The following is a 41,771-nucleotide window of genomic DNA, read 5'->3' on the forward strand; positions in this document are numbered from 1 at the left end:
TGTTAAAAAACTGGCTTTTTCCTCTCGAAGAGAGGAAAAAGCCTTGTGGTCCGGCTAATGAATAAATTGAATTTCCTTCATTTGTTTATCTCCCTGAAATATACAACCCCAAGCCCTTTTCTTGTGAAAAAAGCCTGGGGTTTGTCATCAAGCTCTATTGGTTTTACCAGACCAATACTTGGACTTTGGAGAAAACATACCGGAAGATGGATTTTTTGAAACGTTGCTAGTATACAAATGAGGAAAGTCCAAACTGTATGCCACCTTCCTTTCCGGGACAGCAAAACATCATTGTGCTTGTTCCCGTAGCATTGATATCCACTTCGTCTCAAAAACCAGCTTTTTTAAAAATCCCGTCTGCTCAAACCCCTTTATAATGATCACCTGTTATCGGCTATACGCCTTTTCCTGCTCAACCATTTTTTCCTGCCACCGGATAAATTCAAACACACTGCGACAGCTGTTGCAGTAATACTGGCGAACCAGCTGCGCTGTTCCAAAAATGGAATAAAGCTCTACATCAACTGATTCACAAAACGGGCAATGCGGCACTGCATTTTGTTCTGACATCGCCATCCACCCCAATCAATTTTATTTTTGATATATTACGTTTTTATAAATATCGTTTGGTTAACATAATACTAATAGAAAGCTGTTTTCTCTGTCAAGAATAATTTGATATTTTACAAAATACGAACTTTTATAAGTGAGTCCATTTTCTTATATAGTTGCTATTGTGCTTTCACCCCGAAAAAGATTTTACATTCTCATATAAAAAGCCGTAAGATTCGAACAATCTTACAGCTTTAAACAGAATTCCATGTTCCGGTATATGGTTATCAAATCCAGACACGAAGCAAAGTAACAGACAAAATAGTTTCAGTATAAGCCGCTTGGAAGCAAAAACTGATACATCAGGAAATGGAACATAGTTTTTCATTTATATTTTGTTGCAGTCTTCCACCGGATTCAATTTTTTTGATTCTGTTCAGCTACGATCAGCCATACAAAACGGTTCAGCTGTTTAAATCGGACAGTAAACCCCGCTTGCTGAAATGCCTGTTCCAGCCGCCCCACCGTAGTGTAAAACTCCCGCTTCAAATCGGAGGCAAGCTCATGATAACCCCGCTCCTCCGCTTCCTGTTGCATTGCCAGTTTGGTTTGTTCATCACGAAATACCGTATCGGCAAAGACGATCTTCCCGCCAGGATTGAGACGCCTGGCCAAATCCTGAAGCGCTCGGTCTTTCATCTCATCTTTCAGATGGTGGAAGGCAAATGTACTCACAATGGCATCAACTGACGGAAGTCCGTCCGGTACATGCATAAAGTGACCATCATACAGTTTCAGATCCGGCAATTTGGCTTTTGCTTTTTCCCGCATGGCCGCTGAGGGTTCAATGCCGATCACCCGGTAACCTGACTTTAGCAGCAAGCTTGTCAAATTGCCCGTTCCCACGCCGAACTCCATGACCACACTTCCTTTGGGGAGCGCAAGCGAATCGGCCACCGCCTGCAAAATGCGGGGATACCCCTCAAACACTTCCCGGTATTCCTCATTGCCGCCGGCAACGGCTTCATCATAATCCTCAGCCCATTGATCAAATAACTCATTAAAAAAAACTTCTTCAGACATACTCTATGCCTCCTCGGTAAAAATCGTTAAATCCAATCAAATTAGTATAATTTAGTTCGATATTAACAGGATTTACTGTTTCAAGCAATGAGAATATTTCCCGGTCATATCCATCGATTTACACCAAATTATTCATATGCGAAAAGAAAGGTTCCCCAGCAAGCCAAAATTTTGCAAAAAAAAGAGCCATCCCCCCTCACCTTTTGGTTAAGGTGAACAGAAATGGCTCAAATCTGGCTACTTGTGTAACTGTTAATAGCTGATCAGCGCCGCTATCAAAATCACGACAGCAATATTCAAACGGGAAGAAAAGACGGCCAAAAAAGCAAAAGCGGAATCGCTGCACCCAAATAATAGATAAAATTCAGGAAATATTGCCATTGATCCATTTCTGTATCCCCTTTCGATTCTGTTCACAATAAGTAGTTCAGCCACAGCAAACAGTTATAATGATTCTTGAAATTGGCAACCAAGGCATGATTTTTTATTTCTTTCCAAGAATACGAGTGTTAACGTCCTGTTGGATAATATATTTATTATCTCAGCTTGTCGACAAAGTATGAGAAAGCGATTTTCAGAAGCAAGTGATGTAGGTGCCGCTACAAGCATTCACTTCCAGGAAAAACGGGCGAAATTGTCTGAGCTTAAGAGAGTAAAGAGCCTGCCTGGATAGGAATGCTGAGCGCCATGAATGCTTCTTTTGCAAGGCAGAGACGGAACGGAGTCCTGAAATCGTCTTCCTCTATATGTTTTTTCTGGAGTCCGGGATAATAAATTTATTATCTAACAACAGATAACAATGGTTAATAAACTTTTGCAAACTTATAAAACATGGTCGCCGATTCAGGTATTTTCCAACACCGGCGACCCTGTTTTCTTTATGGCTTTTTAAATCTTCCATAACCAACTGCCGTTTTGGCACCTGCACCCATCGTTTCCAGTGCTTCCTTCAGCCAATGCTCCACTTGAACCAAATCTTCCTGATCCTGTAATCGCCGGGGAGCAATCGCAAACACAAACGTCTGCCCCTCATCCACCGCCAAAAAAGGAATGGGGTTGGGCGTTTCCCATTCGTGCGGATTTTTGGTTTTCCCCTGATAATAATTTGAATGATGCGGTGTCATGATATCCATCGCCAAACGAACATGCCGGGTTGGCAATGCATCAAAAAAAATCACGCTGCCAGCACTTTTCTCCAATTCTTTCGGGCCAAAAATGCGAGTTATTGTTTTTTCATCTACCTTATTATAAGATTCCGCCCAAGCCCGCACCACACCTTTTACCGACGAACCCGGCAGAAAAGGCACTCCCAATGTAGGATGCCAGTTAACCCCGTTTTCCACCGGATGGGGGCGGCCCATCCCCGGAATAAAGCGGGAGGTGGTTTTCATATAAATCATTTTGCCGTGTCTTTGTTTGACTAGGCGCCTCATTCTATATACTGCATGCTCAATTATTTGTCTATTTCCAACCCAATTATCAAATTTTTTTATCCATTCTTGCTTGTTTTCACCAAGTGTTATAGTTATTTTTTGGCTCTTCTCACACTCTTCCTCATCACATATCTCTATCCACTGATCACAAAATTTTTCGTAGAAAAGTCCGGTATTTATTTGCCGTGACTTTTGCAAGTTTTGTGGAACTGAACATGAGTGGTATAAAAATTTATTGTTCTCTTTTTCTTCTTCCTTTTTAGACTGACTATTATTCTTGGCCATCTTTTTCCCCCTTACTACCAGGCTCCGTCTTTTTCAATTCAGCAACAGCAATCTTTCGGTGCCATTCCAAAAAGGCCATCGTTTCCACTACAGCCCATTGATAATCTTTACGATCTTTCCTTACTAATGCCCGAAGCAAATCGTCCTCGCCCTTAAAACGAGATTTTTGATGTTCCTTACAAATCCATGAATTAATATGCTGATAAAGCCATTCATGCGGATCTTCTTTTTTCTTGTCCTTTGCCGCGGCCCGTAACTGTGCCAGGGCTTGCCCCAATCCATTGATGCGAATCGCTCCGGCTAAATTCACCACATAACCGGCATAATCATCACCTTTGTTTTCCCACTTTTGATCTTTCTTTTTTTTCTCGACTTTCCCTTTTACTTCATCCACTGCCTTTAGTGAATAAGCCGCACGTTGTTGATCCAGTGTATTACTCATCGGAATCCACCCCCACAACCCGGGTAACCATCCAGCCCTGGCCAACAGTCTCATTTCCGCCTACTTGCAGGTAAACATTTTTGTTCAGATAAGCTAGCACCCTTTTTAAATCCTCGTCCTTGCCAAGTCTTGCGATAAAAAGTGTATAAAAAAGAGTATCGGGCGGGATCACTTCTTCTTGCCACAAACTTTTGCTTTTCTTTGTGTCGTTCTCCAATTCGTTGCGAAAGTTCACCGGCAATGCGTAGCGGGCAAAGTGGGCAAATTCCTCATCCGTAATAATTGAAAGCCGTTCAGGCAATTCCTCTTTCAAACAATCATGGTGAATCAATAATCCTGTAAAGGCAGCAAGTTGTTCGATTCGTTCTCGATCTGGTACCACTTCAAAGGTAAACTCTTCCAGAAAGATCGGCCCGTCTTTTGCTTGTGTTGCAGTAATCATTTTCTCTTCTGATAACCCGGGAAATTCCAGCGGAAGTGAGAGTCTGTTCCGGTCAGCATACCCAATCAGATGCAAATCCCGATACAACCGCTTGATCAAATACGGGCAAGTCACCCATCGATAATGCCCGGTAAAAGACCGGACAGGCAACAGCAACAAGCGGGCATCCGTCACGCCAAATACCCCGGCTTGATCCTCTTTTCCGAACAGATATTCTACGTCCTTTACTCCTTCCTCTTTATATTTATCCCTTAATGCCCCTTTTAGTCCCGATCCAGGAATCATGGGGTAATCCGTTGTCTGCTCCCGTGCTACCGGCAGATCAATGACGCCGTACACTTGTCCCGCTCCCGGATGAATGTGTGTTTCCGCCAACATGCCCATCATATAGCCTTTCATTTTTGTTCTCCCCCTTGTTTCCAGGTTCCAATCACGATTTGTCCCATGCCATAAGCCTCAAGTTCCCCGGTCAACGTTCCATGAAGTGTTGCTAACTCAGGCAACTCATCCATAGACGCCTCATAAAACCAGGTGCTGCCAACCGGCAAAAAAGACTGCAACGTCCGCGGCCACCTTGCTACTACATTCCACCCGCCAATCTGAATCGCTTTTCCGACACTGGCTGAAATGTAGCGCACAGATTTTAAGGTCTCCTGAATCTTTGGCGGCCCTTCCAGCACTGCTTTTTTCATATCAGGATATCTGGCCGGCGTGAGTAAAGAAACCGTAAACCGCAGTTTCCCATCCTGAGCCACAAATTGTTCTGCAGCAGGCATCTTTGGAAAATCTGTATTTTGTCCTGCTTCTTCTACCATCACTTCAGCAAACCGGCCTTCTCCTCCCAAAGGATTCATGATTTTTCCCAGAGGCTGCCAATCCTGATCCAACCCGGCAACCTCAACCACCACTTCTACATCCTGCTCCGGACGGGTATGCGTGATAGTGTAAAGATGATGATCCATTGCCGTCCTCTTATCATTCCTTTTAATCCCTACACGCCGCTCCGGTTTCCATTTATCTCCGGGAATCAAAAGTGACTGAGGATCAGGGACTTCCTCGTTTAATACAGCTTCCATTCCTTCGCCATTCAGCCAGCCTGCGATTAACTTGCTGTCAGGAATCTTCTTCTCGGGTTTAAGATATTGCAACTCTTCCCCCAAATCACTCGTGTAGCGGGTTGTAGTTGGTTTTAGACGAGTCAATTCCCAGCATTTCTCTTTCTCTTTTTTTCTCCCTATAAGCAAGAGCGGAGCAGGAAAATATCTTTTGCCGTCCACTTGCAGATAAGGGCCCGACAATCGCAAGCAGCCCAGATCATCCGGTTCAGACCATTTTTTTCGTAATTCTTCTGCGGAACGTCCTTTTGTTTCCACCCTGCCCAATTCTTCCGGCCATCTCTTCCCGGGAACCCATTCTTTGATATGGTAAGCAAGTGCGGCCCGGATTGCACCCTGCAAGGTGAAAATCGAGGGTGGAAATACGCCTTGCGGTGTCACTCCGGGTTCCTCCGCATGAAATGGGGTTCCATCCCGGAAAAAAAACGTATCCAACGCACGAAATCTGAAGAGCCATTTACTCATGTTCCCCGATCCTTTCCTGTGCCAAAAACTTTGCCAATAGTGCTCCATCCGTTTCAAATTGATCTGTCTGCTCGATAACTACGTCTTTGCCTTTCACTTTCCGCTTTGCCACAAAACATACCTGAAGCAACCATTCAATCTGTTCTTCAGCCTCTTTTTTCAACAAATCGTTTTCTGGTCTCAATATCCGGATATAATCCGCCGTAACAAGACGCTTTATTTTTTCTTTATGATTCTCTCCGAGTAAGGGCATCGGTTCATAAACAGATTGCAATTTATACAAAAAACTGTTGGATAGAAGTGTTTCTCTCTTACCTTGCAAAGAGGCCATGATTTCATCAAACACCGTTCGATTGGTTTCCTTTTCTTTTATTATGGTATCCCAAGGAGCAGACCAGGTGACCGACATCCCTGAACTTGTCCATATACCCATCGCCAGACTGTCCCGGCCAGTTTTCGCTTTGGCGATATCATCCAACAGTCGGCGCCCTTCATTTAACACATCTCTTAAAGGAACCTTATAATGCGCAAACAAAATGGCTGCTGAACTGGTTGCTTCCTGAATAACTTCATGGAACACTTCATTAAATGATTTTTTGTACCTTTGAGATAAATCCACCGCTGCATCCAAAGCCCGATCCATCGGAAACATGGCCATGACGTCATCACCGCCGGCATAGATGGTTACTCCTTCATAGTGATCCCGTATGTCCTTCTCCAAACCATCGCAAAAAACAGACAATGCTTTACTAACCTTCACTTCATCTCTATTCCTTAACAAATTGCCCAGTCGGTCTCCATCCATCATTAGCAGGGCATAGTATCGGCTAAAAGGCTGACCCATTTCCTTGATGAGATTATTTAAATAATCCAGCAAATATTTGGGTACTTTCTTTTCTTCAATCAGCACTTCCAATTCATTCGGATAAAATGCTGCTGCATCGAGGGATATAAAGGTATTTGCATCGTTTTCTTTGGCTTTGGCCTGTAAAAAAGGAAAATGTTCTTTTAATGAAACAGAATAGATTCCACTTTTTTTAGCTTCTTTTCCATACGCTTCCGCCATCTCGGGGCATTTTTCGAGTGCCCGTATCATGCCGGGATGAGCGGCAATATATTTTACTGAAGGGAAGTGAAGCGCTTCATCCTCCCATGACCAACCGATTGCTTCTTCTGCGACATGAGGGAAAAAACGCTTGATCATGCCGATGGCACTTAACCGTTCCTTGTCCCCTAGGTCCAATGGATACTCTTTACTTATCGTTTCACGCAGACAATCCCAAAAAGTCTTCTGTTTGTCTCTCTCACGAGCCCGGACATAACCGGACAACTCCTGCAAACGGGGTACCAAAGTGCATTTGTCTCCCGGTTCGTCTGAGGGGATGTAATCACGCCAGTATTTTCGGTAATCTAATACACTTGGTTCTTTCGCAATTACCCAGGTCAGCTCCCACCAGTTCTCCACCTGGCGATCCCAGATCTCCCTTGTATTTCTTCCTCGATGACGAACTTTGGCAACCGTTAATTCCCAAACAGCATCAGCAATTTTCTTCCAGGCCTTTCGAACCGCATCCTCGCATTGCCCAGAATCAAAATCGGCAGGTACCGATGCTTTAAACCGGTTGGGCAGTGATCCAATGAATGGCTTCTCTTGTACTTTTCCTTCTTGTCTGATTGCCTGAACTAATAAATCATCGTCCACTTTTGGAAAAACAACGGTTCCTCCATGATCCATGACATACGCCATTGCACAACCGGCCAAATAGGAAAGCAGAAAAGAACTGGACAACAGATCCCGTGTGCGCCTGGACTCCGCAATAAATCCCTGTACCGGACCTATTGAAAAATGAATGATTTTATTACTCATGTCCACAAATCCTCCGGTAGTTGTTTGCCTTCAACTTTGCTTTAAATAACCTGACGGCATCATTTTGATTCACTGGATAATTTTTATAAACTTTATTTTTTTTACCTTTTCCTTTTCTTATTTCTGTTTGCAACTCTGGAAATGGTGCAGTCAAGAATAAAAAGGCAGAATAGTATTGGTTCCCAACTTGAAAAGCCCTCAACCAGATCAATGAAGGCAATCGGTTATAATCTTTTGGAATAATACTTTCTCCCCTCATTCTCAATGGGGCTCCAAAGATCATCCCTTCTTTTTGATTCTCTGAACGAAACTGCTTAATCAATGCTAATCCATTGCCTAAAGCATCTTTTGTATCTTTTACTTCCCTTTTTTCTCCTGCTTCTTTTACCTTTTTTTCCTCCCTTATATATAGGGAAGAATTATTATTCAGCACAGTATGTTCCGGTTTCTCAGACAGATATCCCTCTTCCACAATGTTCTCCCAGCCGGTTCGCAATTTCTCCTCCCATTCCTCAAATGATTCTGCTTCATGGGCAATGGGGAAATCATCCATAATTGCTTGAATCTCTTCCAATTCTCTAGAAGATTTTGCTTCATGAGCAATAGAAAAATCATTTATCAACCGTTGAATCTCTTCACTTTCTTCTGCTGACCATGACTCCAGGGCAATCGTTCCATACCCTTTTCGGCTTTTTGACCCCAGCCCGCCCAAATGGCCAAGCAACCAAATGCTGGTCAAAAGCCCGCGCCAGTCCGGTTTAATATCGTTACCCAAATTGGGTCGCAAAAGAAATTCCAGCTCAAACTTGATTCCGGAAAAACATTTTCGATTGTACTGATCCCGTACTATTTTGATATCTTCTTTTTTTGCTAAACGCATCAAAAAAGCGGATTGCCCCGCTTTCCCTCTTGTTCCGCCAAAGAGCAGCTCCTCTTTGGTGATTCCCGAATCAGTCTTCTCGGAAAAATCCGGACACGCTGCCCGGTACCAGTACCTGAGCGCTCCTTTAATGGAAGGAAGACGCAACTCTGCCTGATTCTTGTCCGCTCCATGCAAACAAAGCGGGGTTACGCTGCAAAACCGGGTTTTGATCTTAACGAGAGGCACGCTCATCCCTTCCTTCTCTCGTGGCATGGATACAGGTAAAAATTTGTCCTAATAAGGTTGTTGGTGTGTTGGCGTATAAAGTCCAGATATATTTACTAATGGCTTCTTTATCATTCTCATTTTCAACTTTGCCTCTTTCGTAGTTATAAATAATGAACGGAATATCAAAATTACCTTTAACAAGCAATTGAACAATCTCTCTCATTCTGGGATCTTCATTTTTCTCCCCTGGTTCATAGTAATAAACAATAATCTCTGCATCTTCCACTTTCTGATTAATCTGATCTAATTTCAACTCTTGTAGATCTGATGCTAATTCTTGGTAAATAAAATTTTCGACTCCTCGTTTTACCATTGCCTGATCTAAATATTTTTTCATTTCATCCAAATCTTTTTGTGAACCCATGATTAAAATCCTGGCATTTTTATATTCCTGCTCTCTATTGATCATTTCATCCAATGTCTTGATTTTTGTTTTTGCTTTGTTGTCCCACTCATGAAATAACAGTTTCAATTCTTCATCAGCACGATTCTTAAATTCTTGAACAGCTTCTTCTCTGACATTTTTAACTTCCTTTCGAAGCTCCCACCATGATGCCCCAATGACAAACAGCAAAATAACCCCAATTATATTCAACAAACCAAGAAATTTATCCCACTCACCCTCAACGAAAGTCCGGTAGTTTTGCAGTTCTGCTTTTGCCGAGTCTTTGAAATCCTTGATCTGCTCCTTTAAAAACTGGTACTCATCGCTTTGAGTTTGCAGCTTTTGAACTTCAGACTGAAGCCTCTCTACTTCTTTTTCCAAAGCAGTTACATCCTGGGCAAAAACTCCTCCCGGCAAAAGGAATAAACCTGAAATAACTGCCACCACAATTACCAAAAAGAAATACCTGTTCATTTTGGCCCCTCCCTTGATTTACAGGCATACAGAAAAAAGTCCTGGCGCAATAAAGAAAATCAATAAAAATTTATTCTGCAAAGAAAGATAAAACCCTTCTTTGTTAACCATTTCTTAAAAAATATAAATACAATAAAACAATTTAGTATAAATTTAAAAAGCCTGCATAGTCTCTATTTTTCGGATTTCAGAGACTGACAGGCTTTTTTTTGAAACAAGCCAACTCATCTTTAACCATAATACCTGATTCGTGCACTGCTTACACTTACTGATCAACTACTGCTTTCCCTTTTTCACGGAGAATTTCCCGAACTTCCATTAAGATTTGCCCAAGCTTGTTTTTCCCTTTTCCGTCTTTACCACATCCCCAATAATGATCAACAGGCGAATTTTCGACAATCAGTTGGTCACCAGTTGCCAACAAAATGGCACGAATATCTTCATGGTTTTTAAACTTTTGTAGAACTGCTTTCTTCATCACATTATCCTTAATCCATTCCCAATCTTTCCGCAGAGGAAGATTTCGATCCCGGCCCATAATTGCTGCCTTCATCGGTGTTTTTGCCAGCCGAATTTGTTCTTCATAAGGGGTTCCGGAAAACTTTTGTGCCTGAAAATAGTGTTCACTCGTGGGCCACCATTTTCCATCAAGCATGAAGCCATGCGCAGAAAAATTGGAAAAACAGCCATACGGTTCATTTACTCTGTAAAAATAAATTGTCACGATGATCACAGCCTTTATCGTGTTATTTTTTTGTTAAATCCCTCAGGGTATTTTGAATCCATCTTGTTAAAAGCTCGTCCTCTGTTTTAGAGAGCCAATGCCTTAATACCTCCTTTCCATCTGCCAAATGTTTTGCAGCTCTTATCGCCTGATAACGGGCATCCGGCTTTTTTTCAGGTAAATAAAAGAAACGCTCCAGTAACTTTACAGGTTCATCAATTCTCATTGCTACTAACGGTTCCAGACAGTAGGAAGCTTGCAATTCCGGATAGTGTAATTCAGATGATGAAAACGATGCTTCCATCGCTTCTTGCAAATTACCTTTAAAACGAATAATTCGATCTTTCGAACAAAACCCATTTTCTGGTACAAATTTAGCTATAAACATGCCTTCGATAAAATGATACCTACCATAAATTCCAGGCGAGAGAAACCTTTTTAAAACTTCATTTTCCAGCTTAGATTCGATTACTCCAAATGAGACAAAAGCCAATTCTTCATAGCCGCAATCTTGCCCCCATAAACGATGGTGATATCCCGAATCATAGTGGCTAAGAATATCTTCTTCCAGCAATCTTAAACAAGCTTTTAATCCTTCTGGCTGATACCAGCATAAAAGAGTAAATGTAGATTCAAACCGGATCCACGGATTTGGATGAAAGGTTAATTGGTTAACTTGTTCAATCCAATCTTGATTAAGATCCTCTTCATCTAAATCCCTAACTCCATACAATCCCAAATAGTTTCCATCCAGATCATATTCCAGTAATTTTTTTGCTATTATAATCTCTTTTTCCATTTTTCATGTCTCCAAACTATTTTGCTTTATTTTATAAGGACCTTTTATATACTTTGAAGGAATAATTCCTTTAATTAATACTTCACTATCCCTCTTTGTATTGTTGACCGCATTTTTTAATTTAAGTATCTTTTCTTTATACCCTTTAATTCTTTTTTGACTCTTCCCGCCTCTACTTATATAATCTTGGTATTCTTTTTCTTTTGCCCTTAAACTCTTCTGCAAATCTTTTATTATATCATCCTGAAAATATATCTCTACGCCTTTTAATTTCCCGCTTTTAATATCTCTTTGAAGACTTTTAAAATCAATTTCAATCTGATTTTCCCCATATACCAAATCATTGGTCTTATTTGGAGTTACCGAAATAAAAGGAGACTTGCTTTTATTTTGATTTAAGACATGATCAGTTACAGAGATATTTCCATTTATATCAGCTGGATAGAGATCACCTGTTTTCTTATCAATATAAGCCTTTCCTATTGGATTACCTTTTTGGCTTGGCCGGCTTTTTGAATAAAAGTCATTATCACTCCGATACAAACAATCAAATAATTGGTTCCCAGGCAAATTAATTGATGCCAAATATTTTGGAGACTGTTTATAACTAAAACATTTCTCTGCTTTTTTAAAAGCAGACTTAACTTCAAATTTTTCAGCAGTTACTGTGATTTTATTAACTACCTGGAGGGCAACCTCAGGGTTCAATGTAATAAATCCGCCTGTTACTCCCAAAACCGTAATGACCGAAGCAGCAACCTTATTTTTCAGTATCAGTTGTCCCAAACTTGAAAAACTGCTTCTTATCCTTGTAATTGCTTGTGGGAAATGAAACTTTTGCAGTCCTTTCCGTACAAGATTTGTTTTTTTATTAATACTGGATGTTTGTCCGATTTTACCCGTCATTGATGCTTTGCTAAACTTGGCTGCTTTATCTGCTCCTTTCGTTCCTGCAAAAGACAATACAAACTGCCCAAAAACATTTCCTAACCAATACCCTCTACTTTCGGCATCACCATGGACAATATCCTGTTCCCATGAATCAGAAATCGCTCGCCAAACTGCTTTTCCTGTCTGAACGGGATGCGATAATGCATAAACTATACCTTTTATCGTGTTAATCGGATGGCAAAACAGATCAATAACCCCTTTAATCGTATCAACAATTGCGCCCATTACTCCCTTCCAAAAGCCCTTGGAAAATCGGGCATAAATGCTAATGATTGTAATTCCTATGAAGAACGAAGTCAGTAATTTATGTTCAGAAACAAATTCTGTGGTTTTCTGCCAAATATGAACAGCGGTTTCCTTCATTTTATTCCCGACATTTTTAAACGATGTGATTATTCGCTTCCAAAAACCTGGATTGTTTTTCTTGGGCAATCCTGAATCAATTTGTTCTTCCTTTGTTGATGGTGGATCTGGTTGAACTTGTTCAAAATGGCTATCTACTTGAGGTACGTCAAAACTTCCTCCAGTTGCAAAAACAGGACTTGCACCAAAAACAACAAATAATACTAAAAGGACAACTACCATAAATTGATGAAGGTACTTGTTCATATTTTTCTCCCTCCAAATATATACCAACTATATATTTTAAGAAGATTAAATAGCTGAGATTGTATTTATATCCTGTCTACTACAAAATAATGGTAAATAACCCTGGCCTTAACTTATTCCTTAGTAAAAAACTTCCACAACAAAAGAAATCTGCTGTAAGTAATAGCTCTGACCGGAAAGGTTTTTAATTCAGTTCAAATATGTAATGGATCTACCCATCCTCACGAACGACAATCTCATAATCAAGTTCTTTCCACATGTCATACAAACCGATGATTGAATTCCGATCGTAATTCTTACAGTTTTCTCCCACCTGTTCGATGACGTGGTCAAGTTCCTGCCAGGAAACGAGGCAACCATGTAACTTCATCTCTTCATCCTTTGTCTTCTCGGCAGTCGGATTCGGATATACATCCCATCCACGCAGGAAATGGAAAGCACACCAGCGCCGGTGTTCAATTTCCGCCAGCGATTCCAAATGATCCTGAATCTTGAGTAGATACTCGTCTTTTGTAAGAATTCTTGCTTTTTCTTTATTGACGGTACTTTCAGGAACTCCAATAACAGGGATCATAAACAGATAATAAAACTTGAACAACCTTTTATTTTTTCTGAAACGCCCAATCATTACTTCACCTGCAATAATTATTAATTAATAAAATAATTATAAGTAAATAGATTCATAAATGAAACTCGAATAATTGTTGAATTGTAATCAATCCCGGGTTATAATATTTTTTTACCTTTGAACGGATATCCTGAGAAAAAAATGGTTATGTTCTGGACAAGTGCACCACTCCCTGCCCCGTGCAGCATTCACACCGTCCCCGATTCCCCCTGGAACCCCTCGCAATGAATAAGATCTTGGAATAATTGGCAGGACAAAGGCACCCGAATGAACCCGGAATTCTGAAGGATAAACGAAGCGGTGGTTCCTCTTCTTCCTGGAGAAATTGGAACGCTTTCAAAAAGGTATAGCAAACCGGCAAACGTCAAAAAACTATGGATATACAAAACCACTCAGGGGGGACCATTTTGCCATGAAACCACCCGTATGCGTTTTTATACAGCAACCATTGAAAGGGGAACACACGTTGACGAAATTTAATGAACTGGGCCTGAGTCCCGCTATATTGGAATCCCTGAACAGGATGGGGTTTGAAGAGGCTACACCAATCCAGAAAAAGACCATTCCCATTGCCCTGGAAGGGCGTGACTTGCTGGGACAGGCCCAGACCGGTACAGGAAAAACAGCTGCTTTTGGGATTCCGTTAATTGAAAAAGCCTCCCCGGAACCGGATGGGGTCACAGGGCTTGTCATTACGCCGACACGGGAGTTGGCCATTCAGGTAGCAGAGGAGCTGAACCGGATTGGCCACGACAAGAAAGTTCGGGCTTTACCGATCTATGGCGGGCAGGATATCAACCGGCAAATCCGCTCTCTCAAAAAAAGACCGCAAATCATTGTCGGGACACCGGGCCGTCTCCTCGATCATATCCGCCGCCGCACGATTCGTCTCCAGACCATCCGTCTGGTGGTGCTGGATGAAGCGGATGATCTGCTGCAAATGGGGTTCATCGAGGATATTGAAACGATTTTGTCTGATATTCCGGAGAAGCAAACACTGCTGTTTTCGGCAACTGTCCCCCCGGATATCAAAAAACTTGCCGACAAGTTCATGACCAAGCCGGCAAAAATAAAAATCAAAGACAAAGAAATGACGATGCCAAACATTGAACAGGTTTACATTGAAATGGCTCCCAAACAAAAATTTGATGTGTTGTGCAACCTGCTCGATTTTCAGGCACCGGAACTTGCGATCGTCTTTGCCCGTACCAAAAAACGGGTGGATGAATTGACCGAAGGCCTTAACAAACGCGGATATTCTGCAGAGGGAATCCATGGAGATCTGTCTCAGGCCCGTCGGGAAACGGTTATTCGCCGTTTTAAGGATGGAACCATCGATATTATGGTGGCAACCGATGTTGCGGCACGCGGGCTGGATATCTCCGGTGTCACCCATGTCTATAATTTTGATATTCCTCAGGATCCCGAAAGCTATATCCATCGAATCGGAAGAACCGGACGCGCCGGGAAGACAGGGGTTGCCACGACCTTGACCACATTTCGGGAAATGGAACATCTTCGCCATATTGAACGGGTAACCAAACGGAAAATGACCCGCTGTTCCATTCCCACTCTGGCTGAAGTGATGGAAGGGCACCAACGGACCGCTATCGAAAACCTGATGACCGTCATTCAGGAAAACGACTTCCGCGACTATATCGAGTTGGCTGAAGAGTTGCTGGATCATACGGACTCCGTTACCCTTTTGTCGGCAGCATTGAAATTGATCACCAAAGAACCGGACAAGACGCCTGTTCACATCAGTGAAGATCCGTCTTTTCCCGGCAAAGGGAAAGGCAATCGGCAACGAAAAAAAACAGTCAAAGGGAAAAAAGGAAAAAACATTGCCGCCGCCAAACGCAAACCCAATATAAAGAAACGCCCCCAAGACAAACGAAAACAGAAGGCCAGGTAATTGCCGTGCACGGCAGGATTCCCTCGGAGCCTGGCAACTGCCATGGGCACCCACCTTGCTTGCCGAATAAAAAATCGAGAACGGAAAGTTCCCGATTCACTTTTTTCTGAAACGAGTATGAATATTATTGTGCTTGTATGTGCCAAAGCCGCCAAATTCAATCAGCTCCATCGACAGGGCCAGATAGCGTTTGGCGAACAGATCGGCAAAATGGCTCTTCATCACACCAAAAAGTTCATCACAGACCGCTTTCTTCACATACTCCGGCCGTCCGGCACCGATTTTTAAAATGGCATGGACAAACGCATCATCTTCCATCCCGTCGGCAATCCGGTAATCGTGCAGCTCAATTGCTCGCGAGCGAATACCGCCTGCAGGGAAGATATCATTGTGTGAAAGGAGGACAGCATGAATTTTTTCGAGCAGACCCGGGATATCCGCTTCTGTCCTGAGATTGTCTGTATATTCAACGATAAAATGTGGCATCATTTTCCTCCTTGTCAGGTTTTGCCGGTCGTTCCGGAAGGATGATCAGCGACAATCCGGTTGACCAGACGGCCAATGCCTTCAATCTCTGTGACAACTTCATCCCCCGCTTTGGTATCCACGACGCCTTCAGGGGTTCCGGTCAGAATCAGGTCGCCCTCACTTAGCGTCATAAAACTGCTCAAATAGGCAATCAACTCCGGAATCCCGAAAATCATGTCCCGGGTCGATCCTTCCTGCATCAATTTACCGTTTACATAGGTGCGCATGGCAAGATTCATGGGATCAGGCACATCTTCTTTATCCACCAGCCAGGGGCCAAGCGGTGTACACGTGTCGTGATTTTTGGCCCGCAAGTTCGGGCGGTAATAATTTTCCAAATAGTCACGAATTACGTAGTCATTGGCTACCGTATAGCCCCGGATATATTCATAGGCATTCTCGCTTTTGACATTGCGTGCGGTCCGTCCCATGACAACAGCCAGTTCACACTCGTAATGCATGTTTGTTACGTTGGCCGGACGGCGGGTCTTTGCACGGTGGCCGATAAAAGTGTTCGGGCCTTTCAGGAAAACCAGCGGTTCCGCTGGAGCCTTGAAAGAAAGTTCATTGGCATGGCCGGCATAATTCAGTCCCAGGGCAAATGCCGTCCGAGGTTGTACCGGAGGCAGCCAGACCACATCCGTTTCTTCAACGATCCGCCCATCATCCAGTCTCAGGTTCCCGTCTGCTTCCACTGCATAGTGAATAGCTCCGGAATACGCTACACGTGCCCGTTTCATACGCGAACCCCCATTACCAGTTCATGTTCCGGGATAACGGTATTTTCCAAACGGCCAACCCCATCAATTTCGATCCGTACCCGGTCACCTGCCTTTGCCAGCGGCGCCCCCTCCGGTACTCCCACCAGAAGGATGTCACCGGGATTGAGCGTCATAAACTCTGTAACATCTGCAATCAGGCGCCGGACCGGGCGAATCAGGTTTTCGGTCGTATTTTCCTGCTGCAACTTGCTATTAATAAACACACGAATTCTCAGGGAATCCGGGTTCACTACAGCATCACGCTCCATCACCCAGGGCCCCAGGGGACAGAAACCATCACGCGCCTTCTCTTTAATGGCCGGGCGATACAAGCTTTTATGCGGAATACTGACATCATTGGCCACGGTGTAACCGGCCACATACGCCAATGCCTCCTTTTCCCTCACCCGTGTGGCTCTGCTGCCGATGACAACCCCCAGAGCTGCACCGATCTCCAGTTGAGGTACGCCTTGCGGCAATGGAATCGGCATGCCGTAACCAATCACGGTATTGGCCGGTTTGATGTATAAAACCGGGGCTTTGGGCGGTGCAAGATAAGGCGCCTCGTTCACCTCATTTCCCAGTGCCTCAAGTGCTCCTTTATAATTCAGCAATGTCCCGTAAACCGTTCCCGATACGGGAGCGTCCCAGGGCAGGCAATCCATATGGTACCGGTTGCCGCCTAAACCAACGGCATTGCCTGTCAGGTCCACATCGGCTTCACAGGTTGGGGCAACTCCGCGCAGACGGAACTTTGCCTTCATTTCTGTTCACTCCTTTGGCAATGCTGGATTCTCAAAGTGAGGGCAAGAATGGATATAATGCGATGATGAATTTGTCTGTAAACATACCTTTTGTTTTTCAAGTCAGTTATTGTCAGGGCTATTGGTTCTATAGCGGATATTGGATCGGACCAATATCTCCTCAAAATTCCCTGTCATGCTTGTTCGGTTTGAGAGGATTGTCCCGACATAGGCTCCTAAAAACCCGAGGGGAATCGAAACAATTCCCGGAGAGGTCAAGGGGAAGATGGGCGTACCGACCAGGATGGCCTCCCCTGGCACCGGACTCCATACGTTTGGGCTTAAGGCCACCAGCAAGATCGTTCCAAACAGGCCGACCAGCATTCCGGAAATAGCACCGGTTGTATTGAATCGCTTCCAATACAGGGTGAAAACAATTACGGGCAGATTGGAACTGGCCGCTAGTGTAAAAGCAAGCGAAGACAGGAAGGCCACGTTTTCATTTTGCAGAAACAGGGCCAGTACAACCGAAAGAAGAGTTACCCCGACAGAAGCGAAGCGGGCCATGCGAATCTGCTCCCGATCACTTGCTTTTCCGCTTTTAATAATTTCATTGTAGAAATCGTGGGAAAAAGCCGTTGCACTGGTCAGCACAATGCCTGCCACGACTGCCAATATGGTTGCAAACGAAACAGCCGAGATAAAAGCAAACAGGAAATTGCCACCCAGCATTTTGGCCAGGATGGGAGCAGCCATGTTTCCGGCCGGATTGGCTGCGACGATTTGCTCAATCCCTACAAACCGGGCTGCTGCAAAGCCCAGAAATACGACCATCACATAAAACAGACCGATAAACCAGATGGAATAGACGGCAGACTTGCGGGCTGTTTTCGCGTTGGGAACCGTCAGAAACCGGATCAGGATGTGAGGAAGTCCGGCAGTTCCCAACACCAGGCCAAGGGTTAGCGAAAAAGGATCAAGGCCGCTTGTATATTTTACCCCTGGCTCCAGATAGGCTTCCTTCAGAGGGGTGGCTGTTTTCATTTGTTCAAAAATAGCCAGGATATTAAAATCAAATTTGGCCATCACCATAAGAAAGAGCAGCAGGGTACCGCCAAGCAACAGAATGGCTTTGATAATCTGAACCCAACTTGTGGCCCGCATTCCCCCAAAAAAGACAAAAATCAGCATTAAGGTACCGACAATAAAAACAGAGGCAACATAATGAATATCCAGCAGGATCTTGAATAATGCACCCGCCGCCACCAGCTGGGCAATCATGTAAATGATCGAAATAGCAATGGTGTTAAAGGCTGTAACAGCCCGAACTTTTTTTAACTGAAACCGCTCCGAGATCATGTCCGCCAGTGTATACTTGCCGAGATTGCGCAGCGGTTCTGCTACCAGGAACAGGACAACCAGATAAGAAACGAGCGCTCCGTAGATGAGAAAAAAACCATCATATCCGACAATGGATACCGCTCCAATCAATCCCAGAAAGGAAGCAGCCGACATAAAATCCCCGGCGATGGCCAGCCCATTTTGCCAGCCGGTCAGTTCCCCGTTTGCCGTGTAAAAATGATCGGGATTTTTGGATCTTTTGGCAGCAACATAGGTAATTAAAAGCGTACCTGCCACAATTAACGAGAAGAGCACAATAACCTGTGGATCCATCTCCTAACTCCTTTCTATTTCCTGTAGAATTTGCTGCCTTATCTCATCAAACCGGGCCGCTTTTTTCATATACAGATGACAGACGGCCCACGTCATGGCAAATTGGGCAAAAGCAAATATCCACGCCCAGGAGATGGCGCCGATTGCAGGTCTTGTCAGGATATCGGTATAAAAGGCCAGGATTGGAAGCAACAGGGCAAAACTGGTAAAAAAGATTGTCATTGAAATAATGAACCGTTTCTTGGCAGCAAGCAATTTCTGAAACGCCTCAGATTCGGCAATTTTCGCATAATTGTATTGTAATCCATCCTTCTTTCCGTTTATTTTATCCATATCCTTGACTCCATCCTGATTATTTTTCATAGTGGTGAAATACCACCAATTTCAGTTCGGTCATTTCCCTGATCGCATATTTGATCCCTTCCCGGCCCATGCCACTGTCCTTCACACCGCCATAAGGCATGTGATCCACACGGAAGGTCGGGATGTCATTGATCATGACTCCGCCTACCCGCAGCTTTTCAGCCGCCAGCAAGGCATGCTGCATCTTGTCTGTATAGATTCCTGCCTGCAGCCCATACCGCGAATTATTCACCTGTTCGATTGCTTCCTCCACTGTTCTGAATTTGCTGATGACTGCAATCGGGGCAAATGCTTCCTCGCATGATACTTTCAATGAAGGATCTGCATTTAATAGCACCGTAGGGTAAAGGATATTCCCCTCTGCTTTTCCGCCGATGGCCACTTTTGCCCCGTGTTGCACAGCCTCTTTGATCCAGGCCAGCGAACGGGTCAGATCTTTTTTGGATATCAGGGCTGAAATGTCTGTTTTCGGGTCAAGTGGGTCGCCTGTTTGCAGCTTCACTGTTTCTTTGACAAACTTTTCTACAAAAGATTCATACAAGCTTTCGTGGACATAGATCCGCTGTACGGAGATACATACCTGCCCCTGAAATGAATAGGCCCCCTTCACACAACGGGCCATCACCTTGTCCAGATCAGATCCCTGATCAATAATGACCGCCGAATTGGAGCCCAATTCCAGCGTTACACGCTTCAGCCCGGCTTTATTCCGGATCTCAAATCCGACAGAAGGACTGCCTGTAAAAGTAATGGCAGCCAGGCGAGGATCGGTTACCAATTGATCGCCCACAGTTCGCCCGCTGCCGGTTACAACATTGAAGGCTCCGGCAGGCAAATCCGTCTCCTCCAGCAATTCTGCGAGAAAATAAGCAGACAGGGGTGTTTGGGAAGCTGGCTTCAGGACAATGGTATTCCCGGATGCAATAGCCGGGCCCACCTTGTGGGCAACCAGATTCATGGGAAAGTTAAAAGGTGTAATCGCTCCGATGACCCCGATCGGCTCCCGGACAGTAAAAGCCAGCCTGTTTTCCCCTCCCGGCGCCGCATCCAGCGCCAGTGTTTCCCCATGAATCCGCTTGGCTTCTTCGGCGGAAAATTTATAGGTTTGAATCGTGCGTGCCACTTCTTCCCTGGCGGTTGCAATCGGTTTGGCCGCTTCCATGGCAATCAATCGTGCCGCTTCCTCTTTCTTCTGTTCCAGTTTTTCTGCCAATTCTTCAATAATTTCCGCACGTTTGTAAGCAGGCAGTTGAGCCATTTCTTTTCTGGCCCGCTCTGCCGCTGCAATCGCCTCATTGACTTCTTCTTCATTGGCTGATGGGACAACTCCAATTACTTCTTCGGAGTATGGAGAAATGACAGATTGATACCGGGCAGCCTTTTTCCATTTTCCGTTGATAAACAAATCTTTTTTCATAAGCGGATTTCCTTTCTCTTTCATCAAATGATGAACTCCTCTTCGGCAAAACAGGGATCCCGGCTGTGGATTTCGTGTTCTTTCCCAAAAAGAGGCTGAATCCACCTTAGCCGGACACGTTGCTCAGTCGGCGCCACCAAACTGCCGGAGATTTGAACCAGAAACTCGCCGGAATTGACAAAAGTTGAAATCTGGTGGCAAACCCCTTTGCAGCTTTGCTGGCCGATGTTCAATTCAATCTGGTAGACACCCGGTTTCGGCAGCAGAACATCCTGATCCACCATCATTTTTATAAATTGGTATTTTCCATGGAAAAGCGTAAAACTTTTTACCGTCCCGATCGCTTCATGGTAACTCCCGAGATAATGGGGAATCCGATCGACCTTGCCCAGAGAAACCAGTCGCCGGATGGCAGTAGAACTGATTTTCTCCTGACCGTACGTTATTTTCGGGATGGTGATCACGGCAAATTTCCCCCGCCCGGTTCGGGTAAGCCGTTCCATATGTCCTTGCGCCTTGCAGCCGTAACGGAAATCATAGCCGGCAACAACATGTTTGCATTTGAGCCCGAGAATATATTGCTTTACAAATTTTTCCGAAGAAAGGCGTGCAAAACCGGAGTCAAACCTGATGACATACAGTTTTTCCACCCCCAGCTTCTGCAATCGTTCCGCTTTTACAGCCAGTGGAGTCAGAACTTTTACAGAAGCACCATGCACAATCTGCCTGGGATGGGGGAAAAATGTCATCACGGCAAATGTCAACTTTTTCCGTTTTGCAATCTCTCTGGCCGTTTGGAGCAAATGACGGTGTCCGAGATGGACACCATCAAAAAAGCCAGGCGCCAGGAGACAAGGTTTAGCTTTAGACAAAACCACTTCCGAAACAGGATGGGTTATCTGAATTGTTTTCATATGAACCCCTGCCTTGATCCGGCTGTAATGTATCATCAGGATTTTTTTGTTTTTGTTCCAAACCGGGGAATGGGATGATCGCCGATCGCAACATGGATCACCTGGGGTTCGGTATAAAATTCAAAACTGTAATGGCCTCCCTCACGGCCGATTCCACTATACTTTGAACCGCCAAACGGGGTGCGCAAATCCCTTACATTCTGCGAATTGATCCAGACCATCCCGCTGTCGATCGCCTGGGCAATCCGGTGCGCCCGCTTGATATTACTGGTCCACACATAAGCAGCCAGTCCATAAATGACATCGTTTGCCATCCGGATCACTTCCTCCTCGCTTTCAAAAGGAATGACTGCCAGCACCGGACCAAAAATTTCTTCCTGGGCTACACGCATGTTATTGGTGCAATTCAACAAAAGCGTCGGTGCAATATAATTTCCTTTTTCAAATTCCGCCGGGACAGTGCCGCTGACCACTTCTGTCCCTTCTTCGCGGGCAGTCTGGATATAATTCATGACAGTTTGCCAATGTTTGCGATGAATCAACGGGCCCACTTCCGTATCGGGATCCATGGGGTCCCCGACAACAATCTGATCAACCCGTTCTTTCAACGCGGAAACAAACCAGTCCATGATGGAGTGATGGACAAATAACCGGGAATTGGCTGTACAGCGTTCTCCATTAAATGAGAAGATTCCCCAGACAACGGCATCGAGCGCTTTTTCCAGATCGGCATCAGGAAAGATAATGGCCGGTGATTTTCCGCCCAATTCCATGGAATACCGCTTCAGTGTATTGGCACCATTTTTCATAATTTCCGAACCGGTTTTTGTCTCCCCTGTAAAGGAGATCAACTGCACACCCGGATGCGCAACGAGAGCGGCACCGGCTGTTTCGCCAAACCCATGGACCACATTGAATACACCTTTTGGCAAACCGGCTTCATCAATGATTTGCGCCAGTTTGTTCGCCGTAAGCGGTGACCATTCCGCAGGTTTTAATACGCAGGTGTTTCCCGTGGCAAGGGCCGGAGCCACTTTCCATGTTGACAGCATGAACGGAGCATTCCACGGAGTAATCAGGCCGGCGACACCCAGCGGCTTGTGAACCGTATAGTTTACAAATGAGTTTTCAACCTGATACGTCTCGCCAACCAGCCGGCTGTTTACCATCTGTGCATAAAACCGGAAATTTTCTGCTGCCCGGGCTGCCTGCTTTCTTGTCTGGCTGATGGGCAGGCCGGTATCGAGGGATTCCAGTTCGGATACTTCTTCGGCATTCTCATCAATTAAATCGGCAATCCGGACAATATATTCCAGGCGCTCTTTAACGCTCATCGTACGCCAGGGGCCATGGTCAAAAGCTTCACGCGCCGCAGCCACCGCCAGAGCAACATCTTCTTCAAAGCCTTCTGCTACTTTGTTTATGACTTCATTCGTAGCGGGATTGACATTCGCAAAACTTTTACCGGCAACGCCTTCGACAAACTGGCCATTGATATAGTGGAGAACGTTATCCAATTGACCTTCCATTAGATTTCCTCCTGTAAATGATCGGATTTAGGGGCATATTGAAAAGGTTATGTTTTTTCCGGAATGTCTACAGAAGCCCATAGGAATAAAGAGTCTGGCGAATTTCCTCCTGCAAGGCTTCTGAAGGCGGCCCCATCGGCAGCCTTAACACCGGATTGATTTTTCCCATCATGCCAAGCGCTGTCTTTAGCGGTGCAGGGTTGGTATCTTTGAACAGTACATCATTAAGCGGCATCAGCTTGTAATGAAGAGTGAGCGCCTTTTCCACTTCCCCGGCTGTCCAGTAATTGTAAAGATCGGCTACTTCTTTCGGACAGACATTGGCTGTAGCGCTGATCTGCCCGGCTCCTCCAATGGCAAGCATGGGATAGCACAACAGCTCTATTCCGGAATAAAGAAGAAAATCGCGGCCACAATGGAGCAACACACGATTCACATGTTCAAAATCCTTATTGGATTCCTTTACTCCAATGATATTCCGGCAATCTTCCGCCAATCGGGCCAGCGTTTTCACTTCCAGATTGGTCGCCGTTCGGCCGGGAATGTTATAAATAATGATCGGAATATCCACGGAATCGGCCACAGTCTTGAAATGGCGATACAGCGCCTGCTGGTTCGGTTTGTTATAGTAAGGGACAATAACCAGAGCCGCATCTGCCCCCATCTCCTGGGCCCGTTTGGTCAAATGCAGCGTTTCCGCATGATTGGTGGAACCGGTACCCGGAACAACCGGAACTCGTCCGGCTGCTGCCTTGATCGCTGTTTCCATGACCAACTCCCGCTCTTCAATGGTCAGCGAACTTGGTTCTCCCGTTGTCCCCGTAACCGAGATGGCATGGGAACCACTTTCAATATGCCAGTCAATCAGTTTTTCAAGTGTCTTCGTATCCACATTCATCTGCTCATCAAAAGGAGTTACAATCGGAGCAATCGAGCCCCTTAATTTCTGCCTGGCCTCGTCAAAAACGGACATCCTTCTGTTCCTCCCATCCTGTGCTTCCTATGCTTAACTGCCCTTCCCATTATCAAAAATTGAATATTTCAGGTTCGATATCAAGAAAGTTAAAATCATCCAATTTTAACTTTCATATAAAAAACTATTTCATTAAAATAACTTGAAATCTCGTTTATTCACAATATATCATATATTATGATAATTGAGAAATATTAAATTAATATATGTTATATATTTAATTTGTATTCAAAAGGAGGGCCGGTCATTGGACATTAAGCAGCTTCGTTATTTTTCTACTGTTGTTGAAGAAGGGCAAATTACACGCGCCGCCAAAAAACTTCACATGGCCCAACCACCGCTAAGCCAGCAACTGAAATTGCTGGAAGAAGAACTTGGACTTCGTTTATTTGAGAGGAATGGAAGAAATCTGGAAGTGACTGATGCAGGAAAGATTCTGTATAAAAGGGCAAAAGAAATCCTGCACAAGATGGAAGAAACCATTAAAGAAGTAAAAGACACTGGTGCAGGGCTGAGAGGAACGTTATCCATCGGAACGGTAAAATCATGCTTCTCCTATATTCCAGACAGACTCCGTTATTTTCGGGAGAAATACCCGTTGGTTACTTTTCGCCTGATTGAAGGAGATTCCTACCGTCTGGCCCATTATATCAAAAACCGGGAGATTGAACTGGCAATCATCCGGCTCCCTCTGGATATCACTGATTTTGATTCCCTCCCACTCCCCATGGATCACTTTGTCGTGGTAATGCCTGAAAAATGGAGTACCCACACAAACATTCAAATGAAAGAACTGGCCGATATCCCGCTGATGCTGCTGCAACAATTCAAAGGCATCGGACTGTATGAAATCGTAGTCGACAAGTGCAGAAAACACGGCTTTGAACCACAGGTTATCTGTGAATGTCCCGATGCATCCATGCTGATCTCCCTTGTCAAATCAGGCATTGGGGCAACCCTGCTCCCAGAATCGGCATTTCCCGCATTGGATGCAACCGGAATCAAAATCATGAACATCAATGACGAAGCATTCATCTCCGAATCCGCCATCATCTGGCCAAAAGACCGCTATCTCTCCAAAAAAGCGGTCCGTTTTATCGAGACGTTTAAAAAAGTTGAATAGTTATGGCTCGTATCACAGGATAAATTCTATGATAATTTTTTTATTTTAATATAATAAAAATTAAAAAATCTATAAAATCAATCTTTACCCATTGGATTCCCTTAAAGAAGCCAAGGAGTTTTTCGTTTCCCTGGCTCCAATAATTTCTTTATATGGTATTTAAACCGATTTCAATTCATTCGCAACAAAGAAATGTTCGCATACATTTGAAATGCGTTGTAAATCTACATTTCCACCTGATACAATCGCTACTACTCTTTTTCCTTTGGTATATTTATCTATTTTCCCTGCAAGGAGGGCAGCCGTAGCTAACGCTCCGGCTCCTTCTACAACGGCTTTGGCACGTTGCAGCAAGTCTTTCATGGCTACTTCAATTTCGCCTTCCGAGACTGTTACGATATCATCCACCAGTTCCCTGACAATCTCGAAGGTCAAGTCTCCCGGTATTTTAACTGCACATCCATCGGCTATGGTTGGTGCTATATAGTGTTCCGTAATTTCTCCTTTATCATAAGAAGCTTTCATCCCGTGAACATGATCCGCCTGGACACCGATCACATGGATGGAAGGATTAAAAGATTTGAGTGCAACTGCAACTCCTGAAACAAGACCTCCTCCACCAATAGGAACAATGACCGTATCAACATCCCACATATCATCAAGAATTTCCAAACCAATGGTTCCCTGGCCAGCCATAACCTCTACATCATCATATGGATGCAAGTAGGTTTCTCCTGTTTCCTGGATAATTTCTTCACATTTCGCCTTGGCATCGTCAAAGGTATCCCCATATAAAACAACTTCAGAACCATATCCTCTTGTTGCATCAACTTTAGCCTGTGGCGCAGTTGTTGGCATAACAATTTTACTTCTGATCCCAAGCAAGTGGGAAGATAATGCAACGCCTTGCGCATGATTGCCGGCGGAACAGGCAATTACTCCGCGTACTTTTTCCTCTTCTGTCAAATTTGAAATTTTATTGAATGCGCCGCGAAACTTGAATGATCCGGTCAACTGCATATTTTCCAATTTCAAATAAATTTCTCCGCCCGTTCTGCTTGTCAGATAAAACGATTTCACAAGGGGAGTCTTGCGATGATTTCCCAAAAGAGTGTTTCGGGCTTTTTTTACATCATTAATGGAAAGAGGCAAATGTTTGTCAATCATTTTATAACACCTCTTCCAGTGGTTTGTAATCCAGGCCCAAGGTTTTTCCCAGATTTTCATAAGTAATGGTTCCTTTATAGATATTTATCCCCGATGCGATAACCGGATTGTTTTTAATTGCATTTTCCAACCCGTTGCTGGCAATTTCCATCAAGTATTCAATACTGCCATTTGACAACGCCATAGTGGCAGTACGCGGGGTAGCGCCGGGCATATTTGGTACGGCATAATGCAATACACCATGTTTGATGAATACAGGATCATCATGGGTTGTATAGTGCTCAATCGTTTCTACCGTACCGCCCTGGTCAATGGCAATGTCAACGATAACGCTTCCAGGTTTCATTGATCGAACCATATATTCTTTAACAATTTTTGGCGGTTTGGAACCCGGGATCAGGATGGTTGAAATAAACAGATCGGCGTCCTTGATTTGTTTCTCCAGATTCTCAGTGTTCGATTCAATCACATCAACCGGATCATTTTTATATTTTTCTTTCAAGTAAGCGATTTGTTTTTTGTTTATTTCTAAAATAGTTACATGGCAACCGATTCCAATGGCGATATCACACGCATTAATCGCTGCATTACCTCCACCTAAAATGACAACCTTCCCTGCAGGAATCCCCTCAATTCCTGATAATAAAATTCCTTGCCCCTGATGTTGTTTTTCCAGATAATAGGCTCCCATAAACACTGCACGGCGACCGGCGATTGCGCTCATCGGCTTTAACAGGGCAAAAACGCCATCCTTGCTGATGGTTTCCGCTGCAATTGCAGTTGTTCCCGCATTTTTCATTGCTTCAACACATTCTTTTGAGGCTGCCAGATGCAAAAATCCCCATACAACAAGATTTTTTTTGAAATAGCGATATTCCGGCTCCAATGGTTCCTTCACTTTCACGAGCAAATCAACATCCCAGACTTCTTCCTGAGTAACAATGCTCGCGCCTGCATTCACATATTCATCGTTTGCATAACCTGAACCCAGACCCGCATCTTTTTGTACTAAAACCTGATGCCCTGCTGCAACCAACTTTTGAACATTTTCCGGGGTCATTCCGACACGAGCTTCTCCAGCCTTGATTTCTTTAACTACTCCAATTTTCATGCCAACACACCCTTTTAAAAATTTATTTTGCCAACCCATATTCTATACATTAATTCTCTCCAATAAATTAGAAATATATACCAATAAATAAACTGATACGGTCAAAAACATCTATAATGCAAGGGTTTTCTTTATTTAATAAATAAAATCCAACCCGTTTCATGTTAACGAGTTGGATTTTATTGAAATAAACGTATTCATAACTATAGAGACGAAACTGGAACATATCGGGAAAAAGGACGAACGGGGGTTAATTGATCATAAATCTGTAAAAAAACAAAAGTTTTTTAAAAGTTTCAAACAAATTTGCTGCTTATCTGGTGACACCAGGCTTTCCCAAGCCGGGATTTCAGGTTTCTGCCCTTTCTGGCCACCTTGGTCACATCTCCTGCTTTCTGTCAAACCCTTTGCCAAAGCAATGGCTTCTCCGTGAAAGTGGTACCTATCCTTACAAGCAAGGCGGAGACGGAACAGAGTCCCAAAAATCATTTTCCTGAACATGTTTTTCTACAGTCTGAGGCTGACATGTTTTTGTCAGCCTCTTGTTATCGATGAAAGACCCATCATCTCCTTCACTTTCTCCATATCTACATACTCGCGAATCCATTGGGACAGGAACGCATAGACTTCTTCTCTGGATTCGTGTCTGTCCGGACAATTTTCTTCCAGCTGTGGCAAGCCTTTTTTCTGGCGGAGCCGGTTGATCCATTTCCTTGTAAAAGAAGCGTTGTCAAAAATGCCATGCAGACAGGTGCCCCACACCTCTCCTTCTTCAGAAACCGCACCGTCTGTGCGGCCATCCGACAACTTGAAAAGTGGAGAGGCTCCGGCAAACAACCAGGTCCGGCCCAAATGGATTTCATAGCCTTCAACCGGGTCCGAACCGCCCCAGCCGACTAATGGCTTTCCCTGGATGCGCACGGTCTGTTTACCTGGTACAAATCGGGTTTCAATCGGGAGAAGTCCCAAACCGTCCTGTTCTTTCCGGTCTGATTCCACACCATCGGGATCAAGCAGTTTTTTCCCCAGCATCTGATAACCTCCGCAAATGCCAATTACTGCGCTTCCCTGATCCTTCAGCAGGAGAATCTCCTTTGCCAGTCCCGTCGCCTTCAGCCAGTACAGGTCATCCATCGTGTTTTTCGTTCCGGGAAGGATGATGATATCCGACTGTCCCAGTTCACGGACCGATTTGACATATCGAACCGATGTATCTGCCAGGTTCATCAGCGGAAGAAAATCGGTAAAGTTGGAAATGCGCGGGAAGCAGATGACTGCCACATCCAGACCGGCCATTCCCTTTTTGTTCGCTTTAGACCCAAGCGTGGCAAGCGACATGGAATCTTCCGGATCGACGCCGGTTTCCACATGGGGGAGGACTCCCAGCACAGGAATACCCGTCTTTTTTTCCACCCATTCAATCCCCGGGTCCAACACCTCTTTGCTGCCGCGAAATTTATTGATGATCACTCCCTTTACGCGGGCCCGCTCTTCCGGTTCAAGCAGTTCGAGCGTTCCCACGATGGAGGCAAACACTCCTCCGCGTTCAATGTCGGCTACCAGCAGCACGGGAGCATTAGCCATGCGGGCAATCCTCATGTTGACAACGTCACGGTTTTTCAGGTTAATCTCCGCCGGGCTTCCCGCCCCTTCGATAACCAGAATTTCATATTTCCGGGACAGCCGCTCAAGGGACTCGCGAATCGGGGCCAGGACCTGATCCAGCAAGGGGCCACGGTACGAACGGGCATCAACATCGGCAAAATGGCGCCCGTGCACAATCACTTCAGAGACCATTTCTCCCTTCGGTTTCAGGAGAACAGGGTTCATATCCACGGTTGGTTCAATTCCGGCTGCTTCCGCCTGGACAGCCTGGGATCGGCCAATTTCCCCTCCATCCAGTGTCACATAGGAGTTGAGGGCCATATTTTGCGATTTGAATGGGGCAACCCGGAAGCCTTCTTCCAGGAAATAGCGGCAAAAAGCAGTACTTACCACGCTTTTTCCGACATCAGAAGCAGTTCCCTGCAACATAATCGCCTTCATGTTTCAAGCATCCTTTTTTATCAGAATTCGATTCCTTTAACTGACGAAATTCCTTCATTGTAATAATGTTTGACCGCATCTACCCTGGATACGAGATCAGCCAGTTCCATCACTTTTTCATCGGCATTTCGCCCGGTCAAAACAAGATGCGTGTGGGAAGGGCGGTTTTTTATCAAGGCCAGCACTTCTTCAAGCGGCAGAACATCATCCACCAGAAAGGACTTGATGACAAGAGCATTGTTGATCTCATCCAGAATGACCATATCGTAATTTCCACTCATTACTTCCTGTCTGGTAATCTCCCATCCCCGGGCAAGTGCCTGGCGATGTTCTTCCGGCGTTTTGGTCCAAGTAAAACCGATGCCCAGCTGGCGGATCTCAACCCCCAGCCGTTGCAAGGCAATTTGCTCTCCATAAGTCCGCTCCGGAGATTTGAGAAATTGCAAAACAAGCACTTTCATATCCCGTCCCGTTGCTCTTAAAGCAAGCCCCAACGCTGCCGTCGTCTTTCCTTTCCCGTTGCCGGTATAAACCAGGGTAAGTCCGCGCTGCTTTCCGTTCCCTTTTTCATTTGCCACCGTTTCATTGCTCATGGTTTTTCCTCCTGCTCCTGTATTTTTTGCATGCCGAAATGAAACGCTTTGCCATGGCCGGGTTGGATGCGAAATGAAGATGGGTATAACCGGCCAGCAGATTTTCACTTGCATATCCTTCCCGCCGTTTTCCCGATCGTCCGCTTGTTTCATAAGCCGAAGTGCGGTTTTTCGTTTTCCAGATCAGTGTCGAGTAGTGAAACTCATGCCCGCGTGCTTTTTCGCCCCGCTTGAGCAGCAGATTGTCAGTAACGGCCTCCACTTCCCGGTAACCAAGCGCAGACAGCCCGTCTTTCATCCGGACAACTGCCGGAATTACACCAGCCATCGGTCTGGTGTTTCCTTCCCGGTCGATGATCACTTCGGTAAGATACATATACCCTCCGCATTCCGCACAGGTCGGCATTCCCTCTCCTATCTTCCGGCGGAAGGAGTCTTTCACTCCGCTATTCCCGGACAATTCCCGCACAAACTCTTCCGGAAATCCTCCCCCGATATACAACCCATCAGCTTCCTCAGGCACGTGTTCTCCCCGAAGAGGGCTGAAAAATTGCAGACGGGCCCCGCCATGTGCCAGCAATTCCAGATTTTCCGGATAGTAGAAATTGAAAGCGGCATCCCGGGCCACAGCGATGGTGACTTCTTTTGCCGGTACATAATTGGCAAACAGTTGTTTTTCCGGCATTTCCAGCCGGGGGGCTTTGCTGGCAAGAGATTGCAGCCGGTCCAAATCAATCCCTTTTTCAATAAGCACTGCCAATCTTGCAAACAGAGAATTGGTTTCTCCCCGCTCAATTGCCGGAATTAAACCGAGATGACGCTCCGGGATGCTGATGGATGGATCGCGGGCAATCCATCCCAACACCGGGATCCCGCACTCCTGTTCGATGGCAGCCTGGACGAGACGGAAATGGCCTTCGCTTCCCCCCCGATTGGCTATCACCCCGGCGATGGGCACGGCCGGATTGAGGAGTTGGTAACCTTTCACCACTGCCGCAGCACTGCGCGCCATGCTGTCAATATTGATAACAAGAATGACAGGGCTTTGCAGCATGATGGCGATCTCCGCCGTACTACCCCTGTCGCTGAGGGGGCCTTTGCCGTCGTATAGCCCCATCACCCCCTCAATAATGGAAATGTCCGCTCCCCTGCTGCCCCTTAGAAAAATCTCTCTCATGGTATCCGGTGCCAGCATCCATGTATCCAGATTACGGGAAGGTCGCCCAGTGACGGCGGTGTGGTAACCGGGATCAATATAATCCGGTCCCGCCTTGAATCCCTGCACTTCAAGCCCCCGTTTTCCAAATGCCGCCATCAGTCCGAGGGTGACAGTTGTTTTGCCCACTCCGCTGCCCGCCCCGGCAATGACAATCCGCGGCCGGTCTTCACTCATTCTCCCTCACTCCCCTCAAAGGCGGATGCGGAACCAGGGCGACGGATATCGTCACATTGCCCGACTTTTTCTTGGGCAGGAGCAGTTCTTTCGCCCCTGAAGATAACAGGGCCGCCGGCTCGCTCACACCGTATGCTCCCGTATAGCGGTAAACCGTTGTGGACGGATTGGAAAGCGGAACCGTATTCAGTTCTGCGGAAGAATACACATCCATTCGCCAGTCGTATTTCCGGGACAAGGCAACCAGACCGGGTTCATCTTTCTTCAAGTCAATGGTGGCAAGGTTGCGGACGCTTTTTATGGAGAGATTCCGTTCGGCAAACGTCTCTGTTACGACCTGCTCCAACTCTTCCAGAGCCGTCCCCCGGTTGCAGCCAATCCCGATTACCAGTACTTTCGGACGATATAAAACTCCGTTTTGCAAAAAGCGCCCGGCTTCAGCAAGACTCAAACTGCGATGCGTAACGACAAGTGCAGCATCAAATTCACGCTCCCACGCCTCACTGGTTGAAGAGACAACCTGGATATGATCGGGCAGCGGCCGGTCACTGGTCCACCAGCCGGGTTCACCCGACTCCTGGATGATGAGTACTCTTTCTTCATTTACTACCGCCGCGCTTACCGGAGTCACCCGTTCGAAATTTTCCAATTCCCAGCCAAACTGGCTGCCGAACAGGTCAACCGGGATCGTCTCTTGCACATCGGAAGCAGTGGTGATCACCGGACGCGCATCCAGGATCTGAGCGAGGCGTCGCGTCAACTGGTTGGCTCCGCCCAGATGGCCGGACAACACGCTGATCACCTGTTCCCCCCGGTCATCGATCACCACCACGGCAGGGTCTGTTTTTTTATCTTTGAGCAAAGGGGCGATCAGGCGCACCACCGCCCCGAGAGAAATAAAGAAAATCAAACCGTTGTACCGCCAAAACAGATCGGGGAGAATCTGCCGCACCGATCCGGAAAAAAGAACTATCCCCCGTTTTTCTTCATCGCTCCGGGCAAACTTGTCCGGATAAAAAAGAACCGAACCAGGGAGCTCCCGAACAAGGCGGCGAGCCATTTCCACACCGTGCCTGGTAATGGCGACCACTGCAAGCGTTTGGCTCATGAGTTTCTTTCCCCTTTGCGACAGCCATGTGTAAAGGATGCATCGTAAAGTTTGGAGCGAAATGTTTCGCCCCGTTCGTGAAGATGGGGATCAAGCGCCCATCCGGCCAAAATCATGGCATGGTTGCGGATGCCGGCTTTTTTCATCTCCTGGTCCAGATTTTTCAGGGTGGAGCGTACAATCTTTTGCTCCGGCCAGGTTGCTTTGTATACGGCAGCAACCGGCGTATCCTCAGACCAACCCGCCTCCAGCAGTTCGTTAACCACTTTTTTGGTCAAAGCAGCGCTTAAAAACAGGGCAAGGGTGGTCTGATGGGCCGCCAGGTCTTTCAGTTTTTCCTTTTCCGGAACAGGCGTTCTGCCTTCAGCCCTGGTAAGGATCAGTGTCTGCGTCAGTCCGGGGATGGTCAGTTCCGCTTCCAATAAGGCACTTGCCGCAAACACCGAACTGACGCCGGGGATAATTTCAACGGGAATGTTTTCCTTTTTCAGCAAAGCCATCTGTTCAAAAATGGCGCCATAAACAGACGGATCGCCGGTATGTACGCGGGCCACGCTTTTCCCGTGACGTACATGATTTGCCATAAGACCGACAATCTGTTCCAGATCCATGCCCGAACTTTTGCATACGGTGGCTTCCGGATGGACCCGGGCCATCAGTTCATCGTTGACAAGCGAATCGGTATACAAGATCACATCGGCATTTTGCAAAATGCGCCTCCCTTTTACGGTAATCAGCTCCGGATCACCCGGCCCCGCCCCCACAATGTAAACTTTTGCTTCCAACCGGCTCATTTTCTCACCACCATCAGTGTCAGGTATCCCGGATTCTGTCCTTTCAGCTGGGCCACACTTTTCCAGACCACTTCCTGATCAGAAGTAGCTTTGGAAACAACCATCGCCCTGTCGTCCAGATCTAATTCCTCCAACAGGTCAATAATCATGTCGAGCACTTTCGCCACTTTGAGAAATACAACCGTATCATGTCCGGCAAGTGCTTTTCTCATCGCCTCCCGGTCTTTTGTAGCGGGAATGATGGCAATTTGTTCATCGCCGTCAGCCAGATCCACATTCAGACAGGAAGCGGCGCCACTGATCGAAGAGATCCCCGGAACGGAGGAAATTTTCACCTCGGGATGCAGTGCCTGCATTCTCCGGTTTAAATGGATAAAGGTGCTGTACAAAAGAGGATCGCCTTCGGTGACAAAAACCACATTTTTCCCCTGTGAAAGCCGCTCCCAGATCGCTTCAACCGTCCGGTTCCATTCCCGTTCCAATATTTCCGGATCTTGCGTCATGGGAAAGACAAGCCCCAACATTTCTTTTTCCCTGGGATCAATATAAGTTTGGGCAATAGACAAGGCATAGCTTTTCTCACCCTTTTTCTTTTTCGGGTAAGCAATTACCGGCGATTCCTTTAACAGCCGCAAAGCTTTCAACGTAACCAGTTCCGGGTCACCCGGCCCCATTCCGATTCCGTAAAGTTGTCCGATCATCCCCGTCCCTCCAATCTCTCCTTATTTCGTTTCCCTGTAATAACATAAACCGGATTGAGCCCTTCAAAACGGGTCATCTCCAGAATCGGCCTGCTTCTTGCTGTCTGCAGGAGGGTAATTCGCACGGAAAATCCTTCTTCCTTCAAACCTTCCTTTGCCCTTGCCAGGGTTTCCAACGCTGCGGCATTGACAACAATGCGGCCGTCGGGTTTGAGGCGGGAACAACAAACCTGAAGAATCTGTCGCAACTCACCGCCGCTTCCGCCAATGAAAACAGCATCCGGGGCTGGCAGCGAATTCAGCCCATCCGGAGCCTTGGCATGAATCACTGTAAAATCCGTGCGGAATTTCTTGCGATTGGACTCAATATTGACCAGATCTTCTTTGTTTTTTTCCACTGCAAACACCTGGCCCAATGGTGCCAATCTGGCCGCTTCTACGGAAACAGCCCCGGACCCCGCCCCGATATCCCAGACAACGCTGTTTGGGCGCAAACACAATTCAGACAAACTGAACACACGCACTTCTTTTTTGGTAATCAGCCCTTTTTCCGGCTTTCGCTGAAAAAACTCCCCATCTTCAATTCCCAGACACCAAGAGGGGACTGTTGCCTCTTTTTTCCATCTGAGGATGACGACATTGAGCGGGGAAAACTGCGCATCCGCCAACTCATCCAATTCCCACCAGCTGCATCTTTCGTCAGCACTGCCCAGATTCTCAGCCACAAACGCCTGATATTCTGTCATTCCAAACTGAAGCAAATATCTGGCAATCACACTTGGCGAACAGGTCTCATCGGTAAGCAAGGCCACCATTTTCTGCCCGTCAATGCGCTGCGCCAGCCCCCTGATCGGCCGACCGTGCAAACTTTCGATCCGGGCATGCTGCCAACTTTCTCCCATGCGCGCAAAAGCCAGCTGGATGCAACTGAGATGCGGATGAACCTCCACCCGTCCCGACCCCAGCCTGCAGATGAGCAAACTGGCAATCCCATAAAAAAAAGGGTCCCCCGATGCCAGGACAACAATATTCTTCTCGCTGCTGAGCTGTTCCAATTGTTCCAATACCGGAGTGAGTTCCCCGCAGATAAGAATCCGCCTGCCCGGATGATCAGGGAAAAAGGCGAGTTGCCGCTTTCCGCCTGCCAGTACATCCGCCTCTTCTATCCACTCCAGGTAGCGGGGAAACAAACCGTTCCGTCCATCTGCTCCGATTCCAATCACCTTGATCCGCTTAGCCACTTATTTCCGCCCTCCCCAACCGTTCTCCGCTCAACTTCACCAGTACCGTTTCCAGTTTGATTCCGCCTTCCACATAAACGAGGCACGCCCGGCAAATTCGTTCACATAGCAAGGTAAAAAAGAGAGAATTCCCTTCCTGTTCGATCAATTGTCCGGCATGGGTGGCATTGTTCGCCTTCCGGATTCCAGCGGCCAGCGTGGGGGAAGCACCGGCTTTTTCAGCCACCTGGGCCAGAAAGTTGCAGTCGACGGTCGAGTTTCCGGAATGGGCATTCATCTCTCCCCGTGCCACTTTGGACAGTTTTCCCATCATCCCTGCCAACGTTACTTTCAGCACACCGGCCTGTTTGGCGTGCTTCAGGGCAAAGCCGATAAAATTGCCGGCCTGGACAAAAGCTTCCTCGGGAAGTTCCGGATATATTTTCTGCGCCGCTTTTTCACTTCTTCCCCCGGTCGTAAACACCAAATGCCGATTCCCGTTCGCCCCGGCTACCTGCACCGCCTGGGCCACACTGGCCCGATACGCGGCAGTGGAAAACGGAATGACGGTTCCGCGCGTTCCCAGAATCGAGATCCCGCCGACAATCCCCAACCGTTCATTCAACGTTTTTTTGGCAATCTTTTCTCCGCCGGGAACCGATATAACTACTTTTACACCACGATGGATCGCAAAGCTGGACAGCACGTCTGTTACGGCCTCGCGAATCATTTTGCGCGGGACGGGATTGATCGCCGCCTCGCCCACGGGGACCGGCAGCCCCAGTTTGGTTACTTTCCCCACTCCCGCGCCGCCGTCAAGCCGGATGCCCGGTTCATCGCTCCAGGAAACAGTGGAGACAATGCGGGCACCATGCGTCGCGTCAGGATCATCACCGCCATCTTTGATCACGCTGCATTTTGCCGATTCTTCACTTACTCTGGCCTGATCTATGGAAAATTTGGCCTTCTTCCCGATCGGCAGCAAGATCTCCACCTCCCGGGCAGCTCGCCCGGTGATCAGGGAAAGCAGGGCCGCTTTGGTGGCGGCAGTCGCACAGGCCCCTGTAGTATATCCGGAGCGCAGTTTTGTTGACTGTCTACTTTCTGCCTGCTTTTTCATGACCAAACTCCTTCATGGTTGACAAATCCCCGTTCAGAAACTCATAACCCGTTTTGCGCCGCTTTTTCCGCCAAAAGGGAAAGAGCATTGACAATGGCCACCGCGACCGGGCTCCCCCCTTTGCGCCCCCGATTCGCAATAAACGGCACATCGCATTTCATCAACTCTTCTTTCGATTCGGTCGCTGAGACAAATCCGACCGGTACGCCGACAATGAGACCGGGTTTGGCAATTCCTTCCCGCACAAGCCGGATCAATTCCAAAAGGGCAGTCGGTGCATTGCCAATGGCAAAAATTCCTCCTTCCGCCTCTTTTACCGCTTTCCGCACGGCAATGATGGCCCGGGTCGTTCTGAGGCGTCTGGCTTCTTCCGCCACATCGGGATCTGCAATGGTAACCCGCACATTTCCGTCAAATCGGGTGATACGCGGCTTATTGATGCCAACCTGGACCATCTGGACATCACACACTACCGTTTTCCCGCCCAAAATCGCCTTGACCCCCGCTTCCACAGCTTGCGGATGAAAAACCAGGCTGCGCCCGAATTCAAAGTCGGCGGTGGCGTGAATAACCCGTTGCACGATGGGAAACTGTTCATCGGTAAACGGATGCTCTCCCAGTTCCTTTCTGATCATCTCAAAACTCAGGCTTTCAATCGCTTGCGGTTGGGTCGTAACCGGCTGAAATGGTTTATGGTGCATCCTGTTCACTCCTTCTCAATTTCCTAAGTACCGCGACTACCTCTTCCGCAGTGGAAAAAGAAGTGCTGTAATCCAGTTTCGGCCGCGAAATCATGATTACATCAATTCCCAGCTCCAGCGCTGATTCCACCTTTTCATCCACTGATCCGGCCTGCCCGCTTTCCTTGGTGACCATGGTCGTGATGCCGTAGTGACGGTACAGGGCCCTGTTCAGTTCCTTGCCAAACGGCCCCTGCATGGCGATGATGTTTTTCTGCCGGATTCCGAGTTCCGCGCATTTTTCCAGATTATCCCGGTTGGGCAATAAGCGGACGACCAGGCAGATTTCCGGGTCCAAGAGCAGTTTCCCTGCAAAGATATGCAGGGTTTTGCTCCCCGTAGTCAACAGGATTGTCCCCTTGCGCCGTGCTGCCTCTTCCGCCGCTTCTTCATAAGATGAAACCACGCGAATACCCGGATGATTTTTATACGGACAAACCGGGCGCTCATAGCGGATATAGGGAATCCCGCAGATCCGGGCCGCCTGGATAGCATTTCTGGAAGCTTCTTCAGCAAAAGGGTGACTGGCATCCACGACATGACTGCATCCCCGCTCCCGGATCAGACTTGCCATCTCCTGTGTCGCAAGCCTGCCCACCCTGACCGGAATGCCGGCTTTCCGCAAGCTTCCGGCCGCATTTTCAGTCACCACGGTTGCCAAAAGAGCAATCTGTTCCCGGTGCAAGCAAACAGCCAACCGGCGGGCATCGCCGGTACCGGCCAGAAACAGAACCATCAGGGCATCTCCTTTCTGCTGCCAGTCTTAACCATGGTGATGATGAGAATGATGGTGATGTCCCTCAGCCAATGCCTTTTCGGCCAGCTTTCTCCATGAGACTCCCGCCCCCTGCGCCACTTCTTCCCCTCTTCTCATTACAATGGGAATCAAGCCATCATCCACCCCCAGATAAGTACACAAATGCAACTCAACTTCGGGATGCCGCTCCTGAAATTGCATGACTTTTGACCGGATCCGCTTGACAAGTACACCCGTAAACAAAAGATACGGCAAAACGACAATTCTTTTGGCACCCAGGCGCATACAGCGTTCGATTCCGCCATCCAGCGACGGATCTGTCACCCCGATAAAAGAAACTTCCACCCACTTGAAGCCGGTTCTCTCCCAGAACATGCGCGCCAGCTTGTATAAATCACTGTTGGCGTACAAATCGCTGGAACCGCGGCCAACGATGAGAATGGCCGTTTGTTCATCCGGCTTCACGGCCCTTACCCGCTCTTCCAGAATGTCCAGTACGGCCTCATCGACTTCAACGGGGCGGCCGTAGCTGAACTGGACATTTGGATATTTTTTCTGCGCTTCATGAATCGCCAAAGGGATATGAACCTTGGCATGCCCGGCAGCAAACAACATCAAGGGAATTACCATGATACGGGTTGCCCCCCGTTCCACACACTGCTTCATGCCTTGCGGAATATTCGGCGACACAAGTTCCAGAAAACAGGTTTCCGTCGGCACATCCACAACTCGTGACAATTTGTCCGTAAATCGCAGCAATTCTTCATTTCCTTCCGGGTCCCGACTGCCATGGCCAACAAACAGGATTATGTCCACGCCCATTCCTCCTGTCCTCTCATGTATAAAGTGGATTACTTGCCGGAACAGACAAAACCGGCCACATTTTTTGCCCGTTTGAAAAACTTGTGGAACCGTTCGTTGGGATCTCCCTTGGCCGCATATTCCCTTACGACCCGTTCTACTGTTTCCACAAGTTTGGCAGGCGGGATCCCTTCCCCGATCTTCTGCGCCGGATGGGCACCAGTGCCGGTGCTCTTCCCGCCCAAAAACAGGTCAAAGGTTCCCCGCCGGTAAACAATTCCAATCTCTTCCGTCACTGCTCCATAGCATGCCATCCCACATCCGTTAAAACCGATTTTCAGCTCTCCGGGAACCTGAAGCCTGCCCAGGCGCCGGTTAAGCTCCTCAACATAAGGAATGGCTCCATTTTTTCTTCCCTCACAAAAATCGCAGGCTTTCAAGAGCACCCGATTTCCGGCAGGACTGACCAGCAACCCGGCGTCCGTCAACTGCTCTGCCACTTGATCAGTCTGATCGCCCGGCACGCGCAGGATGATGCAGTGATGCGGCGTATACTCGATTTCCCCCTCATCGCCGGCAAGGTTCGCCAGCAGGACAAGCTGTTGGGGAGTAAATTTTTTATTAACTACTCCAGGAGAGACCACCAACTCAAAAAGGGAAACCGGTTTTGTCTGCATATTACCTTTGTCTGGCGAAGCGGTTTTCCATTTATCCGTTTTGTCCGCTGAAACTGATTCGGAATATAGCCTGTTTGTGGCTTCAATCGACCACGGTTCAGCCTCCACTGTCAAGCGCTGGCGCGATTTCAATTCCTGAATCTCTTCGCCGAGCGCATATTTACGCTGGTAGCCGCGAGGGGTAATCATGAACCCTTCATAAACAAATGTCGTGGAATTGCCGATTAACACAGTGGTCAACATCCCGATCTCGTGATTTAACATATTCCCCAAAGTCGTCAGAACAGTATGTTGCTGTTGACGATAGGCACTTTTCACCAGTCCGACAGGTGTCCCGGGTGAGCGGTACTGCAGCAGAATCCGCTGCGCTTCTTCAATCTGCCGGGTGCGCCGCCGACTTTTCGGGTTATACAAAGCAATCACGAAATCAGCGGAAGCCGCCGCTTCAATTCGTTTGGCAATCGTCTCCCAGGGAGTCAGATGGTCGCTCAGGCTGATCATGCAAGCATCGTGCATAACTGGGGAGCCTAACAGAGAAGCGCAGGAATTGATCGCCGAAATCCCGGGAATTACTTCCACTTCCACACCCGTATCGGGGTGCCACCCTTTTTCGATCAGCACTTCGAAGACCAGTCCCGCGATCCCGTATACCCCCGCATCCCCGCTTGAGATGACGGCCACAACTTTCCCCAGTTCCGCCAGCCGCACCGCTTCCTGCACCCGTTTCACCTCTCCCGTCATGCCGGTCCGCACAATTTCCTGATCCGTCAGCAAATCCCGGATGATATCGACATAAGCGTTATAGCCTACAATCACTTCGCTTTCCCGGATCGCTTCACGGGCACGCTCGGTAATATGCCTGAAATGTCCGGGACCAAAACCGACAAGCAACAATTTTCCTTTTTTACTCACACCTCTTGTCACCTCACCTTGTTCCATCTGTGTTGTCTGATCCCAAAGCGTCAAAAGAGCGGGTACCTCCTGACCTGTTGCGCATAATAAAAAGCACTTTCCGCTACAACGAAGCAGAAAGTGCTTATATACGGTGGGATGCCATTACCATTCAAAGCTGTCTGGCTGAAAACATGGGTTCCAAGGCAAAGTCAGACCCGATATAAGCACCCTCCCTATCCGCGTAGGTCAAACGGTGCTGTCAGAAAAGGCAGGTCTCCTGGCTCATGGTCAACGTCTGTCTTTGCTCTGGCCTTCCCATCTTCCAAACAGTGGCCAGAACCCGACTCCCATTCACAGTGGCGGGACCGCGCCGGATTTTCACCGGACTTCCCTCTTCGGGAGTGTAACGACACTCCACCTTTTCCCACTCTATGTAGTTATTAATTTTCCAAAATAATTATATAATACAATTATAGAAACAATCAAGTCGAACCAATGGAACCCTGCCACCGATAATACTGCCTGTCTCAGTAACTTGTCATTTATCCCGGACTTTTTACTGAGATCATCGAATTTCATCGCAGAGGAACCCTGTCTGTCAATCCACTTCTCTTTACAACAAGATCTCATCCATCTCTTGGGAAAATCACGCGGGCACCGTACTGTACTGCTCTATATCCACTTTCACCCACCATTTGGATTCTTTTATCAATTGCAGACACAACGCCCGAATCAGATCCTCTCTGGTGTAGTCCGCAACAGTTTCCTGGTATCCTTTCCAAAAAAGCAGTTACTTTTTGTTGATCCAATCCCTCATCTTTTTTAAAACACTGGACGGAATTGCCCTGGCAACATCCAGATCAGGATACACATAGCGCAGACGGTCAATCGCTCCATTTTATCTTCACTAATAAATTAACTCTTCTCTTTACCTTGAAAAATCATCTTATTTCCATATCCCTATGATATATTTTCCATATCCCCAATTTGTATTTTGACCTAATTCAGAAGGGAATAATGACAATACATTTTCCGTTTCTATTGAATTAGGCAACTGATAAAACCACGTACTTCCAGGAGGAATCACCACTAATGAGTTCATATTATCACTAATAAATATTTGCCTTGTTATACTTGCAGAAATAGGATTAATTTTTTCTATCGGTCCCTGTATTATTGTAGTTTTAATATTTTGTGTAAACATTGGTGTAAGTAAAGAAATAAAAAACTTCCTTGAATATGTCCCAAATTCTTTTTGAAACAGTACTCTTCTTAGGGCACCTTTTAGGGCGTGTCTGATGAATC

41 protein-coding genes and 1 riboswitch are annotated in these 41,771 nt (G+C 46.7%); of the genes, 4 read left to right on the top strand and 37 right to left on the bottom strand.

Translation table 11 applies throughout. The annotated features are described in order from the left end of the window. Positions 1-387: 387 nt before the first annotated feature. The 13 genes from H2C83_RS15740 to H2C83_RS15800 all read right to left on the bottom strand — a co-directional run bounded on the left by H2C83_RS15740 (position 388) and on the right by H2C83_RS15800 (position 13,350). Positions 388-570 (bottom strand): PaaD-like zinc ribbon domain-containing protein, encoded by a 183-nt coding sequence (locus tag H2C83_RS15740; protein ID WP_181742135.1) that lies wholly within the window; start codon positions 568-570, stop codon positions 388-390. Positions 571-969: 399 nt separating this feature from the next. Continuing rightward, positions 970-1,635: a class I SAM-dependent methyltransferase gene (locus tag H2C83_RS15745; RefSeq protein ID WP_181742136.1), complete on the bottom strand. Its 666-nt coding sequence runs from the start codon at positions 1,633-1,635 to the stop codon at positions 970-972. A gap of 878 nt (positions 1,636-2,513) precedes the next feature. After that, entirely contained in the window at positions 2,514-3,026 is a 513-nt protein-coding gene (gene cmr6 / locus H2C83_RS15750; protein ID WP_220184228.1) for a type III-B CRISPR module RAMP protein Cmr6, read from the bottom strand. Positions 3,027-3,339: 313 nt separating this feature from the next. Continuing rightward, a complete protein-coding gene (cmr5, locus tag H2C83_RS15755; protein WP_181742138.1) occupies positions 3,340-3,795 on the bottom strand; it encodes a type III-B CRISPR module-associated protein Cmr5 in 456 nt (151 codons plus the stop codon). Then, a complete protein-coding gene (gene cmr4, locus H2C83_RS15760; RefSeq protein WP_181742139.1) occupies positions 3,788-4,636 on the bottom strand; it encodes a type III-B CRISPR module RAMP protein Cmr4 in 849 nt (282 codons plus the stop codon). Before cmr4 ends, cmr5 begins: the two co-directional genes overlap by 8 nt. Then, the gene (locus H2C83_RS15765) at positions 4,633-5,817 is read right to left on the bottom strand and encodes a type III-B CRISPR module-associated Cmr3 family protein (protein ID WP_181742140.1); all 1,185 of its coding nucleotides are present in this window, start codon (positions 5,815-5,817) and stop codon (positions 4,633-4,635) included. The genes cmr4 and H2C83_RS15765 overlap by 4 nt, the downstream gene beginning before the upstream one ends. Then, a complete protein-coding gene (cas10, locus tag H2C83_RS15770; protein WP_181742141.1) occupies positions 5,810-7,684 on the bottom strand; it encodes a type III-B CRISPR-associated protein Cas10/Cmr2 in 1,875 nt (624 codons plus the stop codon). The genes H2C83_RS15765 and cas10 overlap by 8 nt, the downstream gene beginning before the upstream one ends. After that, complete coding sequence (gene cmr1 / locus H2C83_RS15775; RefSeq protein ID WP_181742142.1) at positions 7,677-8,798, bottom strand: type III-B CRISPR module RAMP protein Cmr1; 1,122 nt, start codon at positions 8,796-8,798, stop codon at positions 7,677-7,679. The genes cas10 and cmr1 overlap by 8 nt, the downstream gene beginning before the upstream one ends. Next, positions 8,779-9,693 carry a hypothetical protein gene (locus tag H2C83_RS15780; protein WP_181742143.1) on the bottom strand — a complete coding sequence of 305 codons (915 nt, stop codon included), beginning with the start codon at positions 9,691-9,693 and terminating at the stop codon, positions 8,779-8,781. Before H2C83_RS15780 ends, cmr1 begins: the two co-directional genes overlap by 20 nt. 265 nt (positions 9,694-9,958) lie before the next feature. Then, complete coding sequence (gene ybiA / locus H2C83_RS15785) at positions 9,959-10,426, bottom strand: riboflavin biosynthesis intermediates N-glycosidase (RefSeq protein ID WP_312853943.1); 468 nt, start codon at positions 10,424-10,426, stop codon at positions 9,959-9,961. Between the two features lie 13 nt (positions 10,427-10,439). Further along, a complete protein-coding gene (locus H2C83_RS15790; RefSeq protein ID WP_181742144.1) occupies positions 10,440-11,216 on the bottom strand; it encodes a hypothetical protein in 777 nt (258 codons plus the stop codon). A 3-nt stretch (positions 11,217-11,219) separates the two neighbouring features. Continuing rightward, the gene (locus H2C83_RS15795; protein ID WP_181742145.1) at positions 11,220-12,776 is read right to left on the bottom strand and encodes a hypothetical protein; all 1,557 of its coding nucleotides are present in this window, start codon (positions 12,774-12,776) and stop codon (positions 11,220-11,222) included. 211 nt (positions 12,777-12,987) lie between these two features. Next, positions 12,988-13,350, bottom strand: a complete 363-nt coding sequence (locus H2C83_RS15800) for a hypothetical protein (protein ID WP_181742146.1) — start codon at positions 13,348-13,350, stop codon at positions 12,988-12,990. 520 nt (positions 13,351-13,870) lie between these two features. Here H2C83_RS15800 and cshA point away from each other — a divergent pair. Continuing rightward, complete coding sequence (cshA, locus tag H2C83_RS15805; protein WP_376766372.1) at positions 13,871-15,319, top strand: degradosome RNA helicase CshA; 1,449 nt, start codon at positions 13,871-13,873, stop codon at positions 15,317-15,319. Positions 15,320-15,415: 96 nt separating this feature from the next. Here the strand turns inward: cshA and H2C83_RS15810 are convergent, their stop codons facing one another. The 9 genes from H2C83_RS15810 to hpaI all read right to left on the bottom strand — a co-directional run bounded on the left by H2C83_RS15810 (position 15,416) and on the right by hpaI (position 24,221). After that, positions 15,416-15,805 carry a 5-carboxymethyl-2-hydroxymuconate Delta-isomerase gene (locus tag H2C83_RS15810; RefSeq protein ID WP_181742172.1) on the bottom strand — a complete coding sequence of 130 codons (390 nt, stop codon included), beginning with the start codon at positions 15,803-15,805 and terminating at the stop codon, positions 15,416-15,418. Between the two features lie 14 nt (positions 15,806-15,819). Further along, a complete protein-coding gene (locus H2C83_RS15815) occupies positions 15,820-16,587 on the bottom strand; it encodes a fumarylacetoacetate hydrolase family protein (RefSeq protein ID WP_181742148.1) in 768 nt (255 codons plus the stop codon). Next, a complete protein-coding gene (locus H2C83_RS15820) occupies positions 16,584-17,372 on the bottom strand; it encodes a fumarylacetoacetate hydrolase family protein (protein ID WP_181742149.1) in 789 nt (262 codons plus the stop codon). Before H2C83_RS15820 ends, H2C83_RS15815 begins: the two co-directional genes overlap by 4 nt. A gap of 102 nt (positions 17,373-17,474) precedes the next feature. Then, complete coding sequence (locus H2C83_RS15825) at positions 17,475-19,025, bottom strand: solute symporter family protein (RefSeq protein WP_181742150.1); 1,551 nt, start codon at positions 19,023-19,025, stop codon at positions 17,475-17,477. A 3-nt stretch (positions 19,026-19,028) separates the two neighbouring features. Further along, positions 19,029-19,358, bottom strand: coding sequence for a DUF485 domain-containing protein (locus H2C83_RS15830; protein WP_181742151.1), 330 nt, complete (start codon positions 19,356-19,358; stop codon positions 19,029-19,031). Positions 19,359-19,377: 19 nt separating this feature from the next. After that, positions 19,378-20,829: an aldehyde dehydrogenase family protein gene (locus tag H2C83_RS15835; RefSeq protein ID WP_181742173.1), complete on the bottom strand. Its 1,452-nt coding sequence runs from the start codon at positions 20,827-20,829 to the stop codon at positions 19,378-19,380. Then, entirely contained in the window at positions 20,829-21,719 is an 891-nt protein-coding gene (locus H2C83_RS15840) for an FAD synthetase family protein (RefSeq protein ID WP_181742152.1), read from the bottom strand. The genes H2C83_RS15835 and H2C83_RS15840 overlap by 1 nt, the downstream gene beginning before the upstream one ends. A gap of 35 nt (positions 21,720-21,754) precedes the next feature. Then, entirely contained in the window at positions 21,755-23,248 is a 1,494-nt protein-coding gene (gene hpaE / locus H2C83_RS15845) for a 5-carboxymethyl-2-hydroxymuconate semialdehyde dehydrogenase (RefSeq protein WP_181742153.1), read from the bottom strand. A 67-nt stretch (positions 23,249-23,315) separates the two neighbouring features. Next, the gene (gene hpaI / locus H2C83_RS15850; RefSeq protein ID WP_181742154.1) at positions 23,316-24,221 is read right to left on the bottom strand and encodes a 2,4-dihydroxyhept-2-ene-1,7-dioic acid aldolase; all 906 of its coding nucleotides are present in this window, start codon (positions 24,219-24,221) and stop codon (positions 23,316-23,318) included. 247 nt (positions 24,222-24,468) lie between these two features. Here hpaI and H2C83_RS15855 point away from each other — a divergent pair, with 247 nt between their 5' ends. Continuing rightward, a complete protein-coding gene (locus tag H2C83_RS15855; protein WP_181742155.1) occupies positions 24,469-25,344 on the top strand; it encodes a LysR family transcriptional regulator in 876 nt (291 codons plus the stop codon). A 159-nt stretch (positions 25,345-25,503) separates the two neighbouring features. Here the strand turns inward: H2C83_RS15855 and tdcB are convergent, their stop codons facing one another. Then, a complete protein-coding gene (tdcB, locus tag H2C83_RS15860; protein WP_181742156.1) occupies positions 25,504-26,511 on the bottom strand; it encodes a bifunctional threonine ammonia-lyase/L-serine ammonia-lyase TdcB in 1,008 nt (335 codons plus the stop codon). Between the two features lies 1 nt (position 26,512). Beyond that, the gene (gene ald, locus H2C83_RS15865) at positions 26,513-27,622 is read right to left on the bottom strand and encodes an alanine dehydrogenase (protein ID WP_181742157.1); all 1,110 of its coding nucleotides are present in this window, start codon (positions 27,620-27,622) and stop codon (positions 26,513-26,515) included. A gap of 172 nt (positions 27,623-27,794) precedes the next feature. Between ald and H2C83_RS15870 the strand changes: the two genes are divergently transcribed. Continuing rightward, positions 27,795-28,055, top strand: coding sequence for a hypothetical protein (locus H2C83_RS15870; RefSeq protein ID WP_181742158.1), 261 nt, complete (start codon positions 27,795-27,797; stop codon positions 28,053-28,055). 101 nt (positions 28,056-28,156) lie between these two features. On the opposite strand, the gene H2C83_RS15875 is transcribed toward H2C83_RS15870, so the two are convergent. Genes H2C83_RS15875 through cobJ form a run of 12 tightly spaced genes read right to left on the bottom strand, consistent with a single transcriptional unit; the run spans position 28,157 to position 40,511 of the window. Then, positions 28,157-29,668: a cobyric acid synthase gene (locus H2C83_RS15875; RefSeq protein WP_181742159.1), complete on the bottom strand. Its 1,512-nt coding sequence runs from the start codon at positions 29,666-29,668 to the stop codon at positions 28,157-28,159. 20 nt (positions 29,669-29,688) lie between these two features. After that, positions 29,689-30,261 (bottom strand): cob(I)yrinic acid a,c-diamide adenosyltransferase, encoded by a 573-nt coding sequence (cobO, locus tag H2C83_RS15880; protein WP_181742160.1) that lies wholly within the window; start codon positions 30,259-30,261, stop codon positions 29,689-29,691. Beyond that, the gene (locus tag H2C83_RS15885) at positions 30,251-31,654 is read right to left on the bottom strand and encodes a cobyrinic acid a,c-diamide synthase CobB (RefSeq protein ID WP_181742161.1); all 1,404 of its coding nucleotides are present in this window, start codon (positions 31,652-31,654) and stop codon (positions 30,251-30,253) included. Before H2C83_RS15885 ends, cobO begins: the two co-directional genes overlap by 11 nt. Continuing rightward, positions 31,647-32,762, bottom strand: coding sequence for a cobalt-precorrin 5A hydrolase (locus H2C83_RS15890; RefSeq protein WP_181742162.1), 1,116 nt, complete (start codon positions 32,760-32,762; stop codon positions 31,647-31,649). The genes H2C83_RS15885 and H2C83_RS15890 overlap by 8 nt, the downstream gene beginning before the upstream one ends. Next, positions 32,759-33,556 (bottom strand): precorrin-4 C(11)-methyltransferase, encoded by a 798-nt coding sequence (gene cobM, locus H2C83_RS15895; RefSeq protein WP_181742163.1) that lies wholly within the window; start codon positions 33,554-33,556, stop codon positions 32,759-32,761. Before cobM ends, H2C83_RS15890 begins: the two co-directional genes overlap by 4 nt. Next, positions 33,553-34,257 carry a precorrin-2 C(20)-methyltransferase gene (gene cobI, locus H2C83_RS15900; protein WP_181742164.1) on the bottom strand — a complete coding sequence of 235 codons (705 nt, stop codon included), beginning with the start codon at positions 34,255-34,257 and terminating at the stop codon, positions 33,553-33,555. Before cobI ends, cobM begins: the two co-directional genes overlap by 4 nt. Then, on the bottom strand, positions 34,254-35,498 hold the full coding sequence (gene cbiE / locus H2C83_RS15905; RefSeq protein WP_181742165.1) for a precorrin-6y C5,15-methyltransferase (decarboxylating) subunit CbiE: 1,245 nt from the start codon (positions 35,496-35,498) through the stop codon (positions 34,254-34,256). The genes cobI and cbiE overlap by 4 nt, the downstream gene beginning before the upstream one ends. Further along, positions 35,491-36,597 (bottom strand): cobalt-precorrin-5B (C(1))-methyltransferase, encoded by a 1,107-nt coding sequence (locus tag H2C83_RS15910; RefSeq protein ID WP_181742166.1) that lies wholly within the window; start codon positions 36,595-36,597, stop codon positions 35,491-35,493. Before H2C83_RS15910 ends, cbiE begins: the two co-directional genes overlap by 8 nt. A 41-nt stretch (positions 36,598-36,638) precedes the next feature. Then, on the bottom strand, positions 36,639-37,298 hold the full coding sequence (locus tag H2C83_RS15915) for a precorrin-8X methylmutase (RefSeq protein ID WP_181742167.1): 660 nt from the start codon (positions 37,296-37,298) through the stop codon (positions 36,639-36,641). Beyond that, a complete protein-coding gene (gene cobK / locus H2C83_RS15920; RefSeq protein WP_181742168.1) occupies positions 37,288-38,073 on the bottom strand; it encodes a precorrin-6A reductase in 786 nt (261 codons plus the stop codon). Before cobK ends, H2C83_RS15915 begins: the two co-directional genes overlap by 11 nt. 27 nt (positions 38,074-38,100) lie before the next feature. Further along, positions 38,101-38,910: a sirohydrochlorin chelatase gene (locus H2C83_RS15925; RefSeq protein WP_181742169.1), complete on the bottom strand. Its 810-nt coding sequence runs from the start codon at positions 38,908-38,910 to the stop codon at positions 38,101-38,103. Between the two features lie 35 nt (positions 38,911-38,945). Continuing rightward, positions 38,946-40,511, bottom strand: a complete 1,566-nt coding sequence (cobJ, locus tag H2C83_RS15930) for a precorrin-3B C(17)-methyltransferase (protein ID WP_181742170.1) — start codon at positions 40,509-40,511, stop codon at positions 38,946-38,948. Between cobJ and H2C83_RS15935 the strand changes: the two genes are divergently transcribed. Beyond that, on the top strand, positions 40,490-40,690 hold the full coding sequence (locus tag H2C83_RS15935) for a hypothetical protein (protein ID WP_181742174.1): 201 nt from the start codon (positions 40,490-40,492) through the stop codon (positions 40,688-40,690). The genes cobJ and H2C83_RS15935 overlap by 22 nt on opposite strands. Positions 40,691-40,716: 26 nt before the next feature. Beyond that, positions 40,717-40,903, bottom strand: a riboswitch (cobalamin riboswitch). 509 nt (positions 40,904-41,412) lie between these two features. Here H2C83_RS15935 and H2C83_RS15940 read toward each other — a convergent pair. Then, positions 41,413-41,771: hypothetical protein (locus tag H2C83_RS15940; protein WP_220184230.1), on the bottom strand; the 359-nt coding region annotated here is incomplete at its 5' end.

The organism is Thermoactinomyces mirandus (assembly GCF_013868055.1).
Taxonomy (GTDB): domain Bacteria; phylum Bacillota; class Bacilli; order Thermoactinomycetales; family Thermoactinomycetaceae; genus Thermoactinomyces; species Thermoactinomyces mirandus.

Coding starts and splice junctions, on each gene's coding strand:
- H2C83_RS15800 (WP_181742146.1), bottom strand. CDS start 13,350: ATGATCCCTGTTATTGGAGTTCCTGAAAGTACCGTCAATAAAGAAAAA.
- H2C83_RS15890 (WP_181742162.1), bottom strand. CDS start 32,762: ATGAGCCAAACGCTTGCAGTGGTCGCCATTACCAGGCACGGTGTGGAA.
- H2C83_RS15910 (WP_181742166.1), bottom strand. CDS start 36,597: ATGAAAAAGCAGGCAGAAAGTAGACAGTCAACAAAACTGCGCTCCGGA.
- cmr5 (WP_181742138.1), bottom strand. CDS start 3,795: ATGAGTAATACACTGGATCAACAACGTGCGGCTTATTCACTAAAGGCA.
- H2C83_RS15780 (WP_181742143.1), bottom strand. CDS start 9,693: ATGAACAGGTATTTCTTTTTGGTAATTGTGGTGGCAGTTATTTCAGGT.
- cmr4 (WP_181742139.1), bottom strand. CDS start 4,636: ATGAAAGGCTATATGATGGGCATGTTGGCGGAAACACACATTCATCCG.
- H2C83_RS15885 (WP_181742161.1), bottom strand. CDS start 31,654: ATGAGTGAAGACCGGCCGCGGATTGTCATTGCCGGGGCGGGCAGCGGA.
- cobJ (WP_181742170.1), bottom strand. CDS start 40,511: ATGGAACAAGGTGAGGTGACAAGAGGTGTGAGTAAAAAAGGAAAATTG.
- cobM (WP_181742163.1), bottom strand. CDS start 33,556: ATGAGCCGGTTGGAAGCAAAAGTTTACATTGTGGGGGCGGGGCCGGGT.
- H2C83_RS15835 (WP_181742173.1), bottom strand. CDS start 20,829: ATGAAAGAGAAAGGAAATCCGCTTATGAAAAAAGATTTGTTTATCAAC.
- cmr1 (WP_181742142.1), bottom strand. CDS start 8,798: ATGAGCGTGCCTCTCGTTAAGATCAAAACCCGGTTTTGCAGCGTAACC.
- H2C83_RS15830 (WP_181742151.1), bottom strand. CDS start 19,358: ATGGATAAAATAAACGGAAAGAAGGATGGATTACAATACAATTATGCG.
- H2C83_RS15825 (WP_181742150.1), bottom strand. CDS start 19,025: ATGGATCCACAGGTTATTGTGCTCTTCTCGTTAATTGTGGCAGGTACG.
- H2C83_RS15815 (WP_181742148.1), bottom strand. CDS start 16,587: ATGAAACGGGCACGTGTAGCGTATTCCGGAGCTATTCACTATGCAGTG.
- tdcB (WP_181742156.1), bottom strand. CDS start 26,511: ATGATTGACAAACATTTGCCTCTTTCCATTAATGATGTAAAAAAAGCC.
- H2C83_RS15875 (WP_181742159.1), bottom strand. CDS start 29,668: ATGAAGGCGATTATGTTGCAGGGAACTGCTTCTGATGTCGGAAAAAGC.
- H2C83_RS15820 (WP_181742149.1), bottom strand. CDS start 17,372: ATGAAGGCAAAGTTCCGTCTGCGCGGAGTTGCCCCAACCTGTGAAGCC.
- H2C83_RS15840 (WP_181742152.1), bottom strand. CDS start 21,719: ATGAAAACAATTCAGATAACCCATCCTGTTTCGGAAGTGGTTTTGTCT.
- cobI (WP_181742164.1), bottom strand. CDS start 34,257: ATGATCGGACAACTTTACGGAATCGGAATGGGGCCGGGTGACCCGGAA.
- H2C83_RS15765 (WP_181742140.1), bottom strand. CDS start 5,817: ATGAGTAAATGGCTCTTCAGATTTCGTGCGTTGGATACGTTTTTTTTC.
- cobO (WP_181742160.1), bottom strand. CDS start 30,261: ATGAGCAATGAAACGGTGGCAAATGAAAAAGGGAACGGAAAGCAGCGC.
- H2C83_RS15790 (WP_181742144.1), bottom strand. CDS start 11,216: ATGGAAAAAGAGATTATAATAGCAAAAAAATTACTGGAATATGATCTG.
- H2C83_RS15745 (WP_181742136.1), bottom strand. CDS start 1,635: ATGTCTGAAGAAGTTTTTTTTAATGAGTTATTTGATCAATGGGCTGAG.
- H2C83_RS15810 (WP_181742172.1), bottom strand. CDS start 15,805: ATGCCACATTTTATCGTTGAATATACAGACAATCTCAGGACAGAAGCG.
- cobK (WP_181742168.1), bottom strand. CDS start 38,073: ATGGTTCTGTTTCTGGCCGGTACCGGCGATGCCCGCCGGTTGGCTGTT.
- hpaI (WP_181742154.1), bottom strand. CDS start 24,221: ATGTCCGTTTTTGACGAGGCCAGGCAGAAATTAAGGGGCTCGATTGCT.
- cas10 (WP_181742141.1), bottom strand. CDS start 7,684: ATGAGTAATAAAATCATTCATTTTTCAATAGGTCCGGTACAGGGATTT.
- cmr6 (WP_220184228.1), bottom strand. CDS start 3,026: ATGAAAACCACCTCCCGCTTTATTCCGGGGATGGGCCGCCCCCATCCG.
- H2C83_RS15915 (WP_181742167.1), bottom strand. CDS start 37,298: ATGCACCATAAACCATTTCAGCCGGTTACGACCCAACCGCAAGCGATT.
- H2C83_RS15795 (WP_181742145.1), bottom strand. CDS start 12,776: ATGAACAAGTACCTTCATCAATTTATGGTAGTTGTCCTTTTAGTATTA.
- H2C83_RS15740 (WP_181742135.1), bottom strand. CDS start 570: ATGTCAGAACAAAATGCAGTGCCGCATTGCCCGTTTTGTGAATCAGTT.
- ald (WP_181742157.1), bottom strand. CDS start 27,622: ATGAAAATTGGAGTAGTTAAAGAAATCAAGGCTGGAGAAGCTCGTGTC.
- hpaE (WP_181742153.1), bottom strand. CDS start 23,248: ATGGAAGGTCAATTGGATAACGTTCTCCACTATATCAATGGCCAGTTT.